Genomic DNA, 54,349 nt, shown 5'->3' with positions numbered 1-54,349 from the left:
CTCTTCGTCGCCGCGGTCGAAGACGATCTGCGCGCGATGGAGCGCATGAGTGGGGTCAGGGCGGAGCGTTTCGCCAACTGGGACGAGGCGGTGGAGGCCAGAAGACGCGAGGGCGCGCTGTTGGCCGACTTCGACGCGGGCTTTTTCGCTCCCGGGAAAAAGCAGACCTTGGTTGTGACCGCGTCTGACGTGCTCGGTAGCCGTGCCCATCATCCGCAACCGATGGCCAAAGCCTGGACAGCCGCCCTCAATCACCCGGATATTCCGCGGCGCGGCCGTCGTTCATCTCCAGCGTGGCTTGGCTTTACTTGATCGTTTGCAGACCCTCGACATGGGGAACGGTACAAAGCGCGAGATGATCAGGCTCGAATTCGCCGGCGATGATGCTGCGCTTGTTCCGCCTGCCGATCTCGCCTTGATCTGGCCCTACGCTGTAGAGCCCGGTAAGCTCGCGTTAGACAAGGCCGATGGCAGCACGTGGTGGAACAGACGTGGCGAGGCCGAGCAAGAAATCGAAGCAGCGGCCAAGCAGCTTGCGAAACATATCGCCCAACGACGGCGCCGGCGTGCTCCCAAGCTAGTCGCTCCAGGGGCGGCCTATGAAAGATTCGTCGCGCGCTTTCCCTGGTTCACGACACCTGATCAGGCCAGCGCAATCCGGGACGTGCTGGACAATCTGGCGGCCGGTCACCCGATGGACCGGGTGGTCTGCGGTGATGTCGGCTTCGGCAAGACGGAGGTCGCCTTGCGGGCGGCGGCGGCTGTCGCGCTGTCAGGAAAACAGGTCGCTGTTGCGGTTCCGACCACGGTCCTCGCCAGACAGCATGTCGAGACGTTTCGCAAGCGGTTCGGTCTGCTCGGGATAGAAGTGGCGAATTTGTCGCGGGCAGCAACGGCAGCGGAGATACGAGATACGAAGGAAAAACTCCGCCGCGGCAAACTGAAGTCGTTGTCGGCACACAGGCTCTCGCCTCGACCGACGTGAAATTTGCCGACCTCGGCCTCGTCATCATTGATGAGGAGCAGCACTTTGGTGCGGCGGAGAAGGCGAAACTTTCAGGCCTTGCGAAGGGCGTTCATGCCCTTTGGATGAGCGCCACGCCGATACCGCGCACGCTGGCGGCGGCTCTTGCAGGATTCCGGGACCTGAGCATTATTGCGACGCCGCCGGTTCACCGGCTGCCTATCGTCACCAGGGTTGCTCCGCTGTCGGACGCCGCGATCGCCGCGGCTTTGCTGCGTGAGCAGAGACGCCACGGGCAGAGTTTGCTGATTTGCCCCCGTATCCAGGATCTGGAGCCGATGCTGGCAAGGGTGAAGTTGACGGCTCCAGACCTTCGCATCGTATGTCTCCATGGCCGCTTGCCTGCTGAGGATATCGACGATCGAATGATGAGCTTCGTCGAAGGTGAAGCGGACGTGCTCCTCGCGACCAATATCGTGGAGAGCGGCCTCGACATCCCCCGGGCGAACACCATCGTCATCTGCTGGCCGGAGAAGTTTGGTCTGTCGCAGCTTCATCAGCTCAGGGGCCGCGTCGGACGAGGCGGCACGCGTGCTTTCGCGTATTTGTTAAACGAGTCGAACTCCGAACAATCCGAGAAGCGTTTGGCCGTGCTGGAAGAGTTCAGTAAGCCCGGCGCCGGCTTTGCCATCAGCGAGCGTGATCTGGATCTGCGGGGCGCCGGAGACCTCTTCTCCGAACAGCAGTCTGGCCATCTGCAGGTATTCGGGCCAATGCTCTATAGCCATCTTCTCAAGCGGGCGTCGGAGAAAGGCGCCGACGGTGGCGCCGAGCTGTGGGTGCCTGATCTGAACCTGCCGATCGCCGATATGCTGCCCACGGGTTACGTACAGTCGGACGCTGTTCGCCTGGAAATCTATGGCCGTATTGCCAGATGCCGCACCGAGGATGATCTCGAGGATTTGGAGGACGAAACCGCACGTCGTTTCGGCAGGCTTCCGCCGGAAGCGCTCGAGTTTTTCGCGGCCGCAAGGCTCAGGCTCGATTGCAAGCGGCGCGGCATTATGAGGCTCGACGTCGGCCCCGAGGCTGTTGCGGCGACGTTTCTCCCCGGTCGGCTTCGCAAGTCGAGAGCGAAGTCGCTGGAGCGCGAAGGCGATCGCGTGGTCTATATCGGCAATCGCAATGCGAAGCCGTTCGAACGAATAAGCGACTTTCTTGAGTTGCTGGACGAGTAGTTGGCTAGACCGGTCCATAACGTTCGATACCCGAATTCAGCCGATCGATCGATGCTGCTGGTTCCAGGATAGGGGAAGATTTTTTGGAATTTTCTTCAGCTCGATAGCTGCTTTGCCCTCCAAAGTTGCCTTCATCAGGTCGGGTGGCAGAAATGCCAGCCGCAGTTCTTGCCGGATCACCTTGGGATGGAGGTTGGCTACTGCGGCGAGCGCTTCGATGGACGTCTGGCGTCCGCTTGACAGGTCGGCAAGCCACACATGGGACCGGACGATGGACTTGATCAGTTTTTCATCGACGTTAGTAGTCGGTGGCGTGTTGACTTCCGCCGAGCCCTTCGGCTTTGGGGTCCAGGGAATATCGATCGAGCGTTGTTTGCCTCTCGTCGAATTGAGCGCCAACCGGATCCGATGATCGGATACGGTGATTGTTTCGATCTGCTCAAGCATTTTGTTGTCTGGCAACTGCAGCTTTTCACTGAGGGCGGTCTGAACCAGTCCCTCGATCTCTGCTGCTGAAATTCGTGCAACAGAACCTGCCTGATGCCTCCGCCCGCGCATCGCCGTGCTGACATAGAAGCGATAACGCACGCCGTTCTTGCTCGAAAAGCTCGGTCCCATGCGGTTGCCTTTGTCATCGAAGAGCTTGCCTTGCAACAGCGCACCACTTTCAGAGAACTTGACCCTGCGTTTCACAGTGTTGGATTTGAGTAACTCCTGCACGCGATCGAAGGTCGACTGGTCCAGGATTGCCTCGTGCTCGCCCTTGAACCATTTGCCGCCGTAATGAGTTTCCCCAATGTAGATCCTGTTCTTGAGGAAGTGGGCGAGGGGTCCGTAGGTAAAGGGTATGGCGCCTCGATATTTCGCGATCTTTGTGTTGCGGCGTTTGGTGACGATTTTTCGACGATCGAGTTCGGCAATCAGCTTGCTGAACGATCCCCACTCCAAATAGAGCCTGAAGATCGTTCGAACGGTTTCAGCCTCCGAGTTTTCGACGATTAGCTTTTTGTCTTTGGTGGCGTATCCAAGCGGCACCGTGCCGCCGGTCCATTTGCCTTTGCGGCGGCTCGCAGCCACCTTATCCCGGACCCTTTCGGCTGACAGTTCTCGCTCGAATTGGGCGAAGGATAGCAGCACGTTCAATGTCAGCCTTCCCATAGACGTAGTCGTATTGAACTGCTGGGTAACAGCCACGAATGAGACTAACCTGGCGTCGAAGGCATCGACCAGCTTTGCGAAGTCGGCTAGCGAGCGAGTGAGACGGTCGATTTTGTAGACGACCACCACGTCGATCCTGCCGGCTTCGATGTCCGCCAGCAGCCTTTTGAGGGCCGGGCGGTCGAGATTGCCTCCGGAGAAGGCTGGATCGTTATATTGCTGGGCTAGGGCTTTCCACCCCTGAAACGCTTGGCTTTTAATGTAGGCTTCGCAAGCCTCGCGCTGAGCGTCCAGCGAGTTGAACTCCTGCTCAAGGCCGTGCTCGGTGGATTTCCGGGTGTAGATGGCACAGCGGAGAACCTTGGCGTCATTTGCCATCGGTGACCTCCTGACGAGCCGAGCGGAGCCCGAAGAACCGCGGTCCATTCCATTTTGTGCCGGTTATGGCGAAGGCGATTACGGAAAGGCTGGCGTAGGTTTTGCCGCCATGGACAAAGCCGTTGGCCATCACAGTGACCCGATACGTCTTACGGTTCCAGGTCCGCACTAATTCGGATCCCGGCTTGATCCGCTGGGGTAGCTCCAGACGGCCGGCGGGCTTGGCGCAGGCGGTTTTCACCATCTGGGCAAGCAGCCGCCGGATAGGCAAGGGAAGGCCGCCGTAGGCCTTCTCCTGAATTGTTTGAGCAATGCTGCGGCGGAGCAGGTCCGGACCGAAAGCTTTCGGCGGTTCGGTTCGGAATAGCTCGCGGTAGCGCTTCCGCAGGTCTGCTATCGTCATGGCCGGCAGCCGATCCAGCTCAGCCTCAACGGCTGGATCGGCTTCAATAAAACTATTTGCGGGTTTCACGACGCTGCACCCCCTTTGGTGATCCGGTATATGCGGATGCCGTTGACCTTCTCCGAGGCGAGGTGGAGCTTCAGCTTCTTCTTGACCACACCGGCAAAGAAGCCTCGCACGGAATGCTGCTGCCAATCCGTAGCCTTTATGATTGCGGCCATTGTCGTGCCCTTGGACTGGCGCAACAGTTTCAGCACGGTCTCTTGTTTGGAAGAGCGGGCAGACACCTCAGTCGGTTTCGAGTTAGCCTTCTTGGCCGGAGAGGACGCCTTGACGGACCGGCCTGTCTTGGACGCGGGTCGGTTTACCTGGGACTTTGTGGATTTCGATTTCGGCTTTGCATTGCGGGTTGTCATCTGGCTCTCCATCGTATCAACGACAGCATCGTGTGCTGCCACTGACACAAGCCCGGCACTCAGGGCCGGGCGACGGAGGCCGAAACAACCTCAGTTCCGCGAGAGCCTGCATAGCAGCGAAGCCGCATCATGGAGCCGGCCGGCTTCGTAGATCAGTTGCTCGATGTCCATTGATATCGTGACGGCCTCCGAGAGGCTGCCGGCCGCCGCGCAAGCTTGGGCCGCTTCGCAATCTGGGTGGCTTCGGCTAGCCGGGTATGGATCTCGTCGAGGCAGGCTCGGCATCGTTGAAACAGGGTTGGCCATGTCGTTCCTCGTTCCCCCAAATCGGCGGGGACAGTGACGCTCCGGTGGCCGCTGAAGTCGAGCGAATTCGGAGCAATCTTATGACTTTCGCCAGCGGCCCGTAACGAGCCCCATCGGCCTAGTTGCCAAGTTAGCCAGCTGTCGGTTTGCGGCCTGCCTTTGGGGATTTTCCCGCCACAAAATCCCTAAACAGCTTTACGGGATCAGCGTCCAAGGCACGGGCTATCGCAATAAATTCCACCACATCAATGCGGCGCTCGCCGCCTTCGTACTTGGCGATAAACGACTGTGGTCGGCCGAGTTTTTTGGCCAGGGCCTGCTGGCGAATGCCGACCGCATGTCGCACTGCGACAAGGGCGGCAATAAGCCGGGCATATTCCGAAGATTTAAGTGACTTCTGCATGCGCCGCCAAGCCGGGAATTGGCGGCGAGCAATCTATGGCGGGGGAAGGAAGGCGACGGCGCCGAGGGGGAGCGCGAATAACGCTCGCAGGCCCACATAGTCAATTTGATGGTCGCGCGGTGCGGGCGAAGCTAACGATAACCGCCTCCAAAAATCGGCAACCCGATCTCGACGGCCGGCTTAGACCATGGATCTGAGGCCCAGCAGAGAAACTGGGATAGGCTGTCGACCTGGTCGTCATGCCTGCCGTTCGGAAAAGCCAGGAGTTCGAGCAAGAAATCAGCCAGCCATGGAGCTTCCTTGGGCAGAACGATACGCCCGGTTTCTATCTTGGCCGACTGCGCGGCCAGGCGGTCCTGCTTGTCGCCCTGTGGCACGACACCAATAGGATCGATCATTCCTGACGGCAGCTCAGCTCTAAAGTCCTGCAAAAGAGTCAACCCAAATCCCGCCTTTTCAATAAGAACCGTATCGGCGCCATACTCTCGCGCAAGGCTTGGGATTTTCCGACGCAAGTCAGGATAAGTGAGACGGGCGCGAAACACATCGACAAGATAGTAGTTGGTTGCCCTTTTGAGCCACGTGGTGCAGACGGAATAATCGTTGTTTTCGCCGATTGCGGCGGCGACATCCCAACTTTGGACAATCCGGTCGCCGGGCTGCCGCGCGGGCACCACGTCATAGGAGCGGAGCCACTCACGTTTGATCGCGTTGCCGCCATCTGGTACCGGTTGCTGCAAATACTGCGCTGAAAATCTTTGGCTGCCGAGTTCGCGTTTGATTCCCGCAAGAATGACGGTACCCTCACGCTCGCTCTGGAGCGGCTCGTCACATCGCCACAATTTGGAACTGTGAGGCCCCGTGATGACGGTCCGATCTTCCGGCGCTACCGCTGGTAGATTCAGGTGATGCCAATTACCTGTCTGGAGCAGGTGGCCGGATAAATCATCTTGATGCAAACGTTGCATCGTGACTATGATTTGCCCCTGCCGTTTGTCATCGAGGCGAGACAGCAGCGTGCCGCTAAACCAGTTGATGACCTGGCTTCGCGACTTGTCTGATAGTGCTTCTTCGGCCTTATGCGGGTCGTCAATGATGATCAGATTGGCGCCGCGCCCGGTCAAAGTGCCTCCAATCGAAGTTGCGTATCGGCCTCCTCCTGCAGTGGTCACCGCCTCGAGGGCAGTGTTCCTGTCCAGCCGCATGCCAGGAAATAGTTTTTGGTACCAATCGGCTTCGACCACCATTTGAAACTGCCGGTGCAGTTCAGCGGCAAGTTCTGAGGAGTAGCTGACGACGATGATTCGACGCGTGGGGTCGCGGCCCAATAGCCACGCGACAAAAGCGACGGAAACAGAAATGGATTTGAGGGAGCGGGGTGGCTGATTGACGATCAGGCGGCTGATCTCGCCATTCCGAATCCGCGAGAGTTCCCAAGCGATGGCCTCGATGTGCCAATTCTCGACAAAAGGAGTCTCTGGTGCGATCGTGTTGAAGCATTTCCAAAGGAAAGAACAAAAGTCGCTCCTCAGCGCGGCCGCCAACAGGGCGGCTGTGCTATTCATCGTCTCCCCCAGCTGCATGGACTTGCTTCAGGCGCCGAGCAAAAGAATCAAGAATTGCCTGGTCTCCCGAGCTCATGGAATCATTGGTCTCGACACCTGGCTGATCGTATTTCTCGGCCAAGCGTAGTACCTGCTCGATGGCGCGCTGGTCCGTTTGCAAGGCTTTGGCACCTAAAACTTCAAGCACGGCGCGCAGGGTCGAGATCTTTCTTACGCGGCCATTTTTATTGACCGTAACAGTAGAATTGAGCCTCTCCAGTACTTCCGTTTTTATGTTTTTACGGCCCTTGGGTCGCCCTTTGGGATTGCCAGACTGGCCCGGCTTGAACTGAGTGTGCTTGGGGGGCTCGCCGTAACCCACGCGGTTACCGGCTCCGCCACCTCTTCGTATGAGACGAACGCGCTTGACCATGATTCGCTCCCCCGAAAATTACTTGGATGATGACGTGGGCTTGTCGTCGCCATAAGGCCGGCCGGTTTCGGCGTGATAGGCCGTTTGCCCGGTTAGCCGCTGCCAGCGTTGGATCGCAACGTCGACATAGACTGGGTTGAGTTCGAGCAATCGGGCACACCGGCCGGTCTTCTCGGCAGCGATCATCGTGGTACCCGCACCGCCAAAGGGGTCCAGGATGATGTCGCCAGGCTTGGAGCAGTCACGGATGGCGTCTGCGATCATCGCCACCGGCTTGATGGTGGGATGGAGGGCAAGTTTGCCCTTTGATGTGCCGCTCAGGGCGTTCTGGCTAACATAGGTCCAGACGTTTGTGCGGTTACGGCCGTGCCGTCCAAGATTGACATTGTTGATGTGGCGAGCCTTGCCGTGCTTAAAAACAAAAATAAGCTCATGCTGGGATCTGTAGAGGGAACCCATGCCGGCATTGGTCTTATTCCAAACGCAAAGGTTGAGGGTTTTGGCGTAGACTGCTCCGGCCGCCGCCAGTAACTCGGATGCATGCCGCCAATCCATGCATACAAAATGGATGGCGCCATCGACCGAGCAGTTTGCAGCGTGCCGCAGCGTTGTCTCGAGGAAATCTTGAAAGTCGGATGAGGAAAGTTCGCCCTTCGCCATGGCAAAGTCATGAGTCGGGGCGGACTTTGATACGGTTACGTGTCCTTCGATGGGTACGTTGTAGGGCGGATCCGTGAAGATCATACTGGCGCGGTCCTTCCCGAGAAGCTTCCTGTAACTGGAAGCATTCTGGGCGTCGTCGCAGCGGATGAGGTGCTTGCCGCAGGTATATTGCGCGCCCAAGCTGCAATGAGCGACGATCTGCTCCTCCATTACCGGACGATCATCCTCCTCCTCGAAACCTGTACCGTCCAAAATTATGTCCAGGGTGGGAACATCGATGGCTAGTGGGAGGTCCTGTCGAATTTCGAGTATTTCCTGGATCTCAAGCTTGAGTTCCGCGTCGTCCCAGGACGACAGTTCAGAAATCTTATTCAGGGCTATCTTGAGCGCCCGCAATTCGACGTCGCTCAGGTCGCGGTTGCAAACCACCGGAATTTTTGAAAGGCCTAATTTCTTGGCGGCCGTCACAACGCCCCAACCGTCGATGACTCTCTTTTTGTGATCGACCAGAATCGGTGTTACGAATCCGTAGGCCTTTAGGAGGCTGACGAGGTGATCAATTTGTTCGGGAGAATGCCGCCGGGTTGGGCGGCCGAGCGGTTTAAGCTCGGCTATATCGACGTACGTAATTGCTAGATCGCGATAGCCATCTTTGCGCGCTCGGCTGAGCTGTTGCATATTCGACCCTTTCTAAGCGTCCGTCCGAGCGAAATCTCGTAGGACTTGCTTAGCAGGCCGCAGCAGGTCGTTATTCAGCACTAATTCCGGGTTTGGTCTTGCGCTTCGAGCGTCTTAGGAAGTGTTCGAGGCTTTCTCGATTCGGTATTTGGCGGCCTTTTTCTCTCAAATAATCAAAGGCTTGCTCGATGGCCCGTTCATGGCGCCCCTTACGGGGACCTCTATCGGAGAGCTTAAATCTTTCGATATAAAAAGCGGCGCGCCTTACGGCGGCTTCGTCAGGTCGGGTCAGTTCGTCCGTTGCGCGCCATGCGGGGCGTCCGCGTCGGCCAGGCAGCTTTAAGGCTTTATAAAACGAATCAATTTCAGCCACATCAGTCATCCCACCTACTCCTTCGACCAAATCAGACCACGCCTGTGTTAATGTGTAAAATGCCGTATCGGTTCCAACGAGAGGGGGTGGAGGGAAGTCCGGATTCCGATTCGCGTAATGATCGTTATGGAGCTGTTGGCTGCCGTGGTCGACGGTTCGCCACTCCCTAGTCTTTTCTAAGCAGCGCTCCTGCCGCGCGCAAATCTGGCGCATCGAACCCTTCGGTGAAGCGATTATAGACTAGCGCCAAAGTGCGCCTCACTTCGTCATGGCGATCCTCGGCCGCGCATAACTGGGCACGGCTGAGGGCAATCCGCAACTCCCAAAACAAGGCGCCCTGCTCACGAGCGATGTCGTTTGCTGTCCGGAAGCATTCTTCCGCCTCGATAGCGGGCCGGGTTTTCGACTGCCGCAGCATTAATGCGCCCTTCATACGCATAAGCTCTGCCTGGTACCAACCCTCTTCGTTATTGTCCGCCCACGCGATTGCACGCTCCAAAGTGGAGCCAGCCTCCTCAAGACGGCCAAGCCCGACCAGGCCTTCTGCAAGACAACTGAGGAACTGGACGTAGTACATCTGCCAACCTGACCGCTCGCAGGCTTCCAGTGTCTGCGATATCAACTCAACGCCTCGACCGAATTCACCACGTTCGATCAGTAGCTGTCCTTTCCAGCAAGTCGCCATCATCTTCCACAGAGTTGCATCGAGGCGTGTGGCCCAGTCGCTCATCGTCGCGATGGCGCGTTCGGCGGCTGCATAGTCACCCGTCATCAACGCGATTGGGCACAACGCATCGTGCACGACCCAGCAGACCGTGATTCCCGCGCCGGACGATTGAGCCATCTCGAAGCTGGACCGGGCCTCCGCGTAGGCTCGGTCTATGTAGCCGCGAAGGCTGAGCACGCGCGCCAGTCTCACGCGCGCCAACACTTGCGGGTCGCGGCGGAACAGCATCGAGTGATGCCCGTCCGAGGGAGCGACATAGAAGTCGACCACACGCTGGAGGTAGTCTTGTGCGTCAGTCAACTTGCCTGCAAAGAGTAGAGAGGCGCCGAAAATGCGGTCGCCCACTAACTTCATGGTGTCGCCGCCGCGCGTTGTCACGGCAGCAAGCTCCTGAGCGGCAGTCAGTGCGACTTTGTGGTGGCCAGACGTGAACTCTAGTGACCATTGCAAGTAAAGTAGGCCTGCCTGTAAATCCAGGTCATCGATGTCCGCGGCGAGGTCTATCGCCTTCATGAGCGCAGCGCGAGTGCGCTCGACCGGCGCAAATGTCATTGTGAGCGCCTCTTCGTAGGCAATCCACATGCGAAACTCCGTCGCCTGGCTCAATTGGAGGCCAGGCGACCACGTCGCCAGCATGCTTTCGACGCGGTCGCGACACTCTCCCATCAGCGACAACATCTGCCAGATGGGCGCGAACGCAGCTGTAAGCTTCGCGCCGATTTCAGCATCGCCACCGGGCGAGAACGTCCAGTCGAGCGCAGCGCGGACATTGTCGAGTTCGCGACTGCAGCGCGCCACATCATCGTGACTGAGCCACGCTTTCGCGCCGGCCGCTATTGGAGAGACGAGATCCTGGAGATATTCGGCATGGCACCGCGCGGCGCCCGGATACTCGCCATGTTGGGTGAGCTTCTCCAGCGCGTACGCGCGTATCGTCTCGAGCAGACGCCATCGCATTGGCGGCGTCGAATTGACGCGCTCGCAGAGCGACTTGGACACAAGGCTGGACAACTCCTCGACGATCGCCTGACCGGACCGGCCTATAACGCCCACGGCCTCGGCAGCCTCGAACGTAAATCCCGCTGGGAAGACTGCAAGGCGACGCAGCAGGCGTTGCTCTTCCTCCGAGAGTAGCTCGTAGCTCCAGTCAAGCGCGGCGCGCAAGGTTCGATGCCGTGGGATCGCGGTGCGACGTCCACTGGTTAGCAGCGCAAAGCGATTACGCAGGCCGGCAGCCACCTGTTCGGTTCCGACAAAGGCTGCGCGCGCCGCAGCAAACTCGATGGCGAGCGGAATGCCGTCGAGGTGTCTGCAGATCTCGGCGATCGACAGAAGATCCTCTGGCTGTGGCGAAAAATCGGTGTCCAGTGCCTTTGCCCGGGTGACGAACAGCTCCACGGCACTGTGGCCGAGGATGATGTCGGGCGCCTCTTGGTCAAGAGCGGGCACGTCGAGCGCCGGAACGCGGTAGACGGCCTCACCTTGGATCCGCATGACTTCGCGGCTGGTCGTCAGAACCGTGACGCGCGGGCACAAGCGCACCATGGCCTCTACCAGGTTGGCTACCGCGTCGATCAGATGCTCGCAATTATCGAGCACGAGCAAGAGTTGCCTGTCGCCGATGCCGTGCGCGAGCGACTCCGCCGTGACCCGCTCGCCGCCGAGCTTCAGTTCCAGCACGCCGGCCACCGCGGACGGAGCGAGAGCGGCGTCGGAAAGCGACGCCAGTTCGACGAGCCACGCGCCATTCTCGAAGTCGGTGAGCAAACCGCGGGCGGCCTTAACAGCAAGCACCGTCTTTCCGATCCCCCCCGGTCCGGTCAAGGTCACCGCGCGATAGGCGGAGACGAGGTCACGCACGTGCTGCACCGCCGTCGACCGGCCCACGAGCTGGCTGACGATCGCTGGGAATTTGGTGGACGGGCGCTCTGCGGATTGGGGGCGGGACAGGGGCGTCGCCTCGGTCGTCTCGCCGTGCCGGACGGTCCAATCTCCGACCAGTCGGTACCCCCGACCGTGTGACGTCTTCAACATGCCACGATCCCTGCCGAGCGCCTTACGGACAGCGGATATGTGAACCTGAAGCGTATTATCCCCGACGATGGCGCCTGGCCAGATGCGCTCCATCAGATCATCTTTGGTGACGAGCTGACCGCCCGCCCGGATCAGGACCTCGACGATCTCAAACGCACGGTTGCCGAGGGCTATGGGCGCACGGCACGACCGGAGCTCACGTCGGCCGAGATCGACCTCCCATGGCTTGCAGGCGTAGATCAGATTTGGAACTACTCGGGACATCCTGAACTCTTGGTGGGGACTGCTCACGCCGCTGACAAGCTCGCAAGAGGTATCAAAACACCGTCAAGTCAAGCTCCCACCCGTGCCGATGGTTCCCGCGACTAGCCCGTGTCGGCCAGAGTGCGGACCCGTCCGCGCATCTGGCCCCCCGCGATGGAATGCTTAGCAGCTTTGCTGACAACAGGCGGCGGTGCAAGGCGCTGTGCCAGTTCCCCGTGCACCTCCATTCTGAGGCGGCCGCTTCGCTTAAGAATTTTTAAGCCCCTGCCCAAGGATTGGCTGCAGGCGAACAGATAAACGGGCTTCTTCTGAGGGAAAGTAAGACATGGTTGGATCCGATGCGAACATCAAGTCGCCCAAGCCCGGCCCCTCCCGAGGCGGTCTTGCCCCAAGGCAGGTGAAGCGCGCCTGCGAAAGGCTTGAGTCCGACCTCAGCGGGAAACTTTCATTGCGAGAGATCGCGGCCGAGTTTGGCCTCTCGGTCAGCCAATTCTCTCGCGCGTTTCGGATTTCTACTGGTCTGCCGCCATACCAGTGGCTACTTGGGCAGCGCATGAGCGCGGTTAAGCAAAGTGAGGCGAGAAAGACAGCGATCCTGAATTCAGCGCTCGACTGTATCATTACGATCGATCACGAGGGATCTATCACTGAGTTCAACCCGGCTGCCGAGCAAACCTTCGGCTATCGCCGGGACGATGTCCTTGGCAAAGATCTGGCCACCATTATCGTCCCGCCTTCAATGCGGGAGAAACATCAGCGTGGGTTGGCCCGCCACTTGGTCACCGGTGAGGCGAAAGTCATCGGAAGGCGCGTCGAGATGACAGCGATGCGCGCCAACGGCAGTGAGTTTCCCGTGGAGTTAGCAATCTCCCGTATCCCGCTGGACGGGCCGCCGTCATTTACGGGCTATCTGCGTGACATCACCGAGCGAAAACAATGGGAAGAAGAATTGCGGCGAAGTGAGGCATTTCTCAGCGAAGGGCAACGCCTCAGTCGTACAGGTAGTTTCTCATGGTGTTTGGCGACAGGCGACATTATGTGGTCTGATCAAGTTTATCGTATTTTCGAGCTTGATCAGGCGGTTCCTGTAACGCCCGAACTGATTGCCACTCGCGTCCACCCAGAAGACGTGCACTTGTTGCGCGACATGATGAACCGGGCGAACAGTGCAGCCGACAGTTTCGAGTACGAACACAGACTCCAGATGCCGGACCGTTCAGTAAAGTATCTGCACCTGGTCGCTCACGCGACCCGAAATCAGCATGATCAGCTGGAATACATTGGAGCTGTCCAGGATATTACCAAGCGCCGCCTCGCGGAAATGGCGCTCGGCGAGGTCAGATCAGAGCTGGCTCACGTAGTGAGGGTCGCAAGCCTTGGTACACTGACGGCGTCGATCGCGCACGAGGTCAACCAGCCGCTGTCGGGCATTCTCAACAATGCGGGCACCTGCCTCCGAATGTTGGCTGCCGACCCTCCCAACGTTGAAGGAGCGCGCGAAACTGCGCGTCGGACGATTCGTGATGGAAAACGAGCGTCGGATGTGATCGTTCGATTGCGAGCGCTATTCGGTAAGAAAAGATTTGCGATCGAATCGATAGATCTGAATGATGCGACGCGAGAAGTAATTGCGCTATTGTTGGGCGAGCTTCAGAGAAATCGAGTTAGGCTTCAGACGGAGCTTGTTGAAGACCTTCCGCTAGTTATGGGCGATCGCGTACAGCTTCAGCAGGTCATCCTGAACTTGCTCCGAAATGCGTCAGATGCAATGAGCGCAATAGAAGATCGACCGAGGCAATTGTTCGTCCGGACCATGCGAGACCGTGACGATCATATCTGCGTGACTGTGCAGGATGCCGGTGTGGGTTTTAGATCGCAGGATGCCGGCAAGCTATTTGATGCATTCTATACCACCAAGGCTGGCGGTATGGGGATCGGCCTATCCGTAAGCCGCTCCATTATTGAGAGTCACCGCGGCCGGTTGTGGGCGACTGCGAATGAGACTCACGGGGCTTCTTTTTCGTTTTCGATTCCTTTGAAACTTGAGAAGGACGGCCTTACGGACCTCAGGTGGATGCCTGCTGTGAGGGAGCAGGTCGTGAGGAGTCCGTGATGTCCGTTCGTTTGCTTGTTGCGGGTGCATGGCCCGGGCCTACTTAGACGGAGCTCCTTCGCACCGGTTTCGTTGGTTTGCCTAAAGGGGACAAGCCGAAAGAGCCGAGCGCGTGCTGGAATGTTCGGCCAGAACAAGTCTAACTTGCTGGCCATGCGGGAGTGCCCAGAAAGCCAGCTCGATCGCACCACACTAGGTCGTGATACGAATGCGACGTCGGCTTGTGGCACGACGATGAACTCGCCAACGGAGCCGGGCTTGGTCATGATGATCTCCTAATGTCTGGCCGCAAGCCATCGACTGCAGGCAAGCGACCGCGCACAAATTGCTGCGTGACCCTTGCCACGCGCTCGCCGAGATATTCGGCGGTCAGAAGATCGGATTCGGGTGGGGCAAAGTCAGGCCCTTGATCGTTGTTCGACTGTGCCGCGGCGCCTAGCCAGAAGCCAAGCCGATTGAGGTCCTGATCTGAGCCGTACGTACTGTTGTTGCCAGACGGAAGACCGAGATTGACCCAATGCATGCGATGTTGCGCCGCGAAGATAGCGAATTGAGTCAGTGTAGCGAGCTTGTCACCAGACTTTGACCCTGAGTTTGTGAAGCCTGCCGCGATCTTGTCCTTCCACGCGCCCGTAGCGTAGGATTTTGACGTCGAATCCATGAAGGTTTTGAAACGTCCCGACACGCTTCCCATGTAGGTCGGCGCGCCGAAGATGATTGCGTCTACAAGTTTCAGGTCATCCAAGCGGCCCTGAGCTTCGTCTGATGTCAAAAAGAGGACAGATGCGCCCGCGACCCGTTCGACACCACGCCGCACAGTTTCGGCCTGCCGAGCAGTGTGGCCAAAGCCACTGTGAAATATCACGGCAACCGTTATTGGAATGGCCGGTACTTCGTGGTTCATGGTTGACACCGATCGGAAATACGTTCTGCCCCGTTTTGGGCTCGGTCAGTGCTTAGTCCGAACAATGCGCGATCGTCTTTCATGTTGTACGACCAATGTCGAGAATGCACGACCTGCTGTGTTGGACCGATCAACGCCGGCTCGGATGTTACCGAAGCGGTGATGGCAAGCTGCTCCAGCCTGCGCGTCCTGGCCGCTTCGAAACCATGCATTCCAGTCTGCCACTGCAGACCGACGATTGCGCCCTTCGTAGGTTGCAGAAGGCCGAGCGAACTCACGACGGTCAGTGGTAGCCAGATCAGCGCGTGTAGCCAGTAGGGTGGCGAGTAGGCAACTTCGACGGCCAGAACGGCTGGAACGATAACATGGCCAACCACGATGATGACGAGATAGGCTGGCAAGTCATCGGCGCGGTGGTGATGAAATTCTTCGCCGCATTCTTCGCATTGATCAGCAACCTTTAGATATTTGCCGAACAGATGACCTTTGCCACAGTTCGGGCATCTGCAACGAAATCCACGCATCATCGCCTGGTAAAGCGAGGTGGTTTCTTCAGGGCGGGCGGGCGCTGGACTGATTGTCGCCCGCGCCACAGGGATTGTTTGCGTCATCTCGATGCCCTCCTCAATGGCAGCACCCATATCCTCGCCTTCTGATCGAATTTATTCTTCCTGCATAGAACTGTTTTTTCACATTCCAGGGCAGCCGGCCGATGGCACTGAAGTATTGACGACACCTTGGTCCAATAGAATCGCGCGTCGCTTAACATCCTTCTGTATCTCTCGGTCCCGGTATTCCCCGGCCTCACGAGAGCTATTCTGAATGGATTGAGGGGCTCGGACTGACCATGTTTCGTATGATAGCCGCGTTTCCCCTCTCTTCCTGGGCATTTGCGTTCCGGGCCTGGGCTGCCATGGTGACGGCCCTATACGCGGCTTTCTGGCTGCAGCTCGACAGTGCGTCGTCTGCCGCGGTTACCGTCAGCATTCTCGCGTTGCAAACACGCGGGCAAGCGTATCAGAGGGCCCTATACCGGATCCTCGCCACTATCATCGGGGTTATCGCGTCCATTGCGATTGCTGGATTGTTCGCGCAAACGCGTGAGCTGTTCATGGTCGTCTTCGCGGCTTGGCTCGGACTCTGCGTTTACGTTGGCGGGCTCTTGGAAGACAGCAGGGCCTACGGCGCCGTGTTATCCGGTTATACGGTCGCTCTGGTGGCTGTGGTTCAGATCGACTCGCCTCAGAACATCGTCCTGGCCGGCTTTAACCGCGGTGCGGCTATTGTGGTCGGAGTCGCCGCGCTCGCTCTGATCAGCGAAGTATTCGGTGCTCCAAACTTGGATGCGAGTCTAATGTCCAAGCTCATAACCATCCATCGGCGAATAATAGCCGTTGCACTTGTTATCCTGGGTGGCAAGAGCGCCGACCCGATCCGGTCGGCCAATCTGCTGCGTGAGATCACAGCGCTTCGTCCCGACATCTCGGCCCTTGCGATCGAATCGGGTCGTGGGTCGGCGCGGCGCGCGGCAGCCCGTAACGCGGCCGTAGCATTGGTCGGTGTAGTCAGCGCCGTAGACGCATTGGCATCACTCCCCCCGACGACGTTGCGATCTCTCCGAACCGGGCTAGGGGAGGCACTCGACAATGGTCTGGCGGAAGAGAACCGTGTTTTGCTTGGACGCCTGCAACAGCATGCGAATTCCGGTAACTTTGGCCCGTACGAGGCGATTTTCGTCCGTTACGCTCTAGAATTGCTGGTCGAGAACCAAAGAGCTAAAGACGCTATTGGAGCTCTCCAAGCAGGCCGGCGCCCTACACTTGAGTTTGATGCGCCCATCTACCGCTCGAGCCGAGTGGCGGCACGAAACGGGCTGCGCGCGTTTCTGGTAGCGCTGACGATCGCGGCCTTATTGTCCCTTGGCGGCTGGCCGTTCGCATCGCTAGGCATCGCTTTGACAGGAGTGATCATTGCCCTGAGTGCCAACGTTCCGAACTCGGACGCTTTCGCCACAGCAGCTGTTATCGCTGTACCGATCGCTGTGATGCTTGCGGGTGTAACCGAATTTTTTATTCTGGACGGGGTCGACCAGTTTCCTCTCTTGGCGATCGGTATAGCACCAAGCGTCATTGCCACCGCGCTCCTGTGCACGGCGCCCAACCCGAGACTGGCCGTGACCGCGTTCCTTGTGCTGGTTGTCTTTCCCGTGATGCTCTCGCCAACGAATCCGCAGCGTTACGACCCCGAACCCTACCTGTTCTCCAGCTTTATTGCGATCGCATCGGTTATCCTGCTGTTCGTCCTTCTCCGGGTTGTCCTTCCAACGTCCGATGCGCTTCGGCGGCACTGGTACCTGATGTCGGCGCAAGCAGAGATGCGTGGACTCCTTACCGATGGCTACTGTCGGCGCCCAAATGAAGAGGCCCTGTTCCGAGACGCGGACCGCATTAGGCAACTCGCAGCGCTGCAACCTTCGCCAGATGGACACCGGGATGACCTCCGTCAGGCTATGGATTTGTTCGGACGTGCGGCGGCTGTGCGCCGGGTTCGGACAACGCTGACCGAACTAGTTGCTCGAACGGGCTCACGGTTGATGGTCGAGACCAATGCGGCTCTGGCTGCCTGTGATCCCCTTCGCCTTCGCCGAATTGCCGACGATCTCGCAGGCGCGACCGCTGGGTTCAGTCGTGATGACCTGGCCCTCGCTCGCGCGGCCCGCCTGGATCTGATCTGGGCTGCTTCCCTGATCGAACCCACCGCCGCCCTCGGCGTCCATCCGCATGGGTCTTGTGCCTCATGATGCGTACCTTCCCTGAATTGGTCCTCGACGGGGTGCTCGTCTCGCCTTTCGTCCTCTATGCAGGTGCCGCCCTTGCAATCTTCGCTGTGCTGCGTCCCTTGCTGTACCTCGTATCGTTCGAACGCGCCTTCAGTAATCCGCCCGCGGCGGAGTTGAGCCTCTACGTCGCGATTCTCGCGCTTTTGATTGCAGTGTTCTAGAGGGAGAAGGTCTTGCAGCTGGCCGATACCATCACAGACCACCGGACGAAAGATAACATCGCCGATACCCGCGCCACGGCGGCTGAGCGCCCTATGAGTGGTGGCGGCCTCGCGCTGGGCGGAGATCGGCCGGGCGTTACCCTTGAAAGAAATCTGAGCGTCGAAAGGTCCGTTTTGAAAGGACAGATGACTGGGGTTCCAGGCCCTATGGCTCGCTTTGCTCTGAAGGTGTTCAAGCACGCGACGACTGCGGCCATCCTTGCGTTCGCCGGGCTAACCGCTCTCCTCATCTGGGACATTTATGTTAACGCGCCGTGGACGCGAGACGGCCGCATCCGCGTGCAGGTAGCAAGCATTGCGCCTCAGGTGTCGGGACAAATTACGGAAATCCGAGTCGTCGACAACCAGTTCGTTCGCGAAGGTGACGTGCTCTATGTGATCGATACGTTCGATTTTAAGGTGGCGCTCGACACGAGCCAAGCGATGTTGCGTCAGAAAGCCACCGATTTGCAGGTCAAGCGAATCCAATCGGAACGACGAATGCGGCTCTCCGACCTCGCCACGACACCTGAAGAGCAGCAAGTGTTTGCCGGCAATGCCAACCAGGCGCAGGCAGCCTTCGACGCTGCCCAGCAGCAAGTTGCACAAGCCGACATTAATCTCAAGCGGACGCAGGTGCGCAGTCCCGTCAATGGTTATGTCACCAATCTACTGATGCGGGTCGGAGACTATGCTCACGCTGGCGCGACCAACATTTCGGTCATCGATGCGGATAGTTACTGGATTGACGGCTACTTCGAGGAAACCAAGATGGCTCATATCTGCGTCGGCATGCGTGCCGAAGCGGCACTGATGGGATATCGCGACCCGATCCTTGGGCTGGTCGAGAGTGTGACCCGTGGCATCAGCGTCTCCAACGCCGCACCGAGCACTCAAGGGCTGCCCAGCGTTGATCCGGTCTACACCTGGGTGCGGCTGGCGCAACGACTGCCTGTGCGCTTCAAGATCACCAATGTACCGGCCGGGGTTCCGCTCGTTTCGGGAATGACTGTTACGGTGACGATCCGCGACGAGCGGGCGAGTGACAGTGGTGGCTGGCTTCACCAACGCTTTCATAACCTTACGAACCGCTTGAGTAACGTCATTTACGGTCCGCAAGGTTCACCCGACTGCGCACCCCGCGGTAGATGACCAGAGCGGCGCGATTGCCACCCTTCTTGTTTCTGTGAACGGGAAAGCTGGCATGCATTGTTCAAGGAAGACGGTCCAAGGGAGTCACAACAGCTTTTCGCGATAGTCGCGTATGAAGTCGGGGTCCGTTTCCGTGTTCGCGCTATGAAGTTCTAGCGAAATCAGGTGCTTTCTCGGATCAAGTCGGCGGCCTTTTCGGCAATCATGATTGTCGCGGCATTGGTGTTGCCGCCGACTATGGTTGGCATGATCGACGCGTCAACCACGCGCAACGCGCCAACCCCCCGCACGCGCAGCGTTGCATCCACTACGGCCGTCGAATCGCTGTCCGGGCCCATTTTACAGGTGCCGATCGGGTGATACTGCGTGTCAGCGCGGCAGCGAATATCCTTCTCCAAGCCGGCGGGATCGTTGGATCGCGTCGGGTACAGCATCTTGCCACGGAGCCGATCGAAAGGTCGGGATTCGATGATGCGTTGCTGGATCTGGGCTCCCTTGACCAGCAGTTTCAGATCGCGCTCATCTGAAAGGAATTTGGGATCAATTCGAGGAGCATCGCGCGGGTCGGTGCTGTCAAGTCCAACGGTGCCCCGACTGTACGGGCGCAAGACGTCCACATGGCAGGAGATGCCATGACCCATGTGGAGTTTGCGTCCGTGATCGTCAACTATCGCAATGACGAAAATCAACTGCAGATCGGGAGCCGGGGCGTCGGGCGACGAACGGATGAATGCGCCGGAAGTGCCATAGGTCGTCGTCACGAGGCCTGTGCGCGCCTTGCGCCATTCGAAGATCGCGCGTGCCAGCTTCAACCCGCCTCGGAACGAAACGCCAACTGTCTCAGTATCGTTCGGCACGCGCCACGATTGAACGTAGTCAATATGGTCCTGTAGGTTCTTGCCGACGCCAGGCACGTCATTCTCGACTGGAATGTCGAGCTTTTTCAGTTCTTCGCCGGGCCCAATGCCGGAAAGCTGCAGTAGCTGCGGTGAGCCAAACGTCCCGCCCGCCAGGATCACTTCTCGTCGCGCTCGCGCTTCCTTCAATCCGCCTCCTTGGTAGTACATCACGCCACGTGCGCGGCGATTTTCAAGCAATATCTTCGCCGAGACGGCGTGGGTCAAAACCCTGAGATTTTTTCGCGAGAGGTTTGGGGTTATGTACGCCTTGGCAGCGCTCCAGCGCTCGCCGCCCTTGTGAGTGACCTGATATTTGAAGGCGCCCTCTTGTTCGGCTCCATTGTAATCGGGGTTTGGTCGAATCTGGTGCAGGGCAGCGGCCTCTAGAAACAGGTTGGTGAGCGGACTCTGGTGTCGCGGATAGGTAACGTTCAGTGGACCGCCCTGTCCGTGGAAGTCATCTTTGATTTCTTCGTTGTTTTCAGCGCGCTTGAACAGCGGCAATACGTCGTCATAAGACCAGCCCGGATTGCCAAGCGATGCCCAGTGGTCGTAATCCCACCTGTTTCCTCGCACATAGAACATCGCATTGATCGAGCTCGAGCCTCCAAGGGTTCTGCCGCGCGGTTGATATCCGCGGCGGCCATTCAGGCCGGGCTGAGGTACCGTCTGATATGCATAGTTATTGATTTTGGTTGGCACCATCGCGACGAAGCCAGCCGGCGCATGAATCAAGACGCTGGAATCCCGCCCGCCGGCTTCCAACAGGCAGACCGTAACGTTTGGATCCTCCGTCAAGCGAGAGGCCAATACGCACCCGGCCGAACCGGCGCCAACGACGACGTAGTCAAATTCACAATGGTCCATGGCGCGCTCCCGTCGAGATAAGATGCGTTCTTCAATCAGAGATCGGCTGTCCCCACGCGCACAACCGCTGCTTGGGACTGCCGAGCTTCGATGCCGTTGCGAAACCGCCTCGCATGAAACGGCAGCACCTAATTGCTGACCTGTCATTGCGCGGGATCGAACGTGAATCCATTGCACCTAGGTGTTGTGGGGTTTGCATCTGGTGATTCGGGATAGGCGATATCCCGCTCGTGTTCATCAACGAGCGTCCGCCGCTGAACCCATAAGTGCTGGATGCACCAGTTGAAAATCGGTTGTGGCTCGGTCGTTGGGCGGAGTACTGGCAGAATGTCAACTGCTCAACCGACACCAAGGTATCATCGACCTCTTTTCGCAATTTAGAACACTATCATGGCGACCGTCGAGAAAGGGTCGAAATGAAAGACGATCTTGGTTCCGCTCTTCACACGCTTCCTGGATTGGTGTGGACGACGCTGCCTGACGGCCGCGTTGATTTCCTCAGCGAGTCTTGGCGCGAGTTCACAGGACTCAGCATTGATGATCTGCTCAGAACGGGGTGGTGCGCGGCATGCCACCCCGAAGATGTGCCCAAACTGATCGCGTGGTGGAAGCCCGGCCTGTCGGTTGCCGAACCGAGGGCAATGGAAGCGCGGCTCCGTAGCCGTGATGGGGAGTATCGCTGGTTCGTCTTCCGAATGCGTGCCGTGGTCGATGCGTTTGGATCGGTAACCAAATGGTGCGGATTAGGCTTCGATATTGAATACCAAAGACAATCAGCAGTGCTCTTGGGACCGCGCCATGAGCAACACCGCAATGTCACCGACACAATCCCCGCCTTGATGACGTTCCTGACACCGGTTGGCGAGATAGAGGATGTCAACCGCCATTATCTGGAATACGTCGGTGCAGATGCAACGCCCCAAACACTGAATGGATGGAAAACGAGTGATCTGGTTCATCAGGACGATCTGCGCTTTGTGACAAGCGCCTGGGAACGCGCGATAGCCACCGGGGAAACTTATGAAATCGAACACCGAATACGACGGGTGGACGGCGTCTATCGGTGGTTCCATGTGCGCGGATTGCCTCTGAGGGATGCGCGCGGTCAGATCGTTCGTTGGTATGTGTTGCAAACCGACATAGATGACCGAAAGCGAGCTGAGGCGCTGCTAGCCAGCGAGAAGCGGCTCCTTGAGATGGTGGCAGGACGCCAATCATTGTCGGAGATACTCGAAGTGCTCTGCCAGTTGGCCGAAGACACCATGGATGATTGCTACTGCAGTATCCTGTTGGTCGATACCACTGGTAACAAGTTCGCGGAAGCGATAGCGCCGAGCCTCGCGACCGAATTCAACGAGGCAGCGCGCGGCTGGTCATTGCAGGACAGGGGCGGCCCATGCGTAACGGCCGCGCGAGAAAAGATACAGGTAATCATGTCGGACGTTGCGACCGACACCCGCTGGCGCGATGGATGGCGCGATCTCGCGAAACGCCACGGTCTGATCTCGTGTTGGTCGACGCCGATCGTGTCCTTGACCGGAAAGACTCTGGGGACCTTTGCGCTCTATTATCGCGAGCCGCGATCACCTACGGTGGAACATCAGTCACTTATTGAGCGATTTACGCACATCGCCAGCATCGCCATCGAACGTTCGCAGAGTGACGCGGCGCTGAAGCGAAGTGAGGCACGGAAGACGGCGATCCTCAATTCAGCGATCGACTGCATCATTACAATCGATCATGAGGGATCCATTACCGAGTTCAACCCAGCCGCGGAACGGACTTTTGGCTATCGAAGAAATGCTGTCGTTGGCAAGCAATTGGCCGAAGTGATCGTCCCTCCCTCAATGCGGGAGAAGCACCAGCTGGGACTAGCCCGTCATTTGGCGACAGGTGAGTCCAGGCTGATCGGAAAGCGCCTTGAGACGGTCGCGGTGCGCGCTGATGGAAGCGAGTTTCCGGTCGAGTTGACGATCTCTCGTATTCCGCTGGACGGGCCGCCATCGTTCACAGGCTACCTGCGCGACATTATGGAACGAAAACAATGGGAAGAAGAACTACGGCAAAGCGAGGCATTTCTCGGCGAAGGGCAACGCCTCAGTCGTACGGGTAGCTTCTCATGGTGTTTGGCGACTGGCGACATCATGTGGTCTGATCAGGTCTATCGCATCTTCGAGTTTGATCAGGCGATTCCCGTAACGGTCGAACTGATTGCCACTCGCGTTCACCCGGATGACATGCACTTGCTGCGCGACATGATGGCCCGGGCGAAAAGTGCAGCTGACGGTTTCGAATACGAACACAGACTCCAGATGCCGGACCATTCGGTAAAGTATCTGCACCTCGTCGCTCACGCGACCCGAAACCAACATGATCAGCTGGAGTACATTGGTGCTGTCCAGGACATTACGAAGCGCCACCTCGCGGAAATGGCGCTCGGCGAAGTCAGATCAGAGCTGGCACACGTCGTGAGGGTCGCAAGCCTTGGTGCATTGACGGCGTCGATTGCGCATGAGGTCAACCAGCCTCTGTCGGGCATCCTCACCAATGCCAGTACCTGCCTTCGGATGCTGGCCGCCGAGCCACCCAATGTCGAAGGAGCGCGCGAAACCGCGCGGCGCACGATTCGGGACGGCAACCGCGCATCCGATGTCATCGTTCGGTTGCGTGCGCTCTTTGGCAAGAGGAAGTTTGTATTCGAATCGGTTGACGTGAGTGAAGCTGCGCAGGAGGTGATTGCTCTGTTGTTGGGCGAACTTCAAAGAGATCGTGTCCACATTCAGACCGAATTTGCGGATGAGCTCCCGCTTGTCATGGGCGATCGAGTTCAGCTGCAGCAGGTTATCCTGAATCTGATCCGAAACGCGTCAGACGCGATGAGAGATGTTGAAGATCGTCCGAGGAAGCTGGTCGTCAGAACCGAGCGAGAGCCTGATGATCAGGTTCGTGTGACTGTGCAAGACGCAGGAGTTGGATTCAATCTTCAGGATACCAACCGCCTGTTCGATGCTTTTTACACGACCAAGGCTGGCGGCATGGGGATCGGCTTGTCGGTTAGCCGCTCCATTGTCGAAAATCATCGCGGCCGTCTTTGGGTAACACCGAACGAAACTCATGGCGTTTCATTTTCGTTTTCCATTCCGTTTGGATTAGAGAGCGACCACAATCAGGAAACGAGCACAAGTCGGAACACTTCCGATAAGAAGCTGAGCATGAGAGGCGTTTGAAGGCAATTTCTGGTCGTTTGATTGCTGATTACAGTCGTTGCCGGGATTAAAAAATCGCCCGATGACTGTTCAGTCATCGGGCCAGTTCAGGGGGAGGGCGTCCATGGGGAGACCCAGGACGGCGGGGGGCCGATCGGCAATCTCTCCATGACGTCTTCTTCTATCGGATCGAGACGATCGCGTATTTCGCGCGACTCTTGCAATTTACAAAAAGACACGATGCCGTTTGCATTGGCGAGTTGAGAGCTCTTACTCAGGTGGCGGTCTACATGAAGCAACCGATGAGATATCGAAGGCGGAAAGGCCTCGGTCGGTCTTAATTGTTCTCCGCCGGCGCAAGATGGAGTGTCGCGGCCATCGCGGCCAAGTCGACGATAGAGTCGGCCTTCATCTTTTGCATTACCCTGCCTCGATGGGCTTTCACCGTGATCTCGCTGATGCCGAGCTCAAACGCAACCTGCTTATTTAATTGTCCAGTCACGACCAAGGCCATGACCTCCCGTTCTCGGCGGCTAAGTGACGCATAACGGTTCCGGATCATCCGCACCTTCGCGCCGTGATCAAGGACGCCGCGGCTGCGCTCGAGCGCGTGTCGAATAGCGTTCAGCAGCACCTCGTCGCTGAATGGCTTCATCAGGAACTCAACCGCTCCCGCCTTCATTGCCTGGACCGTCATGGGCACGTCGCCGTGACCCGTAATGAAAATGATTGGCGTATCAATCCGGTCGCCAGCGATGCGCTTTTGCAGGTCGAGGCCGTTGAGGCCCGGAAGGCTGACGTCCAGCACCAGACAGTTCGGGACGACAGCCGGGGCACGTGACAGAAACTCTTGCGCCGATACGAATGTCTCCGGCTCCCACCCCGCAAATCGGATCAATGCCTCCAACGATTCTCGCACGGATATGTCATCGTCGACAACGAACACAATTGGCGTGGCGAGTGACATGAGTACCGACCCCGAGCTATGGCCAGGCGCGCTGAATAATTTCATTAGAATCCTTCCCGTGCAATAGTATGCCCTGGCGCTATTTCGTTCCAAGCGCGGCGTTGATTGCCTCCCGGAGAGCCGTGTCGCTGAAGGGCTTGGACAAGCATTCGGTGGCGCCTCGCTCGAGTAATTGCGGACGGATGGCTTCGCATTCCTGGGCGGTAATGAAGACGATGGGTATTTTCTTCTGACGTTGCAGTAGTTCCTGTTGCACGGCAGGCCCGCTCATGCCGGGCATTGCGACGTCCAGGATGAGGCACGCAGTCTCGGAGACGTATTGAGACGCGAGGAACTCTTCGCCCGACGAGAACGTCTGCACGGAGAGGCCGAATTCCTTCAGCAGATCTGGCAACGACTCGCGAACCGACTCGTCGTCGTCGACGACCGATACAAGCGGGCGTTTGGTAATCACGAGTTCCTCATAACGCACTGCGTATCTTCCGCCACCGTTGCCGGTCACCATCACGGACTCTGCGCCAATCCACGGGCCAAGGTCGATCATACCTTGGTGTCGGTTTGGTGACCTCCATTGAAGGCCCCTAATCGCATTCCAAGTCCTGAGACCGGAGAATTCGCAGCGGTATCGCCTCCGCTGCCTCCGTAGCCGTCTCGAAGGAACGCCGGCGGTTGGGCTGTGCACGTTTTCCGAGCGCAGGAATACCGGCACATCACGGACTATCGAAAAGTATCGACGACACCATGGTGCAATAGATTCGAGTGTGCGTGTTCCCCAACATGCGATCGCAAGCGAAGTCGGTCAAGGCGAGAAAAGGTCAATTCAGCTCGAGAGTCAGGCTGATCGCACAAACCCACAAACCGTTCAGGATGATACAATGCGGGCGATCCGATTACAAAATGAAGTCGCGGATGCTGTTGCGTCCAGTGAACCGGTGAAGACGAGCGAGTATATCCTGGTTCGGGAGCTCGCGCATCGAATCAACAATGAGTACGCTTCCCTAATTGGAGTTTCGTCAAGGATGGCCTCGCGCTCGAGCAGCGATGAGGTGAAGGCGGCGTTACTCGAAGTGATCAATCTCTTGCATAACTATGCCGACATGCATCGCGCCCTTCAAATGCCGACATACAGCGCGGGTGTCGATGCATCCAGGTACATCCGTACGCTTTGCCAATCGATCAAGCGTGCCGTCCTGGATCGGCGAGGGATCGAGATGGTGCTGTCCGAGTCTGCTCTCCATCTGAACGCCGAGAAATGCTGGAAGCTTGGTATGATCGTCTCCGAATTGATCACAAATTCTGCCCGGCACGCTTTCGGCGACCGAGGAGGAACAATTAGAATCGAATTGTCGAGCTTCGGACCATTTGCGCAATGCAGCTTCATGGACAATGGGTCGTCAAGGCATTCATCTACCCCGGGTCAAGGATTGAAAATCATGGCGGCCCTGGCGAGCGGGTTGAATGGAGAGATCGTTCATCGATTTGGGGCGGAGGGCGCCACGTCAGTACTTATATTTCCGATCGACGATAACGCTCTGCAGACGCACAGCGATCTGCAGTTGGATGGCGGCGATTGGATTGCTGCAAACGCCGAGGCAGCCGGCGCCACGGTGTCTGCGAAACAAGTTTCAGATTCAGCCAGTACCAAATGATTCTCAGGGGCGGCGTTTCGGCAATGAGACGCGCAGGCAGGCGGTAATGAGCCGCGCAGCTCACGTCGCAATTCGATGGAAGAAAAAGATGTCCTGCCAGACAGTTAAGGTCAGACCTAATATCCAGCGAGCCGCGACCCATCGAGCGTTACAGGCAGCGGAAGGGCATCACATAACGCGTCGAGGCCTTTACGAGGAGCGGGTCTGGCGTTGCCCGGGTGCTATCGACGATCGGCCGCGCGAACAGGACATTCTGATATCGCGCTGGATCGATCGCAGGAGCCTTCGTCGTTGCGAGAATGCGGTGTGGCCCTCCGAGCGGTATATTATTGGCGTTGCGTTGAAGACAACGCGTCTCAAGTTCATGAGAGGTCCACATACTATATATGACGGCATTATGCCTGCCGGGACGCTGCACGTCACCGGTCCGGGTCAGTTACTGACCGCCGAGTTTTTTGAGCCATGCGACTTCATCCATTTTCACGTATCGAGCGGCTATCTTCGAGACCGCCAAGATGCAGCGGGGGTTGAGCCAACCGAGGCGAACCCGAATGTCCTTATTATTCGCGATCCCCTGGCGGAAATGCTTGGCCGCACGTTGGTCGACGACAACAATACGAGCGATAAGTGTTATGTTGATAGCGTAGGCCAAACGCTTGTGATGCATATCGCTCGAATGGAATTGTCGCCGCCAACGACAAATGCGCTACCCAAGTGGCGACTGAAGCGCGTGCGGGACTATGTTGAGGCGCACTCTGACAAGGCCTTGACTCTCGCGGATCTCGCCGCGGTTGCCGGATTGTCGCGGATGTATTTCGCTGGACAGTTCCGAGCCGCGACCGGATTGCGTCCCCACGATTATCTGCAACATCAACGCATCGAACGCGCGAAGTCCATACTATCAAGCACGGATATGGGGCTGGCAGAGGTGGCGCTTAGGGTCGGTTTCCAGGCTCAATCTCATTTCTCGACCGTCTTCAAACGCCTCACTGGCCAAAGCCCAGCGCGCTGGCGGCTTGTTGTCAGGAGCGAACGCAAAAGTCCCGCCGCGCCTTTGTCCCAGGAAGAACCCGGGGAGCCCAAAGTGCCGCGTGCTCTCCATCTTGGTCCGGCGTCTGAATGATTTCGGATTTGAGCATCGACCCCCGACGAGGGGCCTACACCCGCGGGCAATGGTTAGGTGCAGCATCTTATCTATTTCCTCGGGGATGCGTATCGCCGGAGTGCACCGCAACGTGGGCGCAATAGTCTGTGGTTTGGTATAGCCGGGTGATGGCGCGGAATTTGTTGGCCGGCGCGCAAATCGCGCCAGGCCTCCGTCCGCCTCCTCCGATCGGAACTGGCGTTCGAACTGAATCGCTTAGGCTGCGGACTTGTCGGCGGGCACGGAGCGTCTGATTGCCGATACCAGCTCGGCCGTCGTCAAAATCTCATGAGCAAAGGTCGGGCCGTCGATGTTCAGTGCGGCATGCAGGGCTTCATGCGAGCGGGCCGCCGTGCCGTCTCGAATCAGCGTGACGTGGAAGCCGAGTTCCATTCCGACGCGTGCTGTGGCCTCAAGGCAGGTGTTCGCAAGCAGACCTATGCAGATGATCTTTTCCTTGCCGTACCGCTTGAGCTTGTGTTCGAGGTCTGTATTCGGAAAGCCGCTCGATGCCCAGTGTTCGGTGGCAATGATGTCGCCTGGCTGAACTTGGAAGTCGTCATGGAACGTCCCACCCCAGGTGTCCTTCGCAAAGGCCTGCCGCTCTGCCGCGCCGAGCTGATAGGGAGAGGGGTATTTCCAGTCCACATAGTCGCCTGGTTCCCAGCGATGATGCGGAACGTGATAAATTGCGATTTCTGCCTCGCGGGCTGCCCGTACGATCGTGCGAAGATTGTCGAGGAGGTTGACCTCCTCGGCGATGTCCTTGACCCACGGCCAGAGTTTCCCGCCTGCGCTCAGGAAGTCGTTGTAGAAGTCGATGCACAGCAGCGCGGTAATCTTCGGGTCGTAAGTGGTCGTCATCGAACTCTCCTTGCTTAACCAAGGCAATGGCAACTTCGCCTATGCGGCATTCTCCGCCTTGACGGCAGCAGCGGGCGGCGTACGGAACGCAATCGACAAGCGATTGAACACGTTAATCAAGCTGATTGCGTATGTTAGATCTGCAAGATCGTTGTCGCGGAATACGGCCTTGGCCGCTTGGTAGTCAGCATCGGGAATGTTGGTTTCGGCCACGCGGGTTACAATTTCCGCCCAAGCAAGCGCGGCGCATTCGCGGGCACTGAAAAGCGCGCCGGCGTCCCGCCAAACCGGTACGAGTACGAGCTTGTCTACGGTAACGCCGAGCTTGAGCAGGTCGCGGGAATGCATGTCGATACAGAATGCGCAGCCGTTTATATGCGAAACCCGCAAGTAGACGAGATTGACGAGTTCTTTCTCGAGGCTGCTGTTTTGAAGATGAACGTACACGCCGCCGAAAGCTTTGTATCCTGCGGGCGAAGCCTTGGCGTAGTCGATGCGATTGCTCATGATGACTCCCTGGATTGACGGTTTCGATAGCGCCTGAACGGTCTTTGACGACAACTGCAAGCGCAGAAGGCGTTCGCTCTGGCGCTTCAAAGGAAATAGTCGTCCATCACGAGACGTCCATTGTCCTTTGGTGTCGGAGCGCCGGCAGCATCGAGCATCTTCGCAGATAGCGCTCTTGCCGGTTGGCCTCACCTGTACGGATTAGCGGCGCTGAATTGGTTCGCGCAAACCGATCCCAAGGTATCGGCGACACCTAGGTCTGATAGAGCGGTCTCGAATTTGCTGTCATCAGGGTGCGAGGATAACGGGCTCTCGCGAGCCCGCATGGCAGCCACGCCGACCATGTTGCGCGGCTGCTTGATCCTGGTGCAGCAAGGAGAGAGCCATGAGAGAATTCAAGCTACTTATCGACGGCAAACTGGTGTCGGGCGCCGCAAGGCTTGATGTCATCAATCCCGCGACCGAGGAAGTGCTGGCGGAGGCCCCGCGCGCCGATCGTGCGCAGCTTGACGAAGCGGTCGCGACCGCCAAGACAGCGTTCCCCGCCTGGTCGGCCAAGCCGGTTCGCGAGCGTGGTGCGCTGTTGGTCAGGTTGGCCGACGCGCTCGAAGCAAGAAAGGATGAGTTCGCGCAGTTGTTGACTCAAGAGCAAGGTAAGCCGCTTTCTGAGGCGCACTGGGAGATCGGCTTTACCGTCGGTATTATTCGTTACCACGCAACGCTCGACCTGCCGTTCGAAGTCTTGAAGGACGACGCTACGAGGAAAATCGTACGGCAGCACACTCCGCTTGGCGTGGTTGCGGCGATAGTGCCGTGGAATTTCCCGATGCTCCTTCTCGTCATCAAGGTTGCGCCGGCGCTGCTGGCCGGCGACACCCTGGTCGCGAAACCGGCGCCAACGACACCGCTAACGACGCTGCTGTTCGGGGAGGTCTGCCGCGAGATCCTGCCCGCCGGCGTGTTTAACGTCATCGTCGACCAAAATGATCTGGGTGATGCGCTCTCGAGCCACGTTGACGTGGCCAAGGTCACCTTCACTGGCTCGACCGCGACCGGCAAGAAGGTGATGGGCAGTGTGACTGGCACGTTAAAGCGGCTTACCTTGGAACTGGGCGGTAACGATGCAGCGATTGTGCTCGATGACGTCGATCCGATCGAGGTGGCCCCCAAGGTGTTCGGCGCCGCCATGATGAACGCCGGACAGATCTGCCTTGGGGCCAAGCGGATCTACGTGCACGATTCGCAGTACGACCAGATTTGCGATGAACTGGGACGCCTGGCGCGCGAGTCAGTGGTCGATGATGGGCTGAAGCAGGGGACGCAGATGGGTCCGCTGCAGAACAAGGCGCAGTTCGAGAAGGTTAAGGGCTTTCTCGAGGATGCAAGGCGGAACGGCAAGATCGTGGCGGGGGGCGAGGTGCTCAACCGCAAGGGCTACTTCATCCGGCCAACGATTGTCCGGGATATCCCCGACGATGCACGGCTGGTGAGGGAGGAACAGTTTGGCCCTGTTGTTCCGGTGCTGCGCTATTCCGACGTCGACGACGCGATCGCGCGTGCCAACGACTCGGAATATGGGCTCGGTGGAACGGTATGGGCAAAGGATCTCGATCGGGCGTTCCGCGTCGCAGCCAGGATTGATTCCGGCATTGTCTGGATCAATACGTTTCTTGACGTGTCGCCCGATGTTTCTTTTGGTGCCGCCAAGCAATCGGGTATCGGCACCCAACTGGGTCCTGAAGGGCTCGAAGAGTTCACCCAGATCAAGATCATCACCATAGCGAAGTAGGGTTCGGCACGCGAGACGTAGTCGATCGTGCGAGTCATTTTGCGACTGGCATCGCGTCGTAAAACTGAAGGAAGAAATCCAAATGAAATCCAAATTTGTTCGAACTCTGCCAGTGGTTGCCGTGTACCTTGTCGGGAGCGGGCACATCGCGTTAGCCGATACCAGCGACGTCAAGGGCCCAGCGCCGGTGATCGTGGCAAAATCAGGTAAGCACTGCAAAGACGATCCAAATTGCTTCAATCGAATTCATCACGCGGTCAAGCCAGTCGCCCGGGTGAATCCCGGTCAGAAATTTATACTCGAGACACGCGATGGTCTGGATTCGGAACTCGACTTCAATTCGACATCGGCGGATGTGGCGGCGATCAATCTGAATCTCTGTCATCCACTGACTGGACCGGTCTACATCGAAGGAGCGAAACGCGGCGACGCCATCGCGATAACTGTGGTGGACATCGCGCCTGACGAGTTTGGTTCTACGACGATCGTGCCGGGATTTGGGTTCCTGCGAGATGTGTTTCCGGATCCTTACATCGTCCACTGGGAGCTGAACCGGCTTGAAGCTCGTTCCAAGGACATGCCTGGAATTGCGGTTCCCAACAACGCCTTCATGGGCACCATTGGTGTGCTCCCGGACAAGCCAGAACTCGAGAAGTGGCTGAAGCGCGAACAAGCGTTGGCTGATGCGGGTGGTGCAGTGCTGACGCCCCAGCCAGTCGATGCCCTGCCGTTGGACCTCTGTGGCGTCGATGGCACAGCGAAGGACGAATGTGTGCGGACCGTTCCGCCGCGCGAGAATGGAGGCAACGTCGATGCCAAGGAGACCGTCGTCGGTACTACGGTGTTGTTGCCCTGCTTCATTGATGGGTGCGGGCTCTTCGCCGGTGACGTGCATTACGCCATGGGCGGCGGCGAGGTGGCCGGCACGACGATCGAGATGGGCGCCAAGGTGACGCTTCAGGCCAGGGTGATCCCGGGCGGGGCTCCACTCATTTCGACCATGCACTTCGAAGGCGGCTCGCAGCTCAAGAAACTCGCCCCGTCGAGTTTTTACGCGGTCACAGGACTTCCGCTCAAGCCCGAAGGCGAGGTGCCGCTGTATTCGACCTACCTTGGCGGTCAAAAAATTGCGCCGCTCGCCAACCTCTCCGAAGATCTTACCCTCGCAGCTCGAAACGCCACGCTCAACATGATCGATTTTCTGGTCAAGACGAAGGGGCTAACCCGCGAACAGGCCTACGTGTTGGTCAGTGTGGCCGTCGATCTCAACATCTCACAAGTTGTTAATGTGCCGAACGTGGGTGTTACCGCGATCCTTAATCGCGACGTTTTCAAGCAGGAATAGAAAGAGGCAACAATGAAGCGACGTAACCTTCTGAAGTTTGGCGCGAGCGTGGCTGCGTTTGTGCTCGCTGGGCAAAAGCCGGCTGTCGCCGATTTGGAGCCGGACGGCTTGTGGCCGATCTATCGGCGATACCGACTTCTGATCGTTGGCCAGCGCGACGATGAAATCGCCAGTGCCTTCGCGGGGGCGGTGGCCGATGTGCTGGCCCGTTCTCTGCCGACCTCGCGCGCCCAGCTGGCCCGCGCAGTGGACACCCGACGCGTTGGTGTGCTCATTGGGACGAAGCAACAGGACGTCGCAATCATGACGGCGGAGAGCGCCGAGGCTCTCTTTCTTGCCAAACCGCCGTTCGACGACATCCGCAACGTGCCGTTGCGGCTGATTGCGTCATTCGGGACCCATGTCCTGGTGTGCCGGCCCGATTTTTTGACCGGCCACGCCTACCTCCTGGCTCAGACACTCGCTGCGCACAAAGATGCGTTGCCTGCACCGGCCGGCGCCCCTGATGGAATTGTCCCGGCCCACCAAGGATCGTACGCCTTTTTCGCCGGCCAAGAGTTGCCCATTGATTGATGACATAGCCATGATGGCAACCTGGCGCAAACCTTCGGCTATCCAAATTTCTGTCGGACATTCCGGACGCCGTAGCTGAGGCTAGAACCAGAACAGATCGAACCGCAGGAACACTTTGGGCGTCTTACCAAGACAGGTTGGAGTGGTGCCGCATGTTGAAAACACCGGACTCGTGGAATGGCGAAGGGATGCCATGAAGCGGCGCATGGTGATCTGGGTATCGTGATGGTGGCCATGTGCTGCGCGCTTATCGCGGGCAGCATGCTTGCAAAAAGTCAGGAGCGCGTCGTGCCGTGAATATCGAGCAGCCGCCGAGGTCGGATCGGATCAAGGCACTTGCGGCAAAGGTGGTCGTGCTGTGGTGACGGAGGGCCGTCAAACCTGGCTATCGAGAAGGGCGTAGCGACCTAATCGGACCGCATCGACGAATTGGGATCGCTACACGGAAAGCTGTCTTGTAGCGCAACGTCGAGCCAATAGTCCTCCGCGGAAACCTGCTTGCTGTTGGAGGCCGCGCGCTGCGTTGCGCAGGGTGGATGCTTATCGACATTCCTTTGCTGAGCAGACATCGTCATCGCCCTTCTGGCCCATCTAATTGGGCCATTGTGATCCAAGAATGATGCTGCAAAAATTCATCCTTCTGTATGTCGGATCTTTGAGGGAAAGCACGTCTGCCTTGACGTTTCCGAAGGTCGTCAAGGGCTTTCGTATGATACCGTTGGCGAAGTGATCGATTATGTTTTCTTTGAAATTCGCCTCGCGCGGATGACATGCGCAGACCTGATGGCGATGTTCCTGGGAAAAATCGTCGTATGCGATGCCGAGCACGTCCATCTCAACGCCGGCTGTCACCAGTGCAATGGTGGGGCGCATATGCTGAGGAATGCCCGGTGTGGTGTGGAGCGCGATTGCGATCCACACGTCTTCGATATCGCGCTCGGGCACGCCATAGGATTTGAGGAAATCGCGCGCGGTGTTGGCGCCGTCGACCTCGAAGCGCTGATCGGTGCTTGAATAGCGCTCGGTCAAACCCATGTCATGGAACATTGCGCCCATGTAAAGCAGTTCGGGGTCGTATTTCAGGCCGCGCCGCTCGCCGGTCAATGCGGCCCAGAAAAACACCCGCCGGCTATGATTGTAGAGCAAGTCGTCCTCGGTATCTCGGACGAGCTCGGTGGCGGCGTTGACGATGGCGCTGCCAGGCACTGGAATTCCAGCGATGATTTGGGACATTTCGAAGCTCGCTTTTGTCAAGCCTGCAATGAGCAGTTTTGGGTTACATGGAAGATGGAGAACCGGACGGAAGACTCGCGGATTCCCATGGGACCGTGAATCGAAAAAAGGGGGCCGTCCGAGGGACAGGGAATGGGACGGCCCCGGGGCTCGGTTGTCCGGGGGAAACAATACGAGCCCGATCAAGTCATCGTGGGAAGCTCAAGGTCCTTCAGTGGTTCAACGAAAGTCAGAATGACAAATCCAGCGGAGAAAATCTTTCGTGGGGGCACGACGTTTTCACTTTCGCCGGAGGACTTTGCGGTCGAGCACGCTTGTAGTATTGGCTCTCCTTGTCGGCTACATACGTCACTAGCTTCTTCAATCGTACTTGGAGAGGCCAAAAATGGATGAATTGCTCAGGTGGCTTTCGGGCCAGCACCACGGGTTGCACACGTTCCGAACGTTCCAGCTCAGGCTTGCAGAGCTGTGCAAGGATGAACCGGAGCAGAAAGCTTTGTCCGGTTTGCTGAACCGGCTCCTTGATAACTATGTCGAGGAGTTTGACGAAGAACCTTTACCAGTTGCGGTGGCAGACCAAGCCTATGATCGCCTCTTGAAGCTACTAACAAGTCTCGATCTGCGAGCTAACGCGGACCGACGATTGGCTGATCTCAATCGTGTTGCTTCTAGTGACCTCTGGCAGTGACCGGATAAGATGGACCGCGTGGCGGTTCTGCCCATTGCATTTTCACTTGGCGCTGCTCGTGCGTTCGGTCGCACTTTTGGTGGCCGCGCTTATGCTATTCTCAATCTCACGACGACGAACCTGCTTCGATGACTGAGCATTGATGGTGTTTTGAGCGGCTCTTTGCGTTCGATTTTGCAATACGAGTGGGCATTTGAAAGATAGATGACGGTGGTCGTCTTACGTTCATCACAGATCGCGCCTGGCCGTAATGTCGGGCAAACCAACGGATCTGTCGTATGGCATGGGCTCTACTTGGCATCGCAGGCATTCTCGAAATCGCCTTCGCCCTCTGCATGAAGTGGTCTGACGGCTTTACGCGATTGATGCCTGGGCTGTTTACGGCCGTAGCCGGTCTGTCGAGCGTTTTTCTTCTTTCCCTCTCGCTCCGCACTTTGCCGTTGGGAACTGGCTATGCGGTTTGGACCGGTATCGGTGCCGCGGGGACCGCGATTCTGGGAATGGTGTTGCTGGGCGACCCAGTAGCGCCGACGAGGATACTCTGCATCGGTCTCATTTTGGCAGGCGTGATCGGACTTAGGCTGGTCTCCTGATACGGAGACCGCACGATGTTGACATCGAATGCTCGTGATCCCGGCTTTTTATAGCCGATGCGATTGCAGCCGTTCGACCAGTAGATTTCCGGTCCCCAGAATATGCTGGTTTAGCAGCTTGCATGCCCCCTCGACATCGCGCGCGGTGCACAAGTCCAGAATCTGCCGGTGCTCCCTCTGCGATTGATCGAGGTGGTGCGTTTCCTGCCATGTGAACCGCAGATAGCGTTCGAAGTTCAATCGCAGATTGGCAATCATTGCCAGCGTCCGGTCCTTGCGGGCAGGGGCGTAGAGCGTTTCGTGGAAACGAGCGTTCAACGCAATGATGCGGTCGGTCGATTTGGCCTTGTCGAGCTCGGAAAGGATGCGCGCTGCCGTCTCCAGATCGGATTTCGACATCTGCGGAATGGCCCATGCAAGCGCTTTGGCTTCGATCAGGCTGCGCAGCTCGGTCATTTCTTCGGCCTCGTCAGCCGTCAAATGGGCGACGCTGACGCCACGGCGTGGCTCTGCCCTCAGGAAGCCCTCGGTGACCAACTGCCTGAACGCCTCCCGCACGATCATTTGACTGACACCGAAACGGGTAGCGATCGCGTCCTGCCGCAGGCGCTCGCCTCCCGGCAGGGTGCCGTGAAGGATCCCTTCGCGGAGCGCGGCGGTCACGACCGCCGATGCGGATCGGCTTTCGACGGCTTCGTTTGAGGCTGGTTTCGATGGTGATCGCAGCACGGTTTTCCTCTGGCAGTCGGGCGCACTGATTCTCGGCGCGCCGTTCCCGATCTTATGGCCTCCCGCCGAACAGCACGACAGCGCGGTTGGCGGAACCGATATCAAGGTATCATTGACACACTAGCGATAAGCGATTATCGCTAATATAGCAATCGTGGATTTGAGGAAAACATGACGCTGAGCCTCTCTGATTTCGACGCAGTGACCTTCGACGTTTACGGAACCTTGATCGATTGGGAGCCCGCCATTATCGGCTTCCTGCGCGATTGGGCGGACCGAAACTCCATTTCTCCGCGCGCGCAGGATCTGCTCATGGCGTTCGACTTGGCGCGAGCAGAGATCCAGAAGGAGCGTCCCGCGCACCTTTATCCCGACGTGCTGCGCCGCTGTTTCGATCGTATTTCGTCTGCCTTCGGCGTAGCTGTTGATTCGCGGGAGCGTGAGGCCTTTGCTGCCACGCCGCATCAATGGCCGGCCTATCCCGACAGTCATGTCGGCCTGAAGGCTCTGCAGGCGCAAGCCCGGGTCGGGGCGTTGAGCAACATCGACAATGCGTCGCTCGAAAGTTCATGCCGCGCACTCGGCTTTCGCTTCGATGTCATCGTGACGGCTGAACGCGTCGGGGCTTACAAGCCGGACATGCCGCACTTTGAGGCCGGCATCGCAGATCTCGCAGCAATCGGTATTCCCCGCGAACGCATTCTCCACGTCGGACAGAGCCTGCGGGCAGACATCACCCCCGCCAATCGATTGGGTTTGAAATGCGTCTGGATCAATCGTCCAGGCCGGCTGCTCGGCCTCTCTGGTGACGGCGCCGCCGAAGCGAAGCCGGACCTGACCGTTTCAAGTCTTCAGGAACTTGTCACCGCCATCACGGCGAACGGTCGGGCGGTCGCCTGATCACACCATAAACTCTTCGGAGACAAATCATGCGCAAGATATTGTTGACGGCAGCGGGCCTGCTCGCGGCGAATATCGCTGCTCAAGCCCAATCCAGCGACGCCATCCTCGATCGCATCAAGCAGAAAAAGCAGATTTCGATCGGTTACCGCGAAGCCTCCATTCCGTTCTCGTTCCTCAACGATGAACGCAAGCCCGTCGGATATGCACTCGACATCTGCACAAGGGTCGTCGACGCCGTGAAGCAGAAACTCGAACTGCCCGATCTCGCGGTCAACTTCGTCGCAGTCAATCCGCAGAACCGGATTGCCCTTGTCGCAAATGGCACGGTCGATATCGAATGCGGTTCGACCGTCAACACGATATCCCGGCAGTCGCAGGCCGACTTCAGCGCCGCGCATTTCATCTCCGCCACGCGCCTTCTGGTGAAAACAAGTTCCGGCCTTCAGGAGGTAGAGGATCTCGACGGCAAGGCGATTGCATTGCCGATCAACACTACGCCGGAACGGCTGATCAAGAGGTTGATCGAAGAGAAGAAGCTGAAAGTGAAGATCGTGCCGGTGCGCGACAATTCGGAAGGCTTCCTCGCGTTGTCCACCGGGCGCGCCGATGCCTTTTCCACCGACGACATTTTGCTGTTTGGCCTGCGCAAATCCGCGCCCAATCCGTCCGACTACGAAGTGGTTGGCCGCCCGCTGTCGTTCGATCCCTATGGTCTGATGGTGCAGAAGAACAGCACCGTGTTCCTCAGCACCGTCAACGCGACGATCGCGCGGTTGATCCGTTCGGGCGAGATGCAGGCGCTGTATGCAAAATGGTTCACGCCGCTTTCGGTGGAACTGGCGCCGGATCTAGCCGCCGCCTTCAAGCTTGGGGCCACACCAGAATAGCAGCCTTGCTCATCGGAGCGCATGCCATGAACTATTCCTGGAACTGGTCGATCCTGATCCAACCGCCTTACCTTGGCTGGCTTGCCTCCGGCCTGGAATTGACGCTCGTAATCTCGATCTCGGCATGGATCCTGGCCTTGATCGCAGGCACCCTGGTTGGCGTCGTCGGAACATTACCCCATCGTATTCCACGGATGCTGGCTGCAACCTATGTCGATATGTTTCGCAATATTCCCCTGCTGCTTCAGCTCTTTCTGTGGTTTTTTGTCGTCCCCGAATTGCTGCCCAGCAGATGGGGCTTTTGGCTGAAGCGCGATCTGCCGTTTCCAGAGTTATGGACATCGATGCTGGCGCTCGGCCTGTTCACCTCTGCCCGCGTCGCGGTTCAGGTCGGATCTGGCATCACGGCGGTGTCTAGCGGCCAGCGGATGGCCGCAGTCGCCAGCGGCATGAGCCCAGCGCAAACTTATCGGCTGGTCCTGTTGCCGCAGGCCTTCCGGATCGTGCTGCCGCCGCTGACGTCGGATTTTCTCACCGTTTTCAAGAATTCGGCGCTGGCGCTGACAATCGGGGTCTTCGAACTGACCGCGCAAAGCCGGCAAATCGAGAGTTTCACGTTTCAGGGATTTGAGGCCTTCACCGCCGCAACGATCGTCTATCTCGTGATCGCACTCCTGGTGACCTTCTTCATGCGCACGTTGGAACGACGGGTAGCCTTGCCGGATACCATGGGAGCCGCGTCATGACGGGCCTTGATTTCGGCGTCATTCAACGTGCGTTGCCATTCCTGCTCGAAGGCCTTGCTCTCAGCTTCTTTCTGACTGCTGTCGCGATGCTTGGTGGCGTCATACTCGGGCTCGGGCTCGCCGTGATACGCCTGTCGCGCTGGAAGGCGCTATCCATCCTTGCTGCCGGCTACGTCAACGGCTTCCGGGCCATTCCGCTCGTGCTCGTGATCTTCTGGTTCTACTTTCTGGTGCCGCTGGCGCTCGGCCGATCCGTAAGCGCGCTGCAATCGGTCGTCATCGCCTTCGTGTTATTCGAGGCCGCCTACTATTCGGAGATATTTCGGGCCGGTCTCCAAAGCATCAGGCCTGGCCAGTGGCAGGCAGCCTATGCCTGCGGCCTCGGCTATTTCCAGACGCTGCGGCTTGTTGTTCTGCCGCAGGCGCTACGCAATATGCTGCCGCTGATGATCACGCAGGCGGTGGTGCTGTTTCAGGATACCTCGCTCGTCTACGTGATTTCGCTGCGCGACTTCATGACTTCCGCGAGCATTGTCGCCAACCGCGATAACCGGTTGATCGAAACCTACCTGTTCGCCGCTCTTGTCTATTTCGTCATTTGCTCAATCGGCGCGGCATCCGCAAGCCGGCTGAGCGCACGATGGAGGCCTGCATGACCAAAGCGCACATTCAAGCCTCTCGCACGCCCGCAGAAATTGTTGAAATGCCAGCCTCGGCTCGCGTCGTTCCGATTTCCCAAGGTCGCAAACCGATGGTCGAGATATCGAAGCTCTACAAGAGTTACGGACCAATCGAGGTACTCAAGGGCTGCGATCTCGTTGTGGAGCGCGGCGAGGTCGTGGTGATTTGCGGACCATCAGGCTCCGGGAAGAGCACCCTGATCAAATGCGTAAATGGCCTCGAGCGGTTCGATCGCGGAGCGCTGGCGGTCGATGGGGTCGCGGTCGGCGACCGTGCTTCCGACATGACGAGTTTGCGGGCGCGCATCGGCATGGTGTTCCAGCATTTCGAACTGTACCCGCATCTCACCGTGTTGCAGAACATCTGCCTCGCACAGGTTCATGTTCTGAAGCGTAGCAAGGTGGAGGCGCAAGCCAAGGCGCGCGCGCTTCTCGCTCGGGTTGGTCTTCCGGACAAGGAGGGCGCTTATCCCGCCCAGCTTTCCGGCGGGCAGCAGCAACGCGTCGCAATCGCGCGGGCGCTCGCGATGGATCCGGTGGCGATGCTGTTCGACGAACCGACTTCCGCGCTCGATCCGGAAATGATCGGGGAGGTGCTTGCCGTCATGCTCGAATTGGCGCGGGACGGCATGACCATGATCGTCGTTACTCATGAAATGGGGTTTGCGCGCAAGGCCGCTGATCGGGTGGTCTTCATGGATAAGGGGGCGATCGTCGAAACCGCGTCGACGCAGCAGTTCTTTGATGAGCCGCGGGCGGAGCGCGCAAAGCTCTTCCTCTCCCGCATTCTCTCGCAATGAAAGAGAGCCGATTATGAATTTGAGACGCCCCGAACCGGCAGACGTTCTCGACGCGCACGAACGTCTGGGCATCGCCATTCGCACGCCGTTGCTTCGTTCAGACGAACTCGATGCCCGCGTGGGCGGTAAGGTCTTCTTCAAATGCGAAAATCTGCAGCGCTGCGGCGCGTTTAAGTTTCGCGGCGCCTATAATTGCCTGTCGAGGCTGGACCGCCAGGCCTATCCGGGAGGCGTGGTCGCCTATTCGACCGGGAATCACGGACAGGCGGTCGCGACCGTCGGACGGATGCTCGGCATACCCTCGACCATCGTCATGCCGTATGACGCACCTTCGGTGAAGATCGCAAAGGCGCGGGCGCAAGGGGCGCAGGTAGTGCTTTATGACCGGCGCGCCGCGCGCCGCGAAGAAATTGCCGCGCGTATCGCCGATGCAAACCCGGTGGCGATCATCCCGCCCGGCGACGATCCCTTCGTGATTGCCGGACAGGGCACCGTGGCTGGCGAAGCGCTGCAGGCGTTGTCGGGAGCCAATGTGGACGTCGTGCTGGTGCCCTGCGGTGGCGGCGGTCTTGCCGCAGGCACTTGCCTTGCGGTCGAGGCGTTCCGCTCAAAAGCGGAGGTCTGGGCTGCCGAGCCGCTCGCCTTCGATGATACGAAGCGCTCTCTCGCGTCCGGACAACGCGAGAAAAACCTGCGGCTCGACGGCTCGATCTGCGACGCATTGCTGGCGCCGACGCCAGCGGTTCTTCCTTTCGCGATCAATCGAGAGCGATTGGCCCGTGTGCTGGTCGCCGATGATCGGCAGGTGCTGGAGGCGATGCGGTTTGTCTATGAGGAACTGCGGGTGGTGGTGGAGCCGGGCGGCGCCATCGGCCTCGCCGCGCTACTGGCAAACCCTGAGGCGCTGCGCGGCCGCTCTGCCGTCGTGGTCGCGTCCGGCGGCAACGTCGATACCGGCCTGTTCATGCGGGCGCTGCAATCCGCCGGCGACCGTGTCGCGGCCTGAGTCTCATACTCACAACCCTTAAAAGTAAGGATGGAAATGTCACAGTCTCGCTTTTCGCAATCCACGCAGGCCCCGGCGCGCTTACAGCGTCTCGAACTGCCCGAGCGCGTTCCGATTGCCGGAACCAGCGCTAGGCGCGCGGACATCGCGCTGCTCGCAAAGGCGCCGCCCGATTTTCTCGACACTACGCATTTCGACACCGTGCGTTTTCCGCCGCCGCCATGGGCAGCCGAGCAGTTCGCCCGTGCCGCCCATGACGGTGCGCTGGCCTATACCGGCTATCGCGGCAACCGCGAAGTGCTCAGCGTGCTTGCCGGTTCCGTCGGGGGCTTTCTCGATCTACCGCTAGACTCTCAACAACATCTGATCCTGACGCCAGGCACCCAGGCAGGTCTGTTTGCGAGCCTGGCTTCCCTGGTCGAGGAGGGCGATCGCGTCGCCCTGATCGACCCAGATTATCTGTTCAGTGCGCGCATCCTGCGCTTCTTGGGCGCCGATATCGGGCATGTCCCACTGCGCTTCACGGCGGACGGACCGTGCCCGGATTTCGATGTGTTGGAGATGGAGTTCAAGCGCAAAGGCGCGCGCCATCTGGTTTTCTCGCACCCGAACAATCCAACCGGAGCGGTGTTCTCGGCCGAAGTCATTGCGCGGATCGCCCGGCTTGCGAATACTTATGACATCACCGTTCTCGTCGACGAGCTCTATGCCCGGCTCCTTCATGACGGGCAAACCTTTCCGCACCTCGCCGCTGAACCCGAAATGTTCGCCCGCACCGTGACGTTGCTCGGACCCAGCAAGACAGAATCGCTGAGCGGTTACCGGTTGGGGGTCGTCGTAGCATCGCCGGAAATCATCAGCCGCGTGGAAAACGTCCTGTCGATCATGGCGTTACGCGCGCCCGCTTACGCCCAGCACGTTCTGCTACCTTGGTTGCGGGATGACCGAGACTGGCTTGCTCAGCGGTTGAAGGAATTCACCGCGCTCAGGAAGTTAACGGTTGAAAGTCTTCGTCGCCTGCCATGGCTGAAGCTGCAGCCGCAAGCTGGCACCGCCTATGTCTGGCCGGATGTTTCCGCACTCGGTCTTTCCAGTCCCATCATCGCCGAGGCGCTATTGTGCGAGGCTGGCGTGCTGGTGAGCCCTGGTTATCAATTTGGACCCTCTTCCGGCGGGCATTTCCGCATGTGCTATGCGCGCGACGAAGCGGAGTGGGCGCTCGCGCTCGACCGAATGGTTGGGGTTCTCGACAGACTAGCGCGGCGTCACGGCCTTCCGGAACGAGCGGCATGACCGAGAGCCGCAGAGCTACCCTTCTTGGTGGTCGTGGTCAAATACGTCACCGAAAGATATCCGGGAGAACCCTCTAGGATGTCTTGGCGGTTCCCCTGTTAGACGCCCTACGTCGCTTAACGAGTAGTTCGCGTCTGAATTAAACGAAGGCACTTAGCCGGGAAAATACTACAGCGAGTGCGGGTAGTGTTCCGCGATTCGGCTCGCGTGACGTCGATCCATTCGACGTCTGGCACCTGCGTTTGGTGGTGGTCTCGGCGAACTGGGTAATCGCGCACCGCCTCCGTTGCGTTGGCTAAGAAAAAATGTCCGAACAAGATCATCGAGCATGTCAGATAAACTGACGGCTCGATCGCCTCGAGCTCGCCGAGATCGTCGCCTGACATGTCGGAAAGATTCGCCCTTCGGAAGCGGCGAGCTGTAAACGTCAACCCGCACCGCCACAATGATGTTTGCTACAACGTCCGCTTCCAGCATGACGTTCGGCGAGAGCGTTGCTGTCGCGAACGCGTGATCGAGCGCGGTACGCATTATGTTGGGAGCGGGCGGCAGGACTGTAGCGACGGGTCGAGCGCAATCATGACCCAGTGGGAATTTCCATTCATGGACCTATGATGAAGTCATGAGATTGATAGTGACTTGGCGATCATGTGTTGGCCGATTTGTAGATCCCCGGCACACGATCTCGTTGCGACCTGACAAGGATGACGCCAATGAAACTGCTCCATCTCGATTCCAGCCTGCTCGGATCGCATTCGGTCAGCCGGCAGCTGTCCGCCGCCATCGTTGAGCGCCTGAAGACGGTGACGCCGGGCCTCGAGATCACCTATCGCGACCTTGCCACCAAGCCACTGGGGCACTTATCAAGTTCTCATCTCGCTGCAGCACAGGGCGTCGAGCCCGACGCGGCGACCACGCAGGATCTCGCCGTCGGGCAAACCGTATTGAATGAATTTCTCGGCTCCGACGTCGTCGTAATAGGTGCGGCAATGTACAATTTCACCATCGCAAGCCAACTCAAGGCCTGGATCGACCGCATCCTCGTCGTCGGCAAGACATTCCAATACGGCGAAAAGGGTCTCGAAGGTCTTGCAGCTAACAAGCGCGTGATCATCGCGGTGTCACGCGGCCTTCAATACGGCAGCGGCACACCGAACGCTCCTGGCGAGCATCTCGTATCCTATCTGCGTTGGATATTCGGCTACATGGGTATCGCCAACCCCGAATTCATCATTGCCGAAGGCACCCGTATAGGTCCGGAGAATCGCGAAAAATCGATCGAAAGCGCCTTGCAGGCCACGGCTTCGCTTCGCGCCGTCTAGCTGAGATGTCGGAGCGCCGGCTGCGAAGTCAGTTAGGGCTGGCTCATAAACGCACGTTCCAACTCAAGAACTGGCACGCTCCTTGGGCGGCCAAGCTACATAAACGGAAGGACAACACTTGAACACACCGAAAGCTTACAAGAGATCGCCTGCGTTAGCCAACTCGACGTGGTACAAGGGTATTCTTACTAGCAAGATGGCGGGCGCTTCCGATAATAACCGAGAGTTTGACGTCAGTGTCATCAAGATGAGACGAGGCACCGAACCGCCACCACATGTGCATTCTCGAGAAGATGAGCTGTTCTATATCCTGTCGGGTGAGATGTGTGTGTACGTCGAGAGCGAAGTCTTCAAACTGACCGCCGGAGAATACATGTTTCTTCCTCGCGGAAAACCTCATGCGTTCTCTATTACCTCTGATGAGGGCCACTGGATATGCTTCATCACTCCTGGCGGTTTCTTTGAAGCAGTCGGCAAGATGGACGTTCCGGCATTGAAGATGGAGGTGCCCTCTGATGCCGATACTGCGACCTATGCGAATGCGGATCTCACGGAGACCATCAAGATGTTTGAGCAGTATGGACTACGTTTCCTGACTGCGGATGAGATACGCGCAGTGATGCCACAATACCCACTCTAGGTCGTTAAGATTCAAGGTACGGACCTCGTGAAGCCGACCTCGCTCTATAGCTGGCGGATGCGCTCGCCGGCGGCGGCACCAACGTCAGCTCGCCAACGGCGGCAGTCGCCGCTTCAACCTGTTCCAGACCGACGCCTTTGTGCGGCACAATGTGGGGGGGCTACATCAGTGCGGCGTTCGCTGACGGCTGGCAGGATTCACCACCACCGTGTCGGTACCCCGGCCGGTGCCAATCGGTTGCGCGCAGAGTTCAACCCCAACACATTCTCCCCGCGCGTCGAAGGCGGCCTTTGTTTTGTCACGTCGTGGGCCGGCGGCGTCGGTTCTCACCTCCTGCGCGGCGGGCTCAGTTCGCCAGGTTCGATCTGCCGGCTTATGCCGAAGCCGTGCTCGCAGGCGCCAACACGTTTGCTTGCCTATGGTGGCAGCGAACTCGGCATCCGCAACGGCGCGGCACAGGCGGATGACGCGGCGCTGACCACCGCCTCCGCGAAAATGAATGGCTGAACGGCTTCTCGTTCGCCGCCACCGTTGGGGGCGAGATCTCTGACGTCGAGGCGGGGCGCCTTCAAGAACGCGTTTCAATACTTCTGCCAAAGACCGTCATAATGAGTTGGCATGCTGTCGCTTTCCGCCCGCGCAGGCATGACTGCAATGCAACATTGTAGAGCCGATCCCACGTGGACATGGGTGGTGAATTCTTATGCGGCCTGTAAAAGGATTCGCCAACCGGATTTCCCTCCTGATGCTTCCATCAGCTTCCGTTGAGAGCAAAACCTCCTGGGCCGTCGCCTCGGTAGCGCTGGCGATCCTTGGGATGTCGTTCGGCGCGGGCTGGATCACCGCGGTGGCGCTCAAGGACATCGCCAGCGAAGTCGGCGGATCGCGTTCCGTTCCGGCGCTCGCCGGCGCACTGGCGTGGCTCGGCTCCGGAATCGGCGGCATCCTGATGTCGCGAATTGCCGAGCGGATTGGCACACGCTCGACGGTGATCTTTGGCTCGCTGATGATCGGCCTTGGCCTCACCATCTCGACCCTTGGGCCGCCATGGCCGCTGTGGATCGGCCACGGACTGTTTATCGGGCTGATCGGATTGGGCGGCATCAACGCTCCCTTGTACATTTACGTCAGCCGCTGGTTCGACCGCCGGCGCGGTTCGGCGCTGGCGCTGATCTCGAGCGGCACCTATGTCGCCGGAGCGTTCTGGCCGCCGATATTCGAGCAGGTGATTGCCAGCTACGGCTGGCGGCAGGCGATGCTGTGGTATGCGCTCGCCGAGATCGTTGTCGTCGCTCCGCTGGCCGCAATTTACTTCCGGACGCCACCCGAATTGGTTCTACCGGCGGCGGCGTCCGGCGCCAGTTCAAACAAGGCGCGCGTCCTCGGCTGGCCGCCCAATGCCGTTTTCGTGTTGATGTGCTGCGCCGCCATACTGTGCTGCATTCCCATGGCGATGCCGCAGGGCCACCTGGTCGCCTTTTGCAGCGATCTCGGGATCAGTCGATCGATGGGCGCCCTGATGCTGTCCGTGTTGCTCGGCACCGCGTTCCTGAGCCGGCAGATCTGGGGCGTGATCTCCGATCGTATCGGCGGGCTCGCCACCGTACTGATCGGATCAGCCTGGCAGGCCGCATCGATGACGGCCTTTCTGTTGACACAGAACGAAGCCGGCCTCTTCACGGTGGCTGCCGCTTTCGGGCTCGGCTTTTCCGGCATCATCCCGGCCTATGTCCTGGCGGTGCGTGAACTTTTTCCGGCATCGGAAGCCTCCTGGAGAATCCCGACGCTATTGCTGTTCAGCGGCGGAGGCATGGCCGCCGGCAGCTGGCTCGCCGGCCTGCTCTATGATCATCTCGGAAATTATGCGCCCGCGTTTGCCGTCGGCATCGGCGCCAACATTCTCAATGTACTTATCATCGGTGTGCTGGTCGGACGAAAGCCCCACCACACGGTCGCGTACAGATCCGTTCTTTAGTCGAATAGCACCGTTTGCCGTAGGGCCGCTTCTGGCGCAACCGGACGTTCGTTTGAATCTCGCTGAAGAGGTAGGCAACCCATCAATTCAAGGCGGTGGCGGCATATTCGCTGCGCCAGCCACCGAGCAAGCCCGGGTTCCAATACGGAGCAACTAGCATCTCCCGCGAGTAGGTCGGTATCTGGATTTTGCTTGCGGCGCCATCGCCGAGATGCGACGCGCGCCCTCGGACAGCGACGACGCGGGATCGGGATAGCGGGCGAAACGCGTTAGAGGCCCTGGGCGGACGCGGACAGCCCGCCGTCGACAGTGACCACTGAACCGCTGGTGTAGGACGACATTGGAGAGGCGAGGAATGCGACGGTGGCGCCGATTTCCTCCACGCTTGCAGGGCGTGCCCAGGGCAGCAACGCGTCCGCATTAAACTTCTGAGTACCCTGGACGCTGGCAGCCGCCTTGAGCCGCTCGGTCGCGACGGGGCCGGGGTTCACCGCGACCACGCGAATGTTGTCCCTGTGGCTCCCGCTGCCCAGCGTTTGGCTCAGGACGATGATGGCCGCATTGCCGGCCGCGATACAGATCGCCGCCGGGCTTTTGACTATCGCGCCGATGCCGGCGATGTTGACGATCGTCCCGCCGCCGCGTCCGACCATCAGCGGGTAAAAGGTGCGGCACATGTTGATGTAGCCGAACACCTTCAGGTCCCACGCAGCGCGCCACCGTGCTTCGTCGACGTCGAACAGCGACCCGCTGGGAACCGCGCCAGCGTTGTTGACCAAGATGTCGATGTCGGGAAAACGCCCACCCAGTTGCTCCGCCGCACCTTGCTGCGAAAGGTCGAGATTGACGGCCGTGATCGGGCGACCGACCTTCTTACTTGCCTCGTTCTCGTCGATGTCGCGCGAGACAAGGATCAGGTCCGCGCCCTCGGCGGCGAACGCCCTGGCAATGCCCATCCCGATGCCTTTTGAGCCGCCCGTCACCAGTACTCTCTTGCCACTCAGATTCAAATTCATGATCAGCCTGCCGCGCCTTGATACTTTCGACGTCTCCATGAGCAATCATCTACAAACCTCATGACCGACATCCAGGGTCCATGAATGGAATTTGCAACTGGTCCATGATTGCTGCGGTGACTCTTCAGCCGCTCGGCGTTGGAGCACACACAAACGGTTGATCAAAAGTGACTGCCGCTCTGGGACCTTATGGTATAGTCACTTTCGGCTCACCGGCAGAGTGGACTAGACCATGACCGTCGCAAAGGCCAGCAGGATTTCGCCGTTGGATTCAACCGCGGCCGAACCGTTTTATCGCCAGATCTACGATCGGTTTCGTGGCGCTATTGCGAGCGGATTGTTGAAGCCAGGTGACCGTATTCCCTCGGCACGAGCGTTGACCAGGGAATTGGGTTTGGCGAGAGGCACGATTGAAGCGGCTTACTCCTTGTTGGCTGCCGAGGGGTACATTCAAGCCCGCGGCCAGGCAGGGACCATCGTGACGCCAGGCCTCAAGCCGCAAGCGCCTGTTGCAATCCCGACGACGCAATCCAGAAGCAGCATTGCTGCGGCCAGTTTTCGTCCAGATTCGATTCTGCCGTTCCAAATGGGTTTGCCCGCACTTGATATGTTTCCCCGAAAGATCTGGGCGCGCCTCGGAGCGCGGTGTGTGCGTGCGATGCAACCATCGGACATGGTGCATCCTTCTGTATACGGCTTGCCAGCACTGCGTGCCGAGATCGCCGCATATCTCCAGGTTTCACGCGGGATCTACTGCTCCCCATCTCAGATATTCGTCACGTCGGGATATCGCCATACCATCGAGTTGATCGGTCATGCATTGTTGAAGGCGGGAGATCGCGTTTGGCTTGAAAACCCTGGATATCCGCCGACGCGAGAACTCCTGGGACACATGAATATTGCAGCCGTTCCTGTGCCGGTTGATCGGGAGGGCATCAGCGTTTCCGAGGGAATTAAGCTGGCGCCGCGGGCGCGAGCAGCTGTGGTCACGCCTGCCCATCAGAGTCCGCTGTGCGTGTCGTTATCCCTGGCCCGCCGCCTGGCGCTGTTAGACTGGGCCGCGCGAAACAACGCATGGATCATTGAGGACGATTACGACGGCGAGTACCGGTATGTCAGTCGCCCTCTGCCTGCGTTGAAGAGCCTCGATTGCGGTGGGCGCGTGCTCTATGCCGGCACCTTCAGCAAAGTGCTTTTACCGAGCATTCGGCTTGCATATCTGGTCGTGCCGGAAACCCTCGTCGAGCGGTTCGAGCAGATCACTCAAGCCCTTGCAGGCGGCAGTCCCGAGCTTACGCAAGCACTCGTTACTGCCTTCATCAGGGAAGGGCACTTCGCGCGCCATATTCAGCGGATGCGGAAACTCTACGCTGAGCGCCGGAAAGCGACTGCAGCAGGTCTGGACAGCGTGCTGGGGAAACACATGCGAATTGATTCACAGCCGGGAGGAATGCACTTGATCTTGCGGCTGCAAGGCCGACGCTCAGATCGCCGGCTTGTTGCGCGCATGCGGGAGGAGGGTCTGTACGGGGAAGCATTAACGGATTGGACGATGGGTAGTGATGGAGCCTCGGCTCTGCTTCTCAATTTCACGAATATTGATTCTCAGCGCACCGCCGAGATCTTCGGAAGGCGTATCTTGGGGCTGATATGACGGTGGCAATAGCCAGCTTTTTAGCTGACCTGGCAGGATCATGGCCTAGTACTTAAGACGGATCATGGACCTCCCAGGCACGCCTCTTCGTGACGATCTTGCGCTTGTGATCTTGAGTAAGACTGTGGCGAAGGCCGAGCGCAATGGATGCCTCCCACGTCGCCGATGTGATGGTCATCAACAGAGGAAGCTGAAATGACAGGCGCGGTCCTGATTACCGGATGTTCGTCCGGCTATGGCGAAGCGGCGGCGAAACTGTTCGCCTTGCGCGGATGGAATGTTATTGCCACCATGCGCAACCCCGACCACGGCAGGAAGCTGACCGATTTGAAAAATATCCTTGTCGTTCGACTCGACGTACAGGACCGGGATAGCATCGATAAAGCGATCACTCAGGCGATCAGACATTTCGGGCGCATCGACGCAGTGGTCAACAACGCCGGCTACGGCCTGTTCAGCCCCTTTGAGCCCTCGTCGCGCGACGCCATTCAGAAACAATTTGACGTCAACGTCTTCGGCGCGATGGATGTGATCCGCTCTATCCTTCCGCATTTCCGTACCAACCGCTCTGGCACGATCATCAATATCAGCTCGGGCGCGGGTGTGTTCGGAGCCCCTATGGCATCGATATACTGCGCATCGAAATTCGCGCTCGAAGGCTTTTCAGAATCGCTGGCTTACGAGTTGGCAGATCTCGGCATCGCGGTGAAGCTCATCGAGCCGGGTGGCGCGCCGGGTACAGGTTTCATGACTCGATCCAAGGCGGAAACGGGCGGGCTTCCTATACCCGACGACTACAACGTGTTCATGGCGCACGCCGCCCAAATCTATGGAGCTATTGCTACCAACTCCGATTCCGACGCTATCAAGAGGGTAGCGGAAGCGATCTTCGCAGCCGCGACTGACGGGACAGACCAGCTCCGGTATATGCCGAACGACGATATCCGAGCCCTTCTGACGGCTCGACGTGAATCCTCGGAGCAGGAGTTCATCGCGCTGATGCGCGGCTTCTTCCTGCCTCGTCCGAGCAGCAACGCCTAATGGTGCCCTATGGAAAATGCAGGAGGCTCAATGCCGACCGCGCTGACGCAGGATCACGCGCGTAAGCCTTTCGTTGAAATGCGGCGGATTTTGAAAGCTGCGTTCCCGATTGCGTGCCGCTTAAAGCTCCCACCAAACCTTGCGCTAGCCGTAACGGCTGGCGAAGCAACAAAATGGATCTGCGCACATGGCATGGACACTACTTAGTCTCGCTGGCTTTCTCGAAATCGCATTCGCGTTCTGCATGAAGTGGTCTCAAGGCTTCACGCGATTGATACCTGGACTGCTTACAGTCGTCACTGGCTTGTCGAGTGTTGTTCTACTTTCACTCTCGCTCCGTACGCTGCCCCTCGGGACTGGTTACGCGGTCTGGACCGGTATCGGCGCGGCGGGCACCGCGATACTGGGAATCGCAGTTCTGGGCGACTCCGCTGCGCCGCTGAGGGTTTTCTGCATTGTTCTCATTCTGGGAGGCGTCATCGGGCTCAGGCTAGTCTCGGGAAACTGAGGATAATGGCCGGTTGTCTAACATCGTAAGTTATGTGGTGAGGTGATCATGAGCAATGAATTTGACGTCATCGTAATTGGCGGCGGACCGGTGGGACTGTGGCTTGCGTGTGAGCTGGCGCTGGCAAAAGTGAAAGTCCTCGTTCTGGAACGGCGGACCGAACGCGTCACCCAATCCCGCGCATTGACGCTCCACGGTCGAACCCTGGAGGTGTTCGCCCTGCGTGGGATCGCGGAACGCTTCCTCTCACAAGGTCGTCCGAACCCTGGGTTTTTCTTCGGAGGGTTGGATACATTGCTTGATTTCTCGACACTGGAATCGCGCTTTCCTTTCACGCTGTTCCTGCCGCAGGCGACGACTGAAAGGCTCATCGAGGAGCGTGCACTGGAGTTGGGTGTGGACATCAGGCGTGGCCACCTTGTGGAGCAGGTTGAGCAGAATGCCGACAGCGTCATCGTAGGGGGCCGGAACGGCGAGACACCATTCGGTTTTGCCGCTCACTACGCCGCTGGCGCCGATGGCGCTCGCAGTATGGTAAGGCAAGCCTTAACCATCGATTTTGTCGGTCATCCGGCACGGCATGCAATGACATTGGCAGACGTCGCGCTTGATGCGCCACCAGAGAAACCGGTCCTGACCCTCGTCAACGAGGCTGGTGGTTTGGTTCTCGCGCCACGTGGCGATGGCGTTCATCACAGAATTGGCGTCATCGACGCATCGTCACCTTATTTGGCACCGTCCGCGCCAGTATCGCTCGCCGAGGTCGCGGCTTGCGCGGCCCGCATTTTCGGCAGGGACCTCCTCCCTCGCGATCCTGTTTGGATATCGCGCTTCACAGATGAATCGCGTCTCGCCGAGTGCTATCGGAAAGGGCGGATTTTCCTAGCTGGCGATGCCGCTCACATTAACCCGCCGATGGGCGGTCAGGGCATGAACGTCGGCATCCAGGACGCCATGAATCTCGGCTGGAAACTGGCGAGTGTTATACACGGTACCGCGTCTGATGAGATACTCGACAGCTATCAGTCGGAACGTAGACCGATCGGCGAGGCGCTTCAGAACGACACGCTTGCGCAATTCGCGCTGTTTTCCGCGTTTGATCCTCCGGCATTGGCTCTGCGGCGTATGCTCAGCGGCTTTCTTCGTGTGCCGGAGGTCAACCGCCAACTCGCGGACCAACTCTCCGGCTTTGGTGTCGCCTATCCAGAACCGCTCTTTCAGGCGGAGCACAATTGGGACCATTTGAAAGGTGTGAGCGGACATCGTCTTTCCGACGGCGATCTTGTTTTGAGGGACGGCTCGCGAACGACGCTCTACCGCTATCTCCAAGAAGGTCGCTGGGTCCTGTTGCAAGTAGTCGCTACGGAGAGCGACGCAACGCCCGTCAGGGACGCAATCAACCTCGTCAGCCTGGCACCTGGCGCCAACGACGGCCTGCTCGGCAACTTCGCTTCAATGCTTGTCCGTCCGGACGGCTACGTCGCCCACGTACGCACCGTAGGCAACGCAGGCGGCATCGAGTTCGCCGCCTGATTGTCTGCGCTGGCCGTGTTCAAGGATCACGACGGTTACGCCTCTGCCCGAGGGACAACAGGACCGCGCCGTGCAATCAATATGCGACGACACACGCATCATCGACGTTTACCACGCTTGTAGTTAGCACAAACCTTTTCTGGCGGGTTCAAAAGGCAGCTCGCGGCCGACCGGTCTTGGCGCAGAGCGGACATTCGCTGGTTTGCCCACGTCTGCTAAGTGCCAAAAGCGGTCATCGTTAGGTCGTCTGCTCCGCCAGCGGCGTTGGATGCGTGTTTTGAAACGATGACCAGCGCCCGACTATCTCCCCGTCGACGCCGGTGCAGTCCTCCATCTCTCTATCGGCTGCCACGATCAAGGTACTGGCGATGCGACCGGCTTGCCTCTCTCTATAACAAAAGTCGCGAGCACCTTGGTCGGGATCAAGGCGGTGTTCTTTGCGCTGTGGGCCACGCCCGGAGGAACCGAGAAGGATGACCCCGCCTTCACGACAAGGTCTGCCTTGCCTTCTATCCGTGACAGTGAGCTCTCCCTCGACGATGTAGCTCATTTCGACGCCCGGATGCGAATGGCGAGGCAAGAGCGCACCCGGCGCACTGGTGACGAGCATGATGTGGGTCTCGTAACCCGCTGGATACTCGCTCTTCTGCAGTGGCGCGCGCACGAACGACTCCTGCGCCGACAGCCAAGCTGTGGTTGCCACGAGGAACAGGGCGATTGCCGACAATAACGCTGTCTTGCGCATGATCTTGCCTTTCGATGGAGGTCAGAGGTGGGATCGCAGGAGGTCGGAAAGCTCAAGCTTTCCCAGTTTCTCGTCCGGTTGGGTGGCCGGTGCCCGAACAGGTCTAGCCGACAACGCGAGCGCCACAACCGCGATAGCGACGCCGGAGAGCTTCTTCGCAGAGCCCCATGGTTCAACTCCGTTCGTTTGCCAATGGGCACATCATGTGCCGCAGAATTCAGTTGTGTCGAATGCAAATATCGGCTGAATTATCATGCAGAAAGCGCAACAATGATAAACCTTCGCTCACTGCGCACGTTCGTGATGACCGCCGAAATGGGAGGGCTGGGCCGCGCCTGCACGCGTTTGAATCTCAGTCAGCCCGCAGCCTCACGTCAGATCCAGGCACTGGAAGCCGAACTCGGTGTCGCTCTGTTTGAACACATCGGCCGCGGCCTTCGGCTGACGTCACACGGAGAAGACCTGTTGCAGCGTAGCCGGCAACTGCTGACCCTTTCCGAGCTCCTGACCGAACACGCGCAAGCCTTGCGCAGCGGACAGACCGGGACGCTCAAGGTCGGCGCGACTCCTCAAATCATCGCCAATCTAATCGCTCCCTTTCTGCCCGGTCAGCGGCGCGATCATCCCGGCGTTGACGTGCAACTGATTGAGGGAGGCGACTCACAGCAGCGAACCCGTCTTGAACGGGGTGAGGTCCATCTGACGATCATGCCGTTGGGCGGTGGCGGAGCGTCCTATCGGCTGCTGGCTCCTGTTCACGCCTTGGCAGTGATGCTGAAGACGCATCCACTCGCGCGTTGCAAAGTCATCGAAGTGAGCGAGCTGACGAAGCATCCCCTGCTGTTGCTGCAACGCGGTTACGGCTCGCGCGCCTGGTTTGACGCCGAGTGCGAGAGCGCACAGGTGAAACCGCCGGTGCTGGTGGAAAGCACCACCGCACACACGCTCACCGAATTGGCTGCTGTGGGTCATGGGATTGCGGTCGTGCCGTCCACGTCAGTCGTTCGTGATACCTTGCGTGCGGTCCCTATCGTCCACCGCGGCACATCCGTCGGACGCTGGGTAGGAGTCTGCTGGAATCCACGACGCGGATTACCCTCATATGCAAAGCTATTCGTGGACGAGTTACTGGCGCATGCCAAGCGCGCGTTTCCCGGGAGCGCCCTCATTAAACGGGCGCCCCCTTTACCGAAGCCGAGCGAGCCCGCTACTTGAGTCCGGCGCACGTCGGCTTTGGGTCAAAAGCCGACGTGGAGGGTATGTCCGCTTCTGGCGGATTTTGTTGAAGAAGTCGGCGAACTAATCGTTCTGGATAGATCGAAGAGACAACGCACGCGGGCCTCTCTGCGCTCAAGCG

47 protein-coding genes and 2 pseudogenes are annotated in these 54,349 nt (G+C 58.6%); 29 read left to right on the top strand and 20 right to left on the bottom strand.

Annotation, left to right across the window (positions count from 1 at the left end; genetic code table 11):
• Nucleotides 1-2,202 (top strand): annotated as a pseudogene (locus tag JQ575_RS36130) (helicase-related protein); the annotation flags it as partial.
• A gap of 36 nt (nt 2,203-2,238) precedes the next feature.
• Here JQ575_RS36130 and JQ575_RS36125 read toward each other — a convergent pair.
• From JQ575_RS36125 to JQ575_RS36085, 9 genes are all read right to left on the bottom strand, one after another.
• Nucleotides 2,239-3,738 carry a recombinase family protein gene (locus tag JQ575_RS36125; RefSeq protein WP_212037969.1) on the bottom strand — a complete coding sequence of 500 codons (1,500 nt, stop codon included), beginning with the start codon at nt 3,736-3,738 and terminating at the stop codon, nt 2,239-2,241.
• Nucleotides 3,728-4,210 (bottom strand): DUF2924 domain-containing protein, encoded by a 483-nt coding sequence (locus JQ575_RS36120; protein ID WP_312016080.1) that lies wholly within the window; start codon nt 4,208-4,210, stop codon nt 3,728-3,730. The genes JQ575_RS36125 and JQ575_RS36120 overlap by 11 nt, the downstream gene beginning before the upstream one ends.
• Complete coding sequence (locus tag JQ575_RS36115; protein ID WP_212037968.1) at nt 4,207-4,557, bottom strand: DUF3489 domain-containing protein; 351 nt, start codon at nt 4,555-4,557, stop codon at nt 4,207-4,209. The genes JQ575_RS36120 and JQ575_RS36115 overlap by 4 nt, the downstream gene beginning before the upstream one ends.
• A 436-nt stretch (nt 4,558-4,993) precedes the next feature.
• Complete coding sequence (locus JQ575_RS36110) at nt 4,994-5,266, bottom strand: helix-turn-helix domain-containing protein (protein WP_212037967.1); 273 nt, start codon at nt 5,264-5,266, stop codon at nt 4,994-4,996.
• A 131-nt stretch (nt 5,267-5,397) separates the two neighbouring features.
• The gene (terL, locus tag JQ575_RS36105; RefSeq protein WP_212037966.1) at nt 5,398-6,831 is read right to left on the bottom strand and encodes a phage terminase large subunit; all 1,434 of its coding nucleotides are present in this window, start codon (nt 6,829-6,831) and stop codon (nt 5,398-5,400) included.
• On the bottom strand, nt 6,824-7,243 hold the full coding sequence (locus tag JQ575_RS36100) for a DUF5681 domain-containing protein (RefSeq protein ID WP_212037976.1): 420 nt from the start codon (nt 7,241-7,243) through the stop codon (nt 6,824-6,826). The genes terL and JQ575_RS36100 overlap by 8 nt, the downstream gene beginning before the upstream one ends.
• 18 nt (nt 7,244-7,261) lie before the next feature.
• Entirely contained in the window at nt 7,262-8,584 is a 1,323-nt protein-coding gene (locus JQ575_RS36095) for a DNA methyltransferase (protein WP_212037965.1), read from the bottom strand.
• Between the two features lie 70 nt (nt 8,585-8,654).
• Nucleotides 8,655-8,966: a hypothetical protein gene (locus tag JQ575_RS36090; protein WP_212037964.1), complete on the bottom strand. Its 312-nt coding sequence runs from the start codon at nt 8,964-8,966 to the stop codon at nt 8,655-8,657.
• A 157-nt stretch (nt 8,967-9,123) separates the two neighbouring features.
• On the bottom strand, nt 9,124-11,982 hold the full coding sequence (locus JQ575_RS36085) for a winged helix-turn-helix domain-containing protein (RefSeq protein WP_212037963.1): 2,859 nt from the start codon (nt 11,980-11,982) through the stop codon (nt 9,124-9,126).
• Between the two features lie 325 nt (nt 11,983-12,307).
• Here JQ575_RS36085 and JQ575_RS36080 point away from each other — a divergent pair, with 325 nt between their 5' ends.
• Nucleotides 12,308-14,095, top strand: a complete 1,788-nt coding sequence (locus JQ575_RS36080) for a PAS domain S-box protein (RefSeq protein ID WP_212037962.1) — start codon at nt 12,308-12,310, stop codon at nt 14,093-14,095.
• A 262-nt stretch (nt 14,096-14,357) separates the two neighbouring features.
• On the opposite strand, the gene JQ575_RS36075 is transcribed toward JQ575_RS36080, so the two are convergent.
• Nucleotides 14,358-14,999 (bottom strand): flavodoxin family protein, encoded by a 642-nt coding sequence (locus JQ575_RS36075; protein ID WP_212037961.1) that lies wholly within the window; start codon nt 14,997-14,999, stop codon nt 14,358-14,360.
• 179 nt (nt 15,000-15,178) lie between these two features.
• Nucleotides 15,179-15,610, bottom strand: a pseudogene (locus JQ575_RS45170) (DUF983 domain-containing protein); the annotation flags it as partial.
• A gap of 236 nt (nt 15,611-15,846) precedes the next feature.
• On the opposite strand from JQ575_RS45170, the gene JQ575_RS36065 reads away from it, so the two are divergent.
• The 3 genes from JQ575_RS36065 (at nt 15,847) to JQ575_RS36055 (ending at nt 19,190) form a co-directional block, all read left to right on the top strand.
• Nucleotides 15,847-17,799 (top strand): FUSC family protein, encoded by a 1,953-nt coding sequence (locus JQ575_RS36065; protein WP_212037960.1) that lies wholly within the window; start codon nt 15,847-15,849, stop codon nt 17,797-17,799.
• Entirely contained in the window at nt 17,796-17,999 is a 204-nt protein-coding gene (locus tag JQ575_RS36060; RefSeq protein ID WP_212037959.1) for a DUF1656 domain-containing protein, read from the top strand. The genes JQ575_RS36065 and JQ575_RS36060 overlap by 4 nt, the downstream gene beginning before the upstream one ends.
• Nucleotides 18,000-18,185: 186 nt before the next feature.
• Complete coding sequence (locus tag JQ575_RS36055) at nt 18,186-19,190, top strand: biotin/lipoyl-binding protein (RefSeq protein WP_409364857.1); 1,005 nt, start codon at nt 18,186-18,188, stop codon at nt 19,188-19,190.
• Nucleotides 19,191-19,351: 161 nt separating this feature from the next.
• On the opposite strand, the gene JQ575_RS36050 is transcribed toward JQ575_RS36055, so the two are convergent.
• Entirely contained in the window at nt 19,352-20,956 is a 1,605-nt protein-coding gene (locus JQ575_RS36050) for a GMC family oxidoreductase (RefSeq protein WP_212037958.1), read from the bottom strand.
• A gap of 416 nt (nt 20,957-21,372) precedes the next feature.
• Between JQ575_RS36050 and JQ575_RS36045 the strand changes: the two genes are divergently transcribed.
• Complete coding sequence (locus JQ575_RS36045) at nt 21,373-24,183, top strand: PAS domain S-box protein (protein ID WP_212037957.1); 2,811 nt, start codon at nt 21,373-21,375, stop codon at nt 24,181-24,183.
• 316 nt (nt 24,184-24,499) lie between these two features.
• Here the strand turns inward: JQ575_RS36045 and JQ575_RS36040 are convergent, their stop codons facing one another.
• Both JQ575_RS36040 and JQ575_RS36035 read right to left on the bottom strand, forming a co-directional pair.
• Nucleotides 24,500-25,129, bottom strand: coding sequence for a response regulator transcription factor (locus JQ575_RS36040; RefSeq protein WP_212037956.1), 630 nt, complete (start codon nt 25,127-25,129; stop codon nt 24,500-24,502).
• 79 nt (nt 25,130-25,208) lie between these two features.
• Complete coding sequence (locus tag JQ575_RS36035) at nt 25,209-25,583, bottom strand: response regulator (protein ID WP_312016081.1); 375 nt, start codon at nt 25,581-25,583, stop codon at nt 25,209-25,211.
• A gap of 421 nt (nt 25,584-26,004) precedes the next feature.
• Between JQ575_RS36035 and JQ575_RS36030 the strand changes: the two genes are divergently transcribed.
• On the top strand, nt 26,005-26,778 hold the full coding sequence (locus JQ575_RS36030; RefSeq protein ID WP_212037955.1) for a sensor histidine kinase: 774 nt from the start codon (nt 26,005-26,007) through the stop codon (nt 26,776-26,778).
• A gap of 397 nt (nt 26,779-27,175) precedes the next feature.
• The gene (locus JQ575_RS36025) at nt 27,176-27,901 is read left to right on the top strand and encodes a helix-turn-helix domain-containing protein (RefSeq protein ID WP_212037954.1); all 726 of its coding nucleotides are present in this window, start codon (nt 27,176-27,178) and stop codon (nt 27,899-27,901) included.
• Between the two features lie 237 nt (nt 27,902-28,138).
• Here the strand turns inward: JQ575_RS36025 and JQ575_RS36020 are convergent, their stop codons facing one another.
• Both JQ575_RS36020 and JQ575_RS36015 read right to left on the bottom strand, forming a co-directional pair.
• Nucleotides 28,139-28,786, bottom strand: a complete 648-nt coding sequence (locus JQ575_RS36020) for a cysteine hydrolase family protein (RefSeq protein ID WP_212037953.1) — start codon at nt 28,784-28,786, stop codon at nt 28,139-28,141.
• A 39-nt stretch (nt 28,787-28,825) separates the two neighbouring features.
• Nucleotides 28,826-29,293 carry a carboxymuconolactone decarboxylase family protein gene (locus JQ575_RS36015; protein ID WP_212037952.1) on the bottom strand — a complete coding sequence of 156 codons (468 nt, stop codon included), beginning with the start codon at nt 29,291-29,293 and terminating at the stop codon, nt 28,826-28,828.
• A 385-nt stretch (nt 29,294-29,678) separates the two neighbouring features.
• Between JQ575_RS36015 and JQ575_RS36010 the strand changes: the two genes are divergently transcribed.
• From JQ575_RS36010 to JQ575_RS36000, 3 genes are all read left to right on the top strand, one after another.
• Complete coding sequence (locus JQ575_RS36010; RefSeq protein WP_212037951.1) at nt 29,679-31,082, top strand: aldehyde dehydrogenase family protein; 1,404 nt, start codon at nt 29,679-29,681, stop codon at nt 31,080-31,082.
• Between the two features lie 82 nt (nt 31,083-31,164).
• Nucleotides 31,165-32,427, top strand: coding sequence for an acetamidase/formamidase family protein (locus JQ575_RS36005; protein WP_212037950.1), 1,263 nt, complete (start codon nt 31,165-31,167; stop codon nt 32,425-32,427).
• Between the two features lie 12 nt (nt 32,428-32,439).
• Nucleotides 32,440-33,000, top strand: a complete 561-nt coding sequence (locus JQ575_RS36000) for a hypothetical protein (protein WP_212037949.1) — start codon at nt 32,440-32,442, stop codon at nt 32,998-33,000.
• 591 nt (nt 33,001-33,591) lie between these two features.
• Here the strand turns inward: JQ575_RS36000 and JQ575_RS35995 are convergent.
• Nucleotides 33,592-34,233: an HD domain-containing protein gene (locus JQ575_RS35995; RefSeq protein WP_212037948.1), complete on the bottom strand. Its 642-nt coding sequence runs from the start codon at nt 34,231-34,233 to the stop codon at nt 33,592-33,594.
• A 385-nt stretch (nt 34,234-34,618) separates the two neighbouring features.
• Here JQ575_RS35995 and JQ575_RS35990 point away from each other — a divergent pair, with 385 nt between their 5' ends.
• Both JQ575_RS35990 and JQ575_RS35985 read left to right on the top strand, forming a co-directional pair.
• Nucleotides 34,619-34,921 (top strand): hypothetical protein, encoded by a 303-nt coding sequence (locus tag JQ575_RS35990; protein ID WP_212037947.1) that lies wholly within the window; start codon nt 34,619-34,621, stop codon nt 34,919-34,921.
• Nucleotides 34,922-35,199: 278 nt separating this feature from the next.
• The gene (locus JQ575_RS35985; RefSeq protein WP_212037946.1) at nt 35,200-35,514 is read left to right on the top strand and encodes a multidrug efflux SMR transporter; all 315 of its coding nucleotides are present in this window, start codon (nt 35,200-35,202) and stop codon (nt 35,512-35,514) included.
• Nucleotides 35,515-35,562: 48 nt separating this feature from the next.
• Here JQ575_RS35985 and JQ575_RS35980 read toward each other — a convergent pair whose 3' ends face one another.
• Nucleotides 35,563-36,177, bottom strand: coding sequence for a GntR family transcriptional regulator (locus JQ575_RS35980; RefSeq protein WP_312016079.1), 615 nt, complete (start codon nt 36,175-36,177; stop codon nt 35,563-35,565).
• A 237-nt stretch (nt 36,178-36,414) separates the two neighbouring features.
• Here JQ575_RS35980 and JQ575_RS35975 point away from each other — a divergent pair, with 237 nt between their 5' ends.
• The 11 genes from JQ575_RS35975 (at nt 36,415) to JQ575_RS35925 (ending at nt 46,495) form a co-directional block, all read left to right on the top strand.
• Nucleotides 36,415-37,143, top strand: a complete 729-nt coding sequence (locus JQ575_RS35975) for an HAD-IA family hydrolase (RefSeq protein ID WP_212037945.1) — start codon at nt 36,415-36,417, stop codon at nt 37,141-37,143.
• 29 nt (nt 37,144-37,172) lie between these two features.
• Complete coding sequence (locus tag JQ575_RS35970) at nt 37,173-38,033, top strand: amino acid ABC transporter substrate-binding protein (protein ID WP_212037944.1); 861 nt, start codon at nt 37,173-37,175, stop codon at nt 38,031-38,033.
• A 26-nt stretch (nt 38,034-38,059) separates the two neighbouring features.
• Nucleotides 38,060-38,779, top strand: coding sequence for an amino acid ABC transporter permease (locus tag JQ575_RS35965; RefSeq protein ID WP_212037943.1), 720 nt, complete (start codon nt 38,060-38,062; stop codon nt 38,777-38,779).
• On the top strand, nt 38,776-39,435 hold the full coding sequence (locus JQ575_RS35960) for an amino acid ABC transporter permease (RefSeq protein ID WP_212037942.1): 660 nt from the start codon (nt 38,776-38,778) through the stop codon (nt 39,433-39,435). Before JQ575_RS35965 ends, JQ575_RS35960 begins: the two co-directional genes overlap by 4 nt.
• Nucleotides 39,436-39,530: 95 nt before the next feature.
• Complete coding sequence (locus JQ575_RS35955; protein WP_212037970.1) at nt 39,531-40,259, top strand: amino acid ABC transporter ATP-binding protein; 729 nt, start codon at nt 39,531-39,533, stop codon at nt 40,257-40,259.
• 13 nt (nt 40,260-40,272) lie between these two features.
• The gene (locus JQ575_RS35950; RefSeq protein WP_212037941.1) at nt 40,273-41,265 is read left to right on the top strand and encodes a threonine/serine dehydratase; all 993 of its coding nucleotides are present in this window, start codon (nt 40,273-40,275) and stop codon (nt 41,263-41,265) included.
• A gap of 201 nt (nt 41,266-41,466) precedes the next feature.
• Entirely contained in the window at nt 41,467-42,558 is a 1,092-nt protein-coding gene (locus tag JQ575_RS35945; RefSeq protein WP_212037940.1) for an aminotransferase class I/II-fold pyridoxal phosphate-dependent enzyme, read from the top strand.
• A gap of 713 nt (nt 42,559-43,271) precedes the next feature.
• Nucleotides 43,272-43,880, top strand: a complete 609-nt coding sequence (locus JQ575_RS35940) for an FMN-dependent NADH-azoreductase (protein WP_212037939.1) — start codon at nt 43,272-43,274, stop codon at nt 43,878-43,880.
• Nucleotides 43,881-43,998: 118 nt separating this feature from the next.
• Complete coding sequence (locus JQ575_RS35935; protein ID WP_212037938.1) at nt 43,999-44,520, top strand: cupin domain-containing protein; 522 nt, start codon at nt 43,999-44,001, stop codon at nt 44,518-44,520.
• Between the two features lie 168 nt (nt 44,521-44,688).
• Nucleotides 44,689-45,027: a hypothetical protein gene (locus tag JQ575_RS35930; RefSeq protein ID WP_212037937.1), complete on the top strand. Its 339-nt coding sequence runs from the start codon at nt 44,689-44,691 to the stop codon at nt 45,025-45,027.
• A gap of 238 nt (nt 45,028-45,265) precedes the next feature.
• A complete protein-coding gene (locus tag JQ575_RS35925; protein WP_212037936.1) occupies nt 45,266-46,495 on the top strand; it encodes an MFS transporter in 1,230 nt (409 codons plus the stop codon).
• Between the two features lie 269 nt (nt 46,496-46,764).
• Here JQ575_RS35925 and JQ575_RS35920 read toward each other — a convergent pair whose 3' ends face one another.
• Complete coding sequence (locus JQ575_RS35920) at nt 46,765-47,511, bottom strand: short-chain dehydrogenase/reductase (RefSeq protein ID WP_212037935.1); 747 nt, start codon at nt 47,509-47,511, stop codon at nt 46,765-46,767.
• A 232-nt stretch (nt 47,512-47,743) separates the two neighbouring features.
• Here JQ575_RS35920 and JQ575_RS35915 point away from each other — a divergent pair, with 232 nt between their 5' ends.
• The 4 genes from JQ575_RS35915 to JQ575_RS35900 all read left to right on the top strand — a co-directional run bounded on the left by JQ575_RS35915 (nt 47,744) and on the right by JQ575_RS35900 (nt 52,247).
• Nucleotides 47,744-49,165: a PLP-dependent aminotransferase family protein gene (locus JQ575_RS35915; RefSeq protein ID WP_212037934.1), complete on the top strand. Its 1,422-nt coding sequence runs from the start codon at nt 47,744-47,746 to the stop codon at nt 49,163-49,165.
• 195 nt (nt 49,166-49,360) lie between these two features.
• Nucleotides 49,361-50,206 carry an SDR family oxidoreductase gene (locus JQ575_RS35910; protein WP_212037933.1) on the top strand — a complete coding sequence of 282 codons (846 nt, stop codon included), beginning with the start codon at nt 49,361-49,363 and terminating at the stop codon, nt 50,204-50,206.
• A gap of 187 nt (nt 50,207-50,393) precedes the next feature.
• Nucleotides 50,394-50,714, top strand: coding sequence for a multidrug efflux SMR transporter (locus JQ575_RS35905; RefSeq protein ID WP_212037932.1), 321 nt, complete (start codon nt 50,394-50,396; stop codon nt 50,712-50,714).
• Between the two features lie 48 nt (nt 50,715-50,762).
• On the top strand, nt 50,763-52,247 hold the full coding sequence (locus JQ575_RS35900; protein WP_212037931.1) for an FAD-dependent monooxygenase: 1,485 nt from the start codon (nt 50,763-50,765) through the stop codon (nt 52,245-52,247).
• Nucleotides 52,248-52,485: 238 nt separating this feature from the next.
• Here JQ575_RS35900 and JQ575_RS35895 read toward each other — a convergent pair whose 3' ends face one another.
• Nucleotides 52,486-52,992, bottom strand: coding sequence for a cupin domain-containing protein (locus tag JQ575_RS35895; RefSeq protein WP_212037930.1), 507 nt, complete (start codon nt 52,990-52,992; stop codon nt 52,486-52,488).
• Nucleotides 52,993-53,262: 270 nt separating this feature from the next.
• Here JQ575_RS35895 and JQ575_RS35890 point away from each other — a divergent pair, with 270 nt between their 5' ends.
• Nucleotides 53,263-54,207 (top strand): LysR family transcriptional regulator, encoded by a 945-nt coding sequence (locus JQ575_RS35890; RefSeq protein ID WP_212037929.1) that lies wholly within the window; start codon nt 53,263-53,265, stop codon nt 54,205-54,207.
• Nucleotides 54,208-54,349: the final 142 nt, after the last annotated feature.

The sequence above is a fragment of the Bradyrhizobium sp. JYMT SZCCT0428 genome (genome assembly GCF_018131075.1).
In the GTDB taxonomy this organism is placed as follows: Bacteria; Pseudomonadota; Alphaproteobacteria; order Rhizobiales; family Xanthobacteraceae; genus Bradyrhizobium.
The sequence above is the reverse complement of the archived record's forward strand: the minus strand, read 5'-3'. Positions and strand labels throughout refer to the sequence as shown.

What these genes read in the sequence shown, in the direction of transcription:
- JQ575_RS36125 (WP_212037969.1), bottom strand. Translation starts at nt 3,738, where the DNA reads ATGGCAAATGACGCCAAGGTTCTCCGCTGTGCCATCTACACCCGGAAA.
- JQ575_RS36115 (WP_212037968.1), bottom strand. Translation starts at nt 4,557, where the DNA reads ATGACAACCCGCAATGCAAAGCCGAAATCGAAATCCACAAAGTCCCAG.
- JQ575_RS36110 (WP_212037967.1), bottom strand. Translation starts at nt 5,266, where the DNA reads ATGCAGAAGTCACTTAAATCTTCGGAATATGCCCGGCTTATTGCCGCC.
- terL (WP_212037966.1), bottom strand. Translation starts at nt 6,831, where the DNA reads ATGAATAGCACAGCCGCCCTGTTGGCGGCCGCGCTGAGGAGCGACTTT.
- JQ575_RS36100 (WP_212037976.1), bottom strand. Translation starts at nt 7,243, where the DNA reads ATGGTCAAGCGCGTTCGTCTCATACGAAGAGGTGGCGGAGCCGGTAAC.
- JQ575_RS36095 (WP_212037965.1), bottom strand. Translation starts at nt 8,584, where the DNA reads ATGCAACAGCTCAGCCGAGCGCGCAAAGATGGCTATCGCGATCTAGCA.
- JQ575_RS36090 (WP_212037964.1), bottom strand. Translation starts at nt 8,966, where the DNA reads ATGACTGATGTGGCTGAAATTGATTCGTTTTATAAAGCCTTAAAGCTG.
- JQ575_RS36085 (WP_212037963.1), bottom strand. Translation starts at nt 11,982, where the DNA reads ATGTCCCGAGTAGTTCCAAATCTGATCTACGCCTGCAAGCCATGGGAG.
- JQ575_RS36080 (WP_212037962.1), top strand. Translation starts at nt 12,308, where the DNA reads ATGGTTGGATCCGATGCGAACATCAAGTCGCCCAAGCCCGGCCCCTCC.
- JQ575_RS36075 (WP_212037961.1), bottom strand. Translation starts at nt 14,999, where the DNA reads ATGAACCACGAAGTACCGGCCATTCCAATAACGGTTGCCGTGATATTT.
- JQ575_RS36065 (WP_212037960.1), top strand. Translation starts at nt 15,847, where the DNA reads ATGTTTCGTATGATAGCCGCGTTTCCCCTCTCTTCCTGGGCATTTGCG.
- JQ575_RS36060 (WP_212037959.1), top strand. Translation starts at nt 17,796, where the DNA reads ATGATGCGTACCTTCCCTGAATTGGTCCTCGACGGGGTGCTCGTCTCG.
- JQ575_RS36055 (WP_409364857.1), top strand. Translation starts at nt 18,186, where the DNA reads ATGACTGGGGTTCCAGGCCCTATGGCTCGCTTTGCTCTGAAGGTGTTC.
- JQ575_RS36050 (WP_212037958.1), bottom strand. Translation starts at nt 20,956, where the DNA reads ATGGACCATTGTGAATTTGACTACGTCGTCGTTGGCGCCGGTTCGGCC.
- JQ575_RS36045 (WP_212037957.1), top strand. Translation starts at nt 21,373, where the DNA reads ATGAAAGACGATCTTGGTTCCGCTCTTCACACGCTTCCTGGATTGGTG.
- JQ575_RS36040 (WP_212037956.1), bottom strand. Translation starts at nt 25,129, where the DNA reads ATGTCACTCGCCACGCCAATTGTGTTCGTTGTCGACGATGACATATCC.
- JQ575_RS36030 (WP_212037955.1), top strand. Translation starts at nt 26,005, where the DNA reads ATGCGGGCGATCCGATTACAAAATGAAGTCGCGGATGCTGTTGCGTCC.
- JQ575_RS36025 (WP_212037954.1), top strand. Translation starts at nt 27,176, where the DNA reads ATGCCTGCCGGGACGCTGCACGTCACCGGTCCGGGTCAGTTACTGACC.
- JQ575_RS36020 (WP_212037953.1), bottom strand. Translation starts at nt 28,786, where the DNA reads ATGACGACCACTTACGACCCGAAGATTACCGCGCTGCTGTGCATCGAC.
- JQ575_RS36015 (WP_212037952.1), bottom strand. Translation starts at nt 29,293, where the DNA reads ATGAGCAATCGCATCGACTACGCCAAGGCTTCGCCCGCAGGATACAAA.
- JQ575_RS36010 (WP_212037951.1), top strand. Translation starts at nt 29,679, where the DNA reads ATGAGAGAATTCAAGCTACTTATCGACGGCAAACTGGTGTCGGGCGCC.
- JQ575_RS36005 (WP_212037950.1), top strand. Translation starts at nt 31,165, where the DNA reads ATGAAATCCAAATTTGTTCGAACTCTGCCAGTGGTTGCCGTGTACCTT.
- JQ575_RS36000 (WP_212037949.1), top strand. Translation starts at nt 32,440, where the DNA reads ATGAAGCGACGTAACCTTCTGAAGTTTGGCGCGAGCGTGGCTGCGTTT.
- JQ575_RS35995 (WP_212037948.1), bottom strand. Translation starts at nt 34,233, where the DNA reads ATGTCCCAAATCATCGCTGGAATTCCAGTGCCTGGCAGCGCCATCGTC.
- JQ575_RS35990 (WP_212037947.1), top strand. Translation starts at nt 34,619, where the DNA reads ATGGATGAATTGCTCAGGTGGCTTTCGGGCCAGCACCACGGGTTGCAC.
- JQ575_RS35985 (WP_212037946.1), top strand. Translation starts at nt 35,200, where the DNA reads ATGGCATGGGCTCTACTTGGCATCGCAGGCATTCTCGAAATCGCCTTC.
- JQ575_RS35975 (WP_212037945.1), top strand. Translation starts at nt 36,415, where the DNA reads ATGACGCTGAGCCTCTCTGATTTCGACGCAGTGACCTTCGACGTTTAC.
- JQ575_RS35970 (WP_212037944.1), top strand. Translation starts at nt 37,173, where the DNA reads ATGCGCAAGATATTGTTGACGGCAGCGGGCCTGCTCGCGGCGAATATC.
- JQ575_RS35965 (WP_212037943.1), top strand. Translation starts at nt 38,060, where the DNA reads ATGAACTATTCCTGGAACTGGTCGATCCTGATCCAACCGCCTTACCTT.
- JQ575_RS35960 (WP_212037942.1), top strand. Translation starts at nt 38,776, where the DNA reads ATGACGGGCCTTGATTTCGGCGTCATTCAACGTGCGTTGCCATTCCTG.
- JQ575_RS35955 (WP_212037970.1), top strand. Translation starts at nt 39,531, where the DNA reads ATGGTCGAGATATCGAAGCTCTACAAGAGTTACGGACCAATCGAGGTA.
- JQ575_RS35950 (WP_212037941.1), top strand. Translation starts at nt 40,273, where the DNA reads ATGAATTTGAGACGCCCCGAACCGGCAGACGTTCTCGACGCGCACGAA.
- JQ575_RS35940 (WP_212037939.1), top strand. Translation starts at nt 43,272, where the DNA reads ATGAAACTGCTCCATCTCGATTCCAGCCTGCTCGGATCGCATTCGGTC.
- JQ575_RS35925 (WP_212037936.1), top strand. Translation starts at nt 45,266, where the DNA reads ATGCTTCCATCAGCTTCCGTTGAGAGCAAAACCTCCTGGGCCGTCGCC.
- JQ575_RS35920 (WP_212037935.1), bottom strand. Translation starts at nt 47,511, where the DNA reads ATGAATTTGAATCTGAGTGGCAAGAGAGTACTGGTGACGGGCGGCTCA.
- JQ575_RS35915 (WP_212037934.1), top strand. Translation starts at nt 47,744, where the DNA reads ATGACCGTCGCAAAGGCCAGCAGGATTTCGCCGTTGGATTCAACCGCG.
- JQ575_RS35910 (WP_212037933.1), top strand. Translation starts at nt 49,361, where the DNA reads ATGACAGGCGCGGTCCTGATTACCGGATGTTCGTCCGGCTATGGCGAA.
- JQ575_RS35905 (WP_212037932.1), top strand. Translation starts at nt 50,394, where the DNA reads ATGGCATGGACACTACTTAGTCTCGCTGGCTTTCTCGAAATCGCATTC.
- JQ575_RS35900 (WP_212037931.1), top strand. Translation starts at nt 50,763, where the DNA reads ATGAGCAATGAATTTGACGTCATCGTAATTGGCGGCGGACCGGTGGGA.
- JQ575_RS35895 (WP_212037930.1), bottom strand. Translation starts at nt 52,992, where the DNA reads ATGCGCAAGACAGCGTTATTGTCGGCAATCGCCCTGTTCCTCGTGGCA.
- JQ575_RS35890 (WP_212037929.1), top strand. Translation starts at nt 53,263, where the DNA reads ATGATAAACCTTCGCTCACTGCGCACGTTCGTGATGACCGCCGAAATG.